Origin of the sequence: Stenotrophomonas sp. MYb57 (genome assembly GCF_002966815.1) — a bacterium.
In the GTDB taxonomy this organism is placed as follows: Bacteria; Pseudomonadota; Gammaproteobacteria; order Xanthomonadales; family Xanthomonadaceae; genus Stenotrophomonas; species Stenotrophomonas indicatrix.
Map to the genome: position 1 here is coordinate 1,275,449 of NZ_CP023271.1, position 55,070 is coordinate 1,330,518.

General features: G+C 65.4%; 55 protein-coding genes and 1 tRNA gene (2 of these 56 running past the window's edge). 26 read left to right on the plus strand and 30 right to left on the minus strand.

Annotation, left to right across the window (positions count from 1 at the left end; translation table 11 throughout):
- The 4 genes in view from minE to CLM74_RS05885 are tightly spaced (at most 36 nt apart) and all read right to left on the minus strand, a layout consistent with a single transcriptional unit that may run on beyond the window.
- Positions 1 to 123: the beginning of a cell division topological specificity factor MinE gene (gene minE, locus CLM74_RS05870; RefSeq protein WP_005408532.1), read on the minus strand. 138 nt of this gene lie to the left of the window's left edge; 123 of the gene's 261 nt are visible here — the first part of the coding sequence; its start codon is at positions 121 to 123; its stop codon lies off the left edge, out of view.
- A 2-nt stretch (positions 124 to 125) separates the two neighbouring features.
- Positions 126 to 935 (minus strand): septum site-determining protein MinD, encoded by an 810-nt coding sequence (gene minD / locus CLM74_RS05875; RefSeq protein ID WP_025873877.1) that lies wholly within the window; start codon positions 933 to 935, stop codon positions 126 to 128.
- A gap of 36 nt (positions 936 to 971) precedes the next feature.
- Positions 972 to 1,832 carry a septum site-determining protein MinC gene (minC, locus tag CLM74_RS05880; RefSeq protein ID WP_059063452.1) on the minus strand — a complete coding sequence of 287 codons (861 nt, stop codon included), beginning with the start codon at positions 1,830 to 1,832 and terminating at the stop codon, positions 972 to 974.
- Complete coding sequence (locus tag CLM74_RS05885) at positions 1,778 to 2,374, minus strand: GNAT family N-acetyltransferase (protein WP_025873875.1); 597 nt, start codon at positions 2,372 to 2,374, stop codon at positions 1,778 to 1,780. The genes minC and CLM74_RS05885 overlap by 55 nt, the downstream gene beginning before the upstream one ends.
- Positions 2,375 to 2,524: 150 nt before the next feature.
- Between CLM74_RS05885 and CLM74_RS05890 the strand changes: the two genes are divergently transcribed.
- The 4 genes from CLM74_RS05890 (at position 2,525) to CLM74_RS05905 (ending at position 6,167) form a co-directional block, all read left to right on the plus strand.
- Complete coding sequence (locus CLM74_RS05890; protein WP_025873874.1) at positions 2,525 to 3,730, plus strand: sensor histidine kinase; 1,206 nt, start codon at positions 2,525 to 2,527, stop codon at positions 3,728 to 3,730.
- On the plus strand, positions 3,730 to 4,371 hold the full coding sequence (locus CLM74_RS05895; protein WP_025873873.1) for a response regulator transcription factor: 642 nt from the start codon (positions 3,730 to 3,732) through the stop codon (positions 4,369 to 4,371). The genes CLM74_RS05890 and CLM74_RS05895 overlap by 1 nt, the downstream gene beginning before the upstream one ends.
- 245 nt (positions 4,372 to 4,616) lie before the next feature.
- Positions 4,617 to 5,690 (plus strand): SRPBCC family protein, encoded by a 1,074-nt coding sequence (locus CLM74_RS05900; RefSeq protein WP_032975952.1) that lies wholly within the window; start codon positions 4,617 to 4,619, stop codon positions 5,688 to 5,690.
- Positions 5,691 to 5,795: 105 nt separating this feature from the next.
- The gene (locus CLM74_RS05905; protein WP_025873872.1) at positions 5,796 to 6,167 is read left to right on the plus strand and encodes a DUF423 domain-containing protein; all 372 of its coding nucleotides are present in this window, start codon (positions 5,796 to 5,798) and stop codon (positions 6,165 to 6,167) included.
- Between the two features lie 261 nt (positions 6,168 to 6,428).
- On the opposite strand, the gene CLM74_RS05910 is transcribed toward CLM74_RS05905, so the two are convergent.
- From CLM74_RS05910 to CLM74_RS05930, 6 genes are read right to left on the minus strand one after another with little or no spacing between them, the layout of a single operon-like run.
- The gene (locus CLM74_RS05910; RefSeq protein WP_199776078.1) at positions 6,429 to 7,238 is read right to left on the minus strand and encodes a M15 family metallopeptidase; all 810 of its coding nucleotides are present in this window, start codon (positions 7,236 to 7,238) and stop codon (positions 6,429 to 6,431) included.
- Between the two features lie 9 nt (positions 7,239 to 7,247).
- Positions 7,248 to 7,841 carry a PH domain-containing protein gene (locus tag CLM74_RS21635; protein WP_025873869.1) on the minus strand — a complete coding sequence of 198 codons (594 nt, stop codon included), beginning with the start codon at positions 7,839 to 7,841 and terminating at the stop codon, positions 7,248 to 7,250.
- Entirely contained in the window at positions 7,838 to 9,127 is a 1,290-nt protein-coding gene (locus tag CLM74_RS05915; protein WP_105163632.1) for an alpha/beta fold hydrolase, read from the minus strand. The genes CLM74_RS21635 and CLM74_RS05915 overlap by 4 nt, the downstream gene beginning before the upstream one ends.
- Before the next feature lie 2 nt (positions 9,128 to 9,129).
- A complete protein-coding gene (locus tag CLM74_RS05920) occupies positions 9,130 to 9,309 on the minus strand; it encodes a DUF4177 domain-containing protein (protein ID WP_025873867.1) in 180 nt (59 codons plus the stop codon).
- Positions 9,306 to 9,485: a hypothetical protein gene (locus tag CLM74_RS05925; RefSeq protein ID WP_005412615.1), complete on the minus strand. Its 180-nt coding sequence runs from the start codon at positions 9,483 to 9,485 to the stop codon at positions 9,306 to 9,308. Before CLM74_RS05925 ends, CLM74_RS05920 begins: the two co-directional genes overlap by 4 nt.
- 45 nt (positions 9,486 to 9,530) lie before the next feature.
- Positions 9,531 to 10,412, minus strand: coding sequence for an SPFH domain-containing protein (locus CLM74_RS05930; protein ID WP_025873866.1), 882 nt, complete (start codon positions 10,410 to 10,412; stop codon positions 9,531 to 9,533).
- Between the two features lie 145 nt (positions 10,413 to 10,557).
- Here CLM74_RS05930 and purT point away from each other — a divergent pair, with 145 nt between their 5' ends.
- Positions 10,558 to 11,745 (plus strand): formate-dependent phosphoribosylglycinamide formyltransferase, encoded by a 1,188-nt coding sequence (gene purT, locus CLM74_RS05935; RefSeq protein WP_105163633.1) that lies wholly within the window; start codon positions 10,558 to 10,560, stop codon positions 11,743 to 11,745.
- A gap of 89 nt (positions 11,746 to 11,834) precedes the next feature.
- Here the strand turns inward: purT and CLM74_RS05940 are convergent, their stop codons facing one another.
- Together CLM74_RS05940 and CLM74_RS05945 are read right to left on the minus strand one after the other, a co-directional pair.
- Positions 11,835 to 13,040 (minus strand): endonuclease/exonuclease/phosphatase family protein, encoded by a 1,206-nt coding sequence (locus tag CLM74_RS05940; protein WP_105163634.1) that lies wholly within the window; start codon positions 13,038 to 13,040, stop codon positions 11,835 to 11,837.
- Positions 13,041 to 13,078: 38 nt separating this feature from the next.
- Positions 13,079 to 13,834: an arginyltransferase gene (locus CLM74_RS05945; protein WP_105163635.1), complete on the minus strand. Its 756-nt coding sequence runs from the start codon at positions 13,832 to 13,834 to the stop codon at positions 13,079 to 13,081.
- Positions 13,835 to 13,990: 156 nt separating this feature from the next.
- Here CLM74_RS05945 and CLM74_RS05950 point away from each other — a divergent pair, with 156 nt between their 5' ends.
- Positions 13,991 to 14,554, plus strand: a complete 564-nt coding sequence (locus CLM74_RS05950; RefSeq protein WP_032975963.1) for an EF-hand domain-containing protein — start codon at positions 13,991 to 13,993, stop codon at positions 14,552 to 14,554.
- 51 nt (positions 14,555 to 14,605) lie between these two features.
- Here CLM74_RS05950 and CLM74_RS05955 read toward each other — a convergent pair whose 3' ends face one another.
- The 4 genes from CLM74_RS05955 to CLM74_RS05970 form a co-directional block, all read right to left on the minus strand.
- Positions 14,606 to 15,817 (minus strand): RNA polymerase sigma factor, encoded by a 1,212-nt coding sequence (locus CLM74_RS05955; RefSeq protein WP_170919603.1) that lies wholly within the window; start codon positions 15,815 to 15,817, stop codon positions 14,606 to 14,608.
- Positions 15,818 to 15,971: 154 nt separating this feature from the next.
- Entirely contained in the window at positions 15,972 to 16,481 is a 510-nt protein-coding gene (locus CLM74_RS05960) for a pathogenicity-like protein (protein WP_032975965.1), read from the minus strand.
- Between the two features lie 3 nt (positions 16,482 to 16,484).
- Entirely contained in the window at positions 16,485 to 17,384 is a 900-nt protein-coding gene (gene tesB, locus CLM74_RS05965) for an acyl-CoA thioesterase II (RefSeq protein ID WP_032951563.1), read from the minus strand.
- Positions 17,385 to 17,537: 153 nt separating this feature from the next.
- Positions 17,538 to 18,314 (minus strand): enoyl-CoA hydratase/isomerase family protein, encoded by a 777-nt coding sequence (locus CLM74_RS05970; RefSeq protein ID WP_059063463.1) that lies wholly within the window; start codon positions 18,312 to 18,314, stop codon positions 17,538 to 17,540.
- 35 nt (positions 18,315 to 18,349) lie between these two features.
- Here CLM74_RS05970 and CLM74_RS05975 point away from each other — a divergent pair, with 35 nt between their 5' ends.
- Entirely contained in the window at positions 18,350 to 18,799 is a 450-nt protein-coding gene (locus tag CLM74_RS05975; RefSeq protein ID WP_025873857.1) for a copper chaperone PCu(A)C, read from the plus strand.
- 107 nt (positions 18,800 to 18,906) lie between these two features.
- Here the strand turns inward: CLM74_RS05975 and CLM74_RS05980 are convergent, their stop codons facing one another.
- From CLM74_RS05980 to uvrA, 3 genes are all read right to left on the minus strand, one after another.
- On the minus strand, positions 18,907 to 19,632 hold the full coding sequence (locus CLM74_RS05980) for an enolase (RefSeq protein ID WP_105163636.1): 726 nt from the start codon (positions 19,630 to 19,632) through the stop codon (positions 18,907 to 18,909).
- A gap of 76 nt (positions 19,633 to 19,708) precedes the next feature.
- Positions 19,709 to 20,116, minus strand: coding sequence for a thioesterase family protein (locus CLM74_RS05985; protein WP_025873855.1), 408 nt, complete (start codon positions 20,114 to 20,116; stop codon positions 19,709 to 19,711).
- Positions 20,116 to 23,112, minus strand: coding sequence for an excinuclease ABC subunit UvrA (gene uvrA, locus CLM74_RS05990; RefSeq protein ID WP_099842122.1), 2,997 nt, complete (start codon positions 23,110 to 23,112; stop codon positions 20,116 to 20,118). The genes CLM74_RS05985 and uvrA overlap by 1 nt, the downstream gene beginning before the upstream one ends.
- Before the next feature lie 317 nt (positions 23,113 to 23,429).
- Between uvrA and rplU the strand changes: the two genes are divergently transcribed.
- Genes rplU through obgE form a run of 4 tightly spaced genes read left to right on the plus strand, consistent with a single transcriptional unit; the run spans position 23,430 to position 25,271 of the window.
- Complete coding sequence (gene rplU, locus CLM74_RS05995) at positions 23,430 to 23,747, plus strand: 50S ribosomal protein L21 (RefSeq protein WP_004148331.1); 318 nt, start codon at positions 23,430 to 23,432, stop codon at positions 23,745 to 23,747.
- Positions 23,748 to 23,758: 11 nt separating this feature from the next.
- The gene (gene rpmA / locus CLM74_RS06000; protein ID WP_025873853.1) at positions 23,759 to 24,022 is read left to right on the plus strand and encodes a 50S ribosomal protein L27; all 264 of its coding nucleotides are present in this window, start codon (positions 23,759 to 23,761) and stop codon (positions 24,020 to 24,022) included.
- Positions 24,023 to 24,081: 59 nt separating this feature from the next.
- Positions 24,082 to 24,219: a hypothetical protein gene (locus CLM74_RS21440; RefSeq protein ID WP_157804331.1), complete on the plus strand. Its 138-nt coding sequence runs from the start codon at positions 24,082 to 24,084 to the stop codon at positions 24,217 to 24,219.
- Positions 24,216 to 25,271 carry a GTPase ObgE gene (gene obgE / locus CLM74_RS06005; RefSeq protein WP_025873852.1) on the plus strand — a complete coding sequence of 352 codons (1,056 nt, stop codon included), beginning with the start codon at positions 24,216 to 24,218 and terminating at the stop codon, positions 25,269 to 25,271. The genes CLM74_RS21440 and obgE overlap by 4 nt, the downstream gene beginning before the upstream one ends.
- Before the next feature lie 203 nt (positions 25,272 to 25,474).
- Here the strand turns inward: obgE and rpsT are convergent, their stop codons facing one another.
- A complete protein-coding gene (gene rpsT / locus CLM74_RS06010) occupies positions 25,475 to 25,744 on the minus strand; it encodes a 30S ribosomal protein S20 (protein ID WP_025873851.1) in 270 nt (89 codons plus the stop codon).
- A 116-nt stretch (positions 25,745 to 25,860) separates the two neighbouring features.
- On the opposite strand from rpsT, the gene murJ reads away from it, so the two are divergent.
- The 5 genes from murJ to ispH all read left to right on the plus strand — a co-directional run bounded on the left by murJ (position 25,861) and on the right by ispH (position 32,818).
- Positions 25,861 to 27,465: a murein biosynthesis integral membrane protein MurJ gene (gene murJ / locus CLM74_RS06015; RefSeq protein WP_032951562.1), complete on the plus strand. Its 1,605-nt coding sequence runs from the start codon at positions 25,861 to 25,863 to the stop codon at positions 27,463 to 27,465.
- 75 nt (positions 27,466 to 27,540) lie between these two features.
- On the plus strand, positions 27,541 to 28,488 hold the full coding sequence (locus tag CLM74_RS06020) for a bifunctional riboflavin kinase/FAD synthetase (protein ID WP_025873849.1): 948 nt from the start codon (positions 27,541 to 27,543) through the stop codon (positions 28,486 to 28,488).
- The gene (gene ileS, locus CLM74_RS06025) at positions 28,485 to 31,316 is read left to right on the plus strand and encodes an isoleucine--tRNA ligase (protein WP_105163637.1); all 2,832 of its coding nucleotides are present in this window, start codon (positions 28,485 to 28,487) and stop codon (positions 31,314 to 31,316) included. Before CLM74_RS06020 ends, ileS begins: the two co-directional genes overlap by 4 nt.
- The gene (gene lspA, locus CLM74_RS06030) at positions 31,316 to 31,840 is read left to right on the plus strand and encodes a signal peptidase II (RefSeq protein WP_032975973.1); all 525 of its coding nucleotides are present in this window, start codon (positions 31,316 to 31,318) and stop codon (positions 31,838 to 31,840) included. Before ileS ends, lspA begins: the two co-directional genes overlap by 1 nt.
- Positions 31,841 to 31,867: 27 nt before the next feature.
- Positions 31,868 to 32,818, plus strand: a complete 951-nt coding sequence (gene ispH, locus CLM74_RS06035; protein WP_059063475.1) for a 4-hydroxy-3-methylbut-2-enyl diphosphate reductase — start codon at positions 31,868 to 31,870, stop codon at positions 32,816 to 32,818.
- A gap of 120 nt (positions 32,819 to 32,938) precedes the next feature.
- Here ispH and CLM74_RS06040 read toward each other — a convergent pair whose 3' ends face one another.
- The gene (locus CLM74_RS06040) at positions 32,939 to 35,188 is read right to left on the minus strand and encodes an RNA-binding domain-containing protein (RefSeq protein ID WP_105163638.1); all 2,250 of its coding nucleotides are present in this window, start codon (positions 35,186 to 35,188) and stop codon (positions 32,939 to 32,941) included.
- Between the two features lie 135 nt (positions 35,189 to 35,323).
- Between CLM74_RS06040 and CLM74_RS06045 the strand changes: the two genes are divergently transcribed.
- Together CLM74_RS06045 and CLM74_RS06050 are read left to right on the plus strand one after the other, a co-directional pair.
- Positions 35,324 to 37,207, plus strand: coding sequence for a M61 family metallopeptidase (locus CLM74_RS06045; protein WP_105163639.1), 1,884 nt, complete (start codon positions 35,324 to 35,326; stop codon positions 37,205 to 37,207).
- Positions 37,204 to 37,869 (plus strand): lysoplasmalogenase, encoded by a 666-nt coding sequence (locus tag CLM74_RS06050; protein ID WP_105163640.1) that lies wholly within the window; start codon positions 37,204 to 37,206, stop codon positions 37,867 to 37,869. The genes CLM74_RS06045 and CLM74_RS06050 overlap by 4 nt, the downstream gene beginning before the upstream one ends.
- Before the next feature lie 8 nt (positions 37,870 to 37,877).
- Here the strand turns inward: CLM74_RS06050 and CLM74_RS06055 are convergent, their stop codons facing one another.
- Genes CLM74_RS06055 through CLM74_RS06075 form a run of 5 tightly spaced genes read right to left on the minus strand, consistent with a single transcriptional unit; the run spans position 37,878 to position 43,883 of the window.
- Positions 37,878 to 38,582, minus strand: coding sequence for a hypothetical protein (locus CLM74_RS06055; protein WP_105163641.1), 705 nt, complete (start codon positions 38,580 to 38,582; stop codon positions 37,878 to 37,880).
- Positions 38,579 to 39,547, minus strand: coding sequence for a hypothetical protein (locus tag CLM74_RS06060; protein WP_105163642.1), 969 nt, complete (start codon positions 39,545 to 39,547; stop codon positions 38,579 to 38,581). The genes CLM74_RS06055 and CLM74_RS06060 overlap by 4 nt, the downstream gene beginning before the upstream one ends.
- Positions 39,548 to 39,592: 45 nt before the next feature.
- Positions 39,593 to 42,376 (minus strand): TonB-dependent receptor, encoded by a 2,784-nt coding sequence (locus tag CLM74_RS06065; RefSeq protein WP_234003426.1) that lies wholly within the window; start codon positions 42,374 to 42,376, stop codon positions 39,593 to 39,595.
- A 41-nt stretch (positions 42,377 to 42,417) separates the two neighbouring features.
- Positions 42,418 to 43,386, minus strand: a complete 969-nt coding sequence (locus tag CLM74_RS06070) for a FecR domain-containing protein (RefSeq protein WP_033830634.1) — start codon at positions 43,384 to 43,386, stop codon at positions 42,418 to 42,420.
- A complete protein-coding gene (locus tag CLM74_RS06075) occupies positions 43,383 to 43,883 on the minus strand; it encodes a sigma-70 family RNA polymerase sigma factor (RefSeq protein WP_080149532.1) in 501 nt (166 codons plus the stop codon). The genes CLM74_RS06070 and CLM74_RS06075 overlap by 4 nt, the downstream gene beginning before the upstream one ends.
- A gap of 267 nt (positions 43,884 to 44,150) precedes the next feature.
- On the opposite strand from CLM74_RS06075, the gene CLM74_RS06080 reads away from it, so the two are divergent.
- The 3 genes from CLM74_RS06080 (at position 44,151) to CLM74_RS06090 (ending at position 48,296) form a co-directional block, all read left to right on the plus strand.
- Positions 44,151 to 47,036, plus strand: a complete 2,886-nt coding sequence (locus CLM74_RS06080) for an autotransporter outer membrane beta-barrel domain-containing protein (RefSeq protein WP_105163644.1) — start codon at positions 44,151 to 44,153, stop codon at positions 47,034 to 47,036.
- Between the two features lie 95 nt (positions 47,037 to 47,131).
- A complete protein-coding gene (locus CLM74_RS06085; protein WP_105164944.1) occupies positions 47,132 to 48,136 on the plus strand; it encodes a 2-hydroxyacid dehydrogenase in 1,005 nt (334 codons plus the stop codon).
- A gap of 84 nt (positions 48,137 to 48,220) precedes the next feature.
- Positions 48,221 to 48,296: transfer RNA gene (locus CLM74_RS06090), tRNA-Thr, on the plus strand.
- Between the two features lie 82 nt (positions 48,297 to 48,378).
- Here the strand turns inward: CLM74_RS06090 and CLM74_RS06095 are convergent.
- A complete protein-coding gene (locus tag CLM74_RS06095) occupies positions 48,379 to 48,669 on the minus strand; it encodes a helix-turn-helix transcriptional regulator (protein WP_105163645.1) in 291 nt (96 codons plus the stop codon).
- 55 nt (positions 48,670 to 48,724) lie between these two features.
- Between CLM74_RS06095 and CLM74_RS06100 the strand changes: the two genes are divergently transcribed.
- Positions 48,725 to 49,219 (plus strand): hypothetical protein, encoded by a 495-nt coding sequence (locus CLM74_RS06100; protein WP_158684103.1) that lies wholly within the window; start codon positions 48,725 to 48,727, stop codon positions 49,217 to 49,219.
- Positions 49,220 to 49,332: 113 nt separating this feature from the next.
- On the opposite strand, the gene CLM74_RS21445 is transcribed toward CLM74_RS06100, so the two are convergent.
- The 3 genes from CLM74_RS21445 to CLM74_RS06115 all read right to left on the minus strand — a co-directional run bounded on the left by CLM74_RS21445 (position 49,333) and on the right by CLM74_RS06115 (position 51,574).
- On the minus strand, positions 49,333 to 50,124 hold the full coding sequence (locus CLM74_RS21445; RefSeq protein ID WP_158684104.1) for a hypothetical protein: 792 nt from the start codon (positions 50,122 to 50,124) through the stop codon (positions 49,333 to 49,335).
- Positions 50,121 to 51,074: a toll/interleukin-1 receptor domain-containing protein gene (locus CLM74_RS06110; protein WP_105163648.1), complete on the minus strand. Its 954-nt coding sequence runs from the start codon at positions 51,072 to 51,074 to the stop codon at positions 50,121 to 50,123. The genes CLM74_RS21445 and CLM74_RS06110 overlap by 4 nt, the downstream gene beginning before the upstream one ends.
- Before the next feature lie 227 nt (positions 51,075 to 51,301).
- A complete protein-coding gene (locus tag CLM74_RS06115; protein ID WP_105163649.1) occupies positions 51,302 to 51,574 on the minus strand; it encodes a hypothetical protein in 273 nt (90 codons plus the stop codon).
- A gap of 150 nt (positions 51,575 to 51,724) precedes the next feature.
- Between CLM74_RS06115 and CLM74_RS06120 the strand changes: the two genes are divergently transcribed.
- The 4 genes from CLM74_RS06120 to CLM74_RS06135 form a co-directional block, all read left to right on the plus strand.
- Complete coding sequence (locus tag CLM74_RS06120) at positions 51,725 to 52,024, plus strand: helix-turn-helix domain-containing protein (protein ID WP_105163650.1); 300 nt, start codon at positions 51,725 to 51,727, stop codon at positions 52,022 to 52,024.
- Positions 52,025 to 52,027: 3 nt separating this feature from the next.
- The gene (locus tag CLM74_RS06125) at positions 52,028 to 54,106 is read left to right on the plus strand and encodes an AAA family ATPase (protein ID WP_234003427.1); all 2,079 of its coding nucleotides are present in this window, start codon (positions 52,028 to 52,030) and stop codon (positions 54,104 to 54,106) included.
- A gap of 448 nt (positions 54,107 to 54,554) precedes the next feature.
- A complete protein-coding gene (locus CLM74_RS06130; RefSeq protein WP_105163652.1) occupies positions 54,555 to 55,067 on the plus strand; it encodes a hypothetical protein in 513 nt (170 codons plus the stop codon).
- Positions 55,060 to 55,070, plus strand: the beginning of a protein-coding gene (locus tag CLM74_RS06135; protein WP_105163653.1) for a hypothetical protein. Its footprint extends 235 nt past the window's final position; the window shows 11 of its 246 coding nt (coding positions 1-11); the start codon lies at positions 55,060 to 55,062; its stop codon lies beyond the right edge, outside the window. The genes CLM74_RS06130 and CLM74_RS06135 overlap by 8 nt, the downstream gene beginning before the upstream one ends.

The following is a 55,070-nucleotide window of genomic DNA, read 5'->3' on the forward strand; positions in this document are numbered from 1 at the left end:
CAGCAGCGGCAGGTAGTCGGGACCGCCACGGTGGCTGCGCTCCTGCGCGATGATGATCTGCAGGCGGTTCTTGGCGGTTTCGGCGGTGGTCTTCTTCGCTTTGAGGAAATCAAACAGGCCCATGCTTACCCTCCGAACAGCTTGCTGAAGAAGCCCTTCTTCTCGACGTTGGTGAAGCGCATCGGGCGTTCTTCGCCGAGGATGCGTGCGACGGCGTCGTCATAGGCCTGGCCGGCAGCGGATTCGCCATCCAGGATGACCGGCTCGCCCTTGTTGGAGGCATTGAGCACGTCGCCCGATTCGGGGATCACGCCGATCGCCTTCAGGCCAAGGACCTCCTCGACGTCGGCGATGCTGAGCATCTCGCCGCTTTCCACGCGCACCGGGGTGTAGCGGGTCAGCAGCAGGAAGGCCGGCACGTCCTGGCCGGATTCGGCCTTGTGGGTCTTCGAATCGAGCAGGCCGATGATGCGGTCCGAGTCGCGTACCGAGGACACTTCCGGGTTCACCACCACCACGGCGCGGTCGGCGAAGTACATCGCCAGGAAGGCGCCCTTCTCGATGCCGGCCGGGGAGTCGCAGATGATGTAGTCGAAGCCGTCGGCAGCCAGGTCCTTCAGGACCTTGCCCACGCCTTCCTGGGTCAGTGCATCCTTGTCGCGGGTCTGCGAGGCAGCCAGCACGAACAGGTTGTCGAAGCGCTTGTCCTTGATCAGGGCCTGCTTGAGGGTGGCTTCGCCGTGCACGACATTCACGAAGTCGTACACCACGCGGCGTTCGCAGCCCATGATCAGGTCGAGGTTGCGCAGGCCGACGTCGAAGTCGATCACCGCCACCTTCTTGCCACGCCTTGCCAGGCCGCAGGCCAGGCTTGCGCTGGAAGTGGTCTTGCCGACGCCGCCCTTGCCGGAGGTGACTACGATGATTTCAGCCAAAGGACTTCTCCTGATGATTCTGTTTGAGGTGCTGCATCAGTCCAGCGCAGCGATCTTGATCTGGTCCTGTTCCAGCCACACCTGCACGGCCTTGCCGCGCAGGGTTTCCGGTACATCGTCCAGTACCTTGTAGTGGCCTGCAATGGCGACCAGTTCCGCATGGAAATCACGGCAGAAAATGCGTGCCGCGGTGTTGCCCTGGGCCCCTGCCAGCGCACGGCCGCGCAGGGTTCCGTAGATATGGATGCTGCCATCGGCGATGACCTCGGCGCCGGCGCCGACGGTGGCCATCACGGTCAGGTCGCAGTTTTCCGCATACAGCTGCTGCCCCGAACGCACGTTGCCCAGCTGCATGCGGCCCGGCTGTGGCGCGGCGGCATCGGCAGCCTTGCCCATCGGCGTGGCCGGAGCCGGAGCCGGCGCGGCTTTCGCTTCGGCGCGTGCGGCACGGCGCGGTTCCGGTGCGGGTGCCGGCGGCGGGGCAGGTTCTGCCTCGGCGCGCTCGTACTGGGCGCGGAACTTGGCCAGCAGCGGCAGGCCGAGCTGCTGCGAGAGCAGGTCGACCGCACTGGTGCCATAGGCCAATGCCACCGGCAGTACGCCGGCACCGCGCAGGCCATCGACCAGCGCCTGCGCCGTTGCCACGTCGGGCACCTGGCTGAGGCCGCCGAAGTCCAGGATCACCGCTGCACGGCCGAACAGCTTCGGCGCACGGCTCACCCGTTCCTGCATTTCCTGCACGAGGCGTTCAACATCAAGGGTGCGGATGCGCAGGTTGGCGATGCCCACCTGGCCGATCTTCAGTTCACCGGCCTGTTCGTAATCGAAATTCACTGCCACGCTCAGGTCCCCGTCGACCGCTGTGCCTGCGCCGGCAGCTGCCGGTCGCGCGCCCATGCAACATCAGGCAGCTTGCCGCCATAGGTTTCATTCACCCACGGGAAGCTGCACAGTTCCTTGGCCAGCATGCTGGCGCGCACGTCCACCTGCGGCATGGTGTTCTGGCCCAGCTCGCGGAAGCCGAAGCTGCCGTGGAACAGCAGGGCGGCATCGGCGCCGTGGTCCAGGAACACTTCACAGGTCATCTGCGGGTAGCGCAGCTCGGCGAAGCTCTGGGCGTCGGCATAGAACGCACGGCCGACGCCACCACCGCGACGGCGGCTGGCGACCACGATGCGGTCGATATAGAAGAAGGGGGTGTCCAGGTGCTGCTTGAACCAGGCGAAATTGCTGCTGTCGTGCTGGCTGTCGCTGCCGAAGCCGATCAGGAAGCCGGCCAGGTTGCCGTCGCGCTCGGCGACGCGGAAATATTCAGCGGTTGCATAGAACAGGCGCAGGCGCTCGGCATCCAGGGGAAGGATGGCCAGGCCAGCATTGTTGTTCAAAGCCAGGACGGAATCGAGCTCGTGCTCGCGCACGTCGCGGATGACAATCGACATTGTGACTCCGTGGGGTAACGCGGTTGGTCCCATGTACGGACCCTGCGCATGATTATTGCATGCCCGGGGTGGGCTGCGGCATGAACAGGGGACCGCACCGAACATGACTTTATGCCCTTGGGCCCTGACGCGCACAGGCTACGATGGGCCATGCTGGCCCGACTCAACCACAATGCGATGCTGCGCTACTCCGGGTTGTTCACCTGGGGCACCGTCGGCCTTTGGCTTGCGATCTACCTGATCGATCCGGTGTCGCTGACACTGGAAAGCCTGGACGGCGAGGCCGGCTTCCGGATCATTCCCTGGGCCTCGGCCTACCTGGCCTTCGGCTTCGTGTACTGGGTGCTGACGCGCTCGCTGGGCGAAAGCCGGCCCGGCTTCTTCGACCATGCCGCGCTGATCCTGCTGACGGCCTGCGCGATCGGCGTGAGCTATTTCTCCGGCACCGCACTGGGCAGCATCCTGCTGATGGTGGTGGCCGGCCTGCTGCCCTGGCTGCTGGGCCCGCGCATCGGGGTGGTGTGGCTGGTGGCCAGCAACCTGGCCGTGCTGCCGGTCTACATCCAGCCGCTGGGCTTCCCGCCGGTCATCGCCGTGCTGCAGGCCGTCGGCTACATGGGTTTTTCCAGCTTCGTGTTCGTGATCGCGCTGGTGGCCCGCCGCCAGGCCGAGGCGCGTGAGGAGCAGCGCCGCCTGAACGCCGAGCTGCGCGCCACGCGTGCGCTGCTGGCCGAAAGCGCGCGGGTGAACGAGCGCACCCGCATTTCGCGCGAACTGCATGATCTGCTGGGCCACCAGCTGACCGCGTTGACCCTGAATCTGGAAGTGGCCGGCCACCTCGCCGAAGGGCAGGCGCTGGAGCACGTGAAGCGCTCACATGCCCTGGCCAAGCTGCTGCTGGGCAACGTGCGCGAGGTGGTCAGCCAGCTGCGCGAGACCGGCGCCATCGACCTGGCCGCTGCGCTGCGTCCGCTGACCGAGCACGTGCCGTCGCTGGACATCCAGCTGGAGATCGAGGAGCCGCTGAACGTGGAAGACCCGCAGCGGGCCCACGTGCTGCTGCGCTGCACCCAGGAGATCATCACCAACACGGTGCGCCATGCCGGCGCCCGCCACCTGTGGCTGCGGGTGTACCGTGAGGTCCCGGACCAGGTCGTGGTGGAAGCCCGCGACGACGGCGTCGGGGCGGAAACGGTCAATGTGGGCAATGGTTTGCGCGGCATGCGCGAACGCCTGCAACAATGTGGAGGCCAGCTGCAGGTGGAGACCCGCCCCGGCGAAGGCTTCCGGCTGCGGGCGACGGTACCGGCAACGGTGCTGGCGGCCCTTACCCAGGTTCCTGAAGGAGTGCGTTGATGATTCGCGTCTGCCTGGTCGACGACCAAACCCTGGTGCGGCAGGGGATCCGCTCGCTGCTGGCGCTCGACGACGGCATCGAAGTGGTGGCCGAGGCCGCCGATGGCCGCCAGGCGGTCGAGCTGATCCCGCAGATCCGTCCGGACGTGGTCCTGATGGACATGCGCATGCCGGTGATGTCCGGGCTGGAGGCGCTGCAGGTGCTGTCACGGCAGGAACAGCTGCCGCCGACCATCATCCTGACCACCTTCGACGATGACCAGCTGGTGCTGGCCGGGCTCAAGGCCGGTGCCAAGGGCTACCTGCTCAAGGACGTGACCCTGGCGCAGCTGGTCGGGGCGATCCGCACGGTGGCCGATGGCGGTTCACTGGTGCAGCCGGCGGTGACCCAGCGGCTGCTGTCCGGGCTGGAGCACATGCGCAACGACTTCGTCAGCCTGGACCGGCCCGACCCGCTGACCGACCGTGAGACCGAGATCCTGCGGCTGATGGCCAGCGGTTTCTCCAACAAGGAGATCGCCAATTCGCTGGGGGTCGCCGAGGGCACGATCAAGAACCATGTGTCCAACATCCTTTCCAAACTGGGCGTACGTGACCGTACGCGTGCAGTCCTGAAAGCGTTTGAACTCCAGTTGGTGTGAGGAAAATCCTTTAGCGACAAAGACTTGGCACGCAGTCTGGGCCCGGATTCAGGGTTGCCCCCCACTTGCCCCCTACATGCCGGGTACGCGGATGCGTTACCCTTCGAATTCTTTGTGCATACAAATGCGCAGCCGGCACGGAAACCGGTGCGCCAATCCCGATAACCAATGCCCGCGAAGCCTGCTAGGATTGGCGCTTCGCTTCAATCAACCCGGCCGTGGGATCGGCCCCGGAGACTCTCTGAATGACCCGTATTATCGAGTTCCTGATCGCCTTGGGGATCGTGGCTGGCCTGTTCGTCATCATTGGCGTCTGTCTGCCGGGCGAGCGTCACATCACCGAAAGCATCGAGACCAACCGCAAGATGACGATCGTGTACGACACGGTCAGCAGTCTGCGCCGCTTCAAGGACTGGAACCCGCTGGTACTGCGCGATCCCGCCGTTGAACTGAAGCTGTCCGGCCCGGCCTCCGGCGTCGGTGCCACTCTCGACTACACCTCCAAGGACCTGGGCACCGGTTCCTGGAAGGTGACCGAAGCCGAAGAGAACAAGCGTGTTGTTATCGCCATCGACGACGCCTCCAAGGGTCACGACAAGGTCAGCACCTTCACCCTGGAGCCGACCGGCAAGGGCGGTCGCAACGTCAAGATCACCCAGGACTACTCGGTGAAGTATGGCTTTGACCTGTTCGGTCGCTACGCAGGCCTGTATGTCAGCCGCCAGATCGGCGATGACATCAAGATGGGTCTGTCGCGCCTGGCGAACATGCTGGCCACCGTGCCGAATGTCGACTACCGCACTTCCGAAGCCCCGCTGACCGATCTGGGCATCGTCGATGTCCCGGCCGAAGACCTGCTGGTCGTCACCGCCGGTAATGTCGACCGTGGCCAGGATTCCATCACCAAGTCCATCAAGGACAACCAGGAGTGGATCAAGCGCGTGATCGAGGCCAATGGCCTGGAAGCCGCCGGTCCGCTGCGTATCATCACCACCGATTTCGGTGCTGAGAAGTACGCCTTCGACATCGCCCAGCCGGTGAAGAAGAAGGGTGCTGAAGGCGTGCCGGCCGAACAGCTGACCGTCAAGATCGACGGTGGCGCTCCGGTCAAGTACGTCCGCGTTGCTCCGCACCGTTCGGCGCATGCGGCCTACACCGGTCACATGGCAGGCCTGGACGTTGCCCGCAGCGCCCTGCGCGCCTGGGCCGTGACCTCGGGCAACGAAGTCATCGACCGTCCGTACGAAACCTGGAAGGACGGCGTGGACAAGTCGTTCACCCCGGAAGCGACGTACGACATCTACTGGGCCGTCAAGTAAGCCTCGGCTGACCCATGTAGTGCTGGACACGAAAACGCGCCGCTTCCTGCGGCGCGTTTTTTTTTCATCCCGAGCCCGGTGTCGGGCATTGCGCAAGGAGCTGTCATGTTCAATTCCGAACGACGCGCGCGTAAACCGTCGTTGCTGGCCTGCCTGGGGGCGCTGCTGGCAGCGGCCTCGATCGGTCTCTCGGCCTATGCCGCGCATGGCGTGTCCGATCCGCTGGCGCAGCAGCACCTGAACATGGCGGCGTTGTACGCCTTTGCCCACGGAGCGGTACTGGCCGCCCTCGGCCCGCGCGCGCAGGGCGCGATCGCGCATCTGGCGTTGTACGTGTTGCTGCTGGGCGTGCTGCTGTTCTCCGGCAGCCTGGTGGGCGGTGCGCTGTGGCAGTGGCCGACCCGGCTGGCGCCGGTAGGTGGCACCACGCTGATGGCCGGGTGGGTACTGCTGGCGATCAACGCGCTGCGGCGCTAGCCGCAACGCCCAAGCACTGGTAGCGCCGGGCCACGCCCGGCGTCGAGCGCAGCGACCCGCGTCTGCCTTTGCTTTTTTGTTTGTTCAATTCCGTGGCGGACGCACGCGGAAACTGTCCGTGGCCGGGAGGATGGGCGGCGCAGGGACGTAAGCGCCATGGATGGCGCGCCCGAGCTTACATGGACGTACTTGCAGCGGCCCCTGCGCCGCCACCCTCCCGGCCAGCCCGAGGACCGCAGTCGAGCAGCTGCCACGAGGGGCTCAGCCGTTGGCCGGTTTCCAGCACCAGTGCCACGGTTCGTAGACGATCCCATGCGGGTTGTCGCGCGGATAGCTCAGATGGAACCCGTGCGCCGCGGCATTGGCCTGCAGCCACGCAAACGCAGCCGTCGCCTCGAAGGTCTCCTCTGCCGGCGCATCCCCCGGTGTGCCGATGTCCAGCGCGTGACCACTGTGGTGTTCGCTGAAACCAGGGGCGGCATTGACCTTCAGGATCTGCGGCACGCTCTGCCCGCGCGCCAGCTTGCGTTCGAAAATGCCGAGCTGATACGCATGGCTGCGGAAGCCGGAGATCGCGTCCAGTGCAATTCCATCCCGGGCGGCATGCAGGCGCATCCGTCGCCAGCCCTGCGCGGCACCGCGGCGCAGCCACAACGGGCGGGCAAAGCGATCACGTCCGGCCCAGTGCAGCACGCACGGCTCGGCTTCCAGTGCCAGCCCGCTGTCGTGCGCATAGCGCTGTGCATCCAGGCCCAGCTGCTGCAGGCGCTGCTGCAGGCCAACCAGCGGCAGCCACTGGTCTTCCATTGCAGCGCCGAACGGTCGTGACCGTGCGCCATCCAGCAGGGCCAGCGCGTCCTCCACGCCGGGCTCGCGTGGCAGGCGCGGCACCAGCGAGTGCACACCGTGCGCCAGTACTGCCGCCAGGTAGCGGCCATCGCGCTTGCGCCGCAGTACCCATTGCGCGCGGGCCAGCAGGCGGGCGTCGAGATTGCTGCGCGCGCGCAGCAGCGGCGCAGGCCACAGTTCGACGGTCTCGGTATTGATCAACAGCGGAGTGGTGCGGTGCATCGATCCAGCTTACTGCCGTGGCGCCGTGGCGGCCACCTTGCGCAGCGCCTCGAGCAGGGCCTGCGGGCGCTCCAGGCTGAGCAGCAGGGTGCTGCCGCCGCGCACCGGAATCACCAGCGTGCGTGCGCGGTCGGTGACCAGGGCAAAGCCCTTGCCGCCGCCCTGCAGGCGGAAGTGCCCGGAGTAGAAGCCGGGCATGCTGTAGCCGTTGGTCTTGAAACGGATGCCATAGCGGCGATCACGGCTCAGGTCGACCACCTCGGCCTGGTCCAGCAGCAGGTCGGCCACCGGCGTGCGGCGACGGTACAAGGTTGAACGCACGTCCAGCACGTTGCCTGCCAGCTCCACCCGGCGACGGAAGAACGCCCAGCCCAGGCCGATGCCCATCAGCACGATCACCGCCAGGCTCCATGCCGCGCTGCCGCCCATCAGGAAGAACGGCGGCGACAGGGTGACCTCCATCCAGGGAGCCTCGCTGCGATTGTCGTGCAGCTGTGCCCACATGCCCACGCCCAGTACCGCCAGCAGTGGCAGCAGCACCCACAGCACCCGCAGCGAAGAACTCTCGGCAACCTCGAAGGGGCGTGCATCACTGCCGCTCATCGCTGCGCCTCCACCCAACGCGCAACGTCATCGATCAGCTGCCCATCGACGTGGCCCGGCTGTGCGTATTCCTTCAATGAACTGGGGCCGCTGCCGGCGATGCCGATGTGGTTGAGGGCAGGGTAGGCCTTCCATTGCACGTCCCGGCGATCGGCCAGGGTTTTTTTCCACAGTGCCCAATCCGTTTCCGGTACCTGGAAGTCGCGGCCCCCGTGCAGCATCAGCAGTGGTTTATTCAGCGCAACCGCGTCGCCGCGTGCGTTCACCGCTTCGATGCTTTTCCAGAACGTCTGCGGCACGCCCAGTGGCAGTTCGCTGGCTGGCACAAGAGTTTCGCTGCGGGCCGCGGCGATCTGCGCGTCGAGCTTGTCCAGGAACGCTTGTTCCGGGGCGCTGATCGAGCCGTCCAGCGACAGCAGGTAGCGGTTCTGCTCCGGCAGCAGTTCAAGCAATGTGCGCGCCGGCGCGGCCCACAGGATCGCGCCGCGCGCCTGTGGCCAGCGGCTGGCGATGCGCGGGGCGAGCATGCCGCCCTGGCTGTGGCCGAGCACGAAGATCCGCTTGCCGTCGATGCGTGGGTCCGCCGCCAACGCGCTCAACGCGGCGATGGCATCGTCGGTGGTCTCGTCATCAACGTTGAAGCTGCCGCTCTGGAAGTCCTGGGGGCGGGCATGGGTGCGCTTGTCGTAGCGCAGCACGGCGATGCCCTGGGCGGCCAAGCCGCGGGCGATGTCCAGGAACGGACGGTTGCCACCGATGGTTTCGTCGCGATCCTGTGGGCCGGAGCCGTGCACCAGCACTACGGCCGGGAACGGTCCTTTGCCCTTGGGCAGGGACAAGGTGCCGGGCAGCGCACCGCGTGCCTGTGGCACGCTGAAATCGGCTTCGCTGTAGTTCGCGTCGGCCGGCGGTGGCGCTGCCTTGGCGGCCGGGGCCGGGCGCAGCAGCAGGCCAGCCACTTGGTCCTGCCCGTTCACCGCCACCTGCGCGATCACCGCGCCACTGGCGAACTGCAACGGTACTTCCACCAGGTGCACGCCCTGCTGCTCACTGCTGTGCGCCGGGCCGCGCTGCTTCAGCTCACCCAGCGACTGCCACAGGCCCTGCAGCTTGTCGGCAGGCACAGCCGCGGCCATCTGCGGTGTCAGCATGGCCTCGGCATCGGCGGTGCGCCCTGCCTGCAGGTGATCGAGCAGGCGTGCTGCGACCTGCTGCGGTTCGCCAGCGGATGCACTGGCGGACAACAGGGCAAGGGAAACAGCAAGCAACGAGCGGCGTGCGCTCATGGTTACAGCTCCTTCTTGAAGACCAGCAGGGCCGGGCGCATTGGCGCCGGGACGATGATGTTGACCAGTTCCCAGCCCAGCTGGCCCTGGCGGCTCAGTTCGGCCTGGATGTCATCGGCCTTCTGCAGGCCCATCATGGATGTCTTGACCTCGACGGTCAGGTAGCTCCAGCGCTTGCTCATTCCTTGTCCTCCGGCGATGGCTTGGGTTTCGGCAGGCGGCCTGCCTTGCGCAGTGCGTCGCGCAGCACGTATTCGATCTGCGCGTTGAGGCTGCGCAGTTCATCGTCCGCCCAGCGCTGTGCGGCCGCCAGGACCTCGGCGTTGATGCGCAGCGGATAGGCTTTTTTCTCGCTCATGCAGACTCCTGGCGGGGCGGTGGGGCGCCCCGTTGCGAGGGTGGCTCAGTACAGCGAGCCGGTGTTGACGACCGGCTGCGTGCCGCGGTCCGAGCACAGCACGGTCAACAGGTTGCTGACCATGTGCGCCTTGCGCTCCTCGTCCAGCTGCACCACGCCGTTTTTCTGCAGCTCGGCCAGCGCCATCTCGACCATGCCGACCGCACCGGCGACGATGCGCGTGCGTGCGGCGATGACCGCATTGGCCTGCTGCCGCTGCAGCATCGCCTGGGCGATTTCAGCGGCGTAGGCGAGGTGGCTGATGCGCGCATCGATCACCTGCACGCCGGCATCGGCCAGGCGCTCGGCCAGTTCGTTCTTCAGGTGCTGGGAGATCTCGCTGGCATGGCTGCGCAGCGCCAGCTGGCCGTCCTCGTGCTGGTCATAGGGGTAGCTGGTGGCCATCGCGCGCAGCGCCGATTCGGACTGGATGTGCACGAAGCTCTCGTAGTCGTCCACGTTGTAGACCGCTTCGGAGGCATCGACCACCTGCCAGACGATCACCGCAGCGATCTCGATCGGGCTGCCGTCCAGCTCGTTGACCTTCAGCTTGCCGCTCTCGAAATTGCGCACGCGCTGGCTCACGCGTCGCTTGCTGAAGAAGGGATTGTTCCAGCGCAGGCCGTTGTCCTTGACGGTGCCGACGTACTTGCCGAACAGGCTGACCACCGCCGCCTGGTTGGGCTGCACGGTATACAGGCCGGCCAGCGCGACCAGCGCCAGCGCAGCGATCAGCAGGCCGGCCAGAATCAGCAGCACGTTGGGCGAACCGGTGCTGGCCTTCGCCGCGACCCCGGCCACGAACAGGGCGCCGCCGGCGAGGGCTACGACCAGGGACCCGGCGAGCGCGCCCAGGCCGTTGAGGGAGGACAGCGACTTCTCTTTCATGGCGGTACGTCCTTGAGGGTTCGAATTGAAGATATCAAAGTGATATCACATTCGGGCTACCGTTCGTCGGCTGGGCGTACCCAGGCACTGCGGCTGGACCGGCTAGAATGCCCACCCGCCTTCACATCGCTGCTGGAACCCCGCCATGGCCAAGCTTGGAACCCCGTTGTCCCCCTCCGCCACCCGTGTGCTGCTGCTGGGCTCGGGCGAACTTGGCAAGGAAGTGGCCATCGAACTGCAGCGACTGGGCGTGGAAGTGATCGCTGCCGACCGTTACGCCGATGCCCCGGCCATGCAGGTGGCACATCGTTCGCACGTGATCGACATGCTGGACGCGATGGCCCTGCGCCAGTTGATCGCCCAGGAGCAGCCGCACCTGGTGGTGCCCGAGATCGAGGCGATCCATACCGAGACCCTGGTGCAGCTGGAACAGGAGCAGGGCCTGCGGGTGATCCCGACCGCGCGCGCTGCGCGCCTGACCATGGACCGTGAGGGCATCCGCCGCCTGGCCGCCGAGACGCTGGGCCTGCCGACCTCGCCGTACCGCTTTGTCGACACCGAGGCCGAGTACCGCGCCGCCGTGGCGGCGATCGGCCTGCCGTGCGTGGTCAAGCCGGTGATGTCGTCCTCGGGCAAGGGCCAGAGCACGCTGCGCAGCGAGGCGGACATCGCCCCCGCATGGGAATACGCGCAGACCGGTGGCCGTGCCGGCGCCGGCCGCTGCATCGTCGAGGGTTTCATCGACTTCGATTACGAGATCACCCTGCTGACCGTACGTCACGCCGCCGGGACTTCGTTCTGCGCGCCGATCGGCCACCTGCAGAAGGAGGGCGACTATCGCGAAAGCTGGCAGCCGCAACCGATGTCGGACAACGCGCTGGCGCGTGCCGAGGAGATCTCGCGCGCGATCACCGATGATCTCGGTGGCTGGGGGCTGTTCGGCGTCGAACTGTTCGTGAAGGGCGACGAGGTGTGGTTCAGCGAAGTATCGCCGCGCCCGCACGACACCGGCCTGGTGACGCTGGTCTCGCAGGAGCTGAGCGAGTTCGCGCTGCATGCGCGGGCCATCCTCGGCCTGCCGATCCCGGTGATCCGCCAGAGTGGCCCATCGGCCTCGTGCGCGCTGCTGGCGCATGGCGAAGGCGTGCCGTACTTCAACAACGTGGCCGCCGCACTGCAGGTGCCGGACACCGCCGTGCGCCTGTTCGGCAAGCCGAGCGTGCATGGCCACCGCCGTGTGGGCGTGACCCTGGCGCGCGCGGAATCCATCGACGAAGCACGCGCCATCGCGCGTGACGCCGCCGAAGCGATCGGCGTCGAGCTGCGCTCGTAAAACGGTAGCGCCGGGCCATGCCCGGCGGCTTCCCATAGGGCGCGCGACGCGGCCGGAAAAGCCGCCGGGCATGGCCCGGCGCTACCGGTTTATTTCACATCCACCCATACCAGGTGGTGGTCGCTGCCATCGGCGATCTTCGCTTCGGCACTCTCATTGGCCGGCCAGAACACGCCGCTGCCGAGGTACTCGAAACCGACCGAGGGCAGCACGTAGTCCAGGCGCATGGTGCCGGACTTCGGGCCGAAATCGCCGGTGGCATGGAACGGTGCACCCTTGCGGGTGATGCCCTTGGCCGCATAGGCCAGGCTGGTCTGCTCGGCGCCGATGCTGCGTGGGGTGGGGTAGCGCAGCACGCGGGCGTTCTCGATCAGTTCGACGATCGCCTCGTGGCGGCCATCGCCATCGACCGGATCATTGTTGAGGTCGCCAAGAATGACAAAACGCGCATCCTGGGCCAGGCCGCCGCACTGGCCCTTGTCGTCGCACAGCCACGGCTTGTCACCCTGGGACAGGTATTCCTGCCACAGGCGCAGTTCGTCATGGTTGCGCGCGGCGTTGCGCTTTTCCGGGCCATCGAACACCGGCGGGGTCGGGTGCGAGACCAGTGCGTGGACCACGCCGGCCGGGGTCTTCACCGGTACATCCCAATGCGACTTCGACGACAGCCGCAGCTGCGACCAGACGGTGTCGTTGTAGAAGCTCTTGCCGGTGCGCGGATCGACCGGGCGGATCGCGCCGGGCATCGCACTCCACTTCAGCAGCTGGAAGCTGCGCACCTTGGCTTCGTCGATCGGGTAGCGCGACAGCACCAGCATGCCGTACTGGCCCGGGTGCAGGCCGTAGCCCCAGGCGTCGTTGCCGCGACCGCGGCCTTCGCCGCCGACCACGCCGTTGTTGTCCAGGTCCAGGCCACTGGGCACGCCGGTGTTCACCGGCGCCAGGTAGCGGTAGGCGAAGTGCAGCGGCTTGCCGCCACCCGGCTGGGCCACTTCCAGGTAGCGCTTCTGGAACAGGTCGGCGGCACGATGGGCGTCATCGAAGTCGAACTCGTTCAGCAGCACCAGGTCAGGGCGCGCCTGCTGCAGTACCGCGGCGATCTTGCGCGCATGTTCGCTGTCGCCTTCCAGTTCGGCGATCAGGCCGCCGGCTTCGTCCGAATACAGCGAGGTGTTGTAGGTGGCCAGGCGCAGCGCTGCAGACGGTTTTTCGGTCATCGCGGGGGACGTGGCGAAGGCGGGAGCGGCGGCGCCACAGAGCAGGGCCAGGCCGAGAATCAGGGGTTTGGCGTTCATGGGCCATATTGTGCACCTGGCCCGGTGTCAGTGGTTTGTCAGCGTCCGTCCAGTTCGTCATCGAAATCATGCCAGCGGCGGCCATCGTAGGCCTCCAGCGGGCGATAGCGCCGCTTGTAGTCCATCTTCTGGTGCTCGCGTATCCAGTAGCCCAGGTACAGATGTGGCAAGCCCTCGCGGCGGGCCCACTCCAGCTGCTGCAGGATCGCGAACGTGCCCAGCCCGCGCGCGGAATGGGCGGGGTCGAAGAAGGTATAGACCGCCGACAGCCCGTGCTCGGTCACATCGGTTACCGCCACGCCCAGCAGCTGGCTGGGCTGCCCGTCGTGGCCGGGCAGGCGCATTTCCATGAAGCGCGTGTGCGACCAGCTGCCGATCAGGAACTGTTCGAACTCGTGCGGGCCGTGGTCGTCCATACCGCCCTTGGCATGACGATGCACCAGGTAGCGGTGGTACAGCTCGAACAGATCCTCGCGTGGCATGGCCGCGGTGATGCGCACTTCCAGATCGGCATTGCGGGCGGCGCAGCGGCGCTGGCTGCGATCCGGGGCGAAGCGGGCCACCGGAATGCGCACAGCGACGCAGGCGTGGCAGTTCGCACAATGCGGGCGATAGACCAGATCACCGCTGCGTCGGAAGCCCCAGCTCAGGGCCAGCGGGTACAGCCCGCCGAGGCGACGGTCCTGCGGGTCCAGCACCAGGTCGCGTGCAACCCGGTCCGGCCAGTACCCGCAGGGGTGCTCGCCGGTCTGGAACAGTCGCAGTTCGTCGTCTCTGTCGCCGTGTCTCGCCATGGGCACAGCATAGCTCCAGCCTGTCGCAATGGCGGCGACTGTCCGCCGGATGAATGGAATGGGCGGCTGCGTCAACCGAGGTCGTGGTCAGGCGTTGTTGTCCTCCGAGGGTGAGGTGTTCACCCCGATGCCAATCCCATTCCCAGGAGTGACCCCATGATCCGTACCCCCCTGCTGCTGGCCCTGCTGCTCGGCACCTCCGCGACCGGTATTGCCTTGGCTGCCGACACCCCGGCTGCACCGGCGCAGCGTTCGGCCAAGCTGGATACCAATGGCGACGGCGTCATCGACCGCAGCGAAGCGGCGGCCAACCCGCGCCTGGCCGCAAAGTTCGACGAGCTGGACAAGAACAAGGACGGCAAGCTCTCGCGTGATGAGCTGCCGCGCTGGAAGCATGGCCGCCACGGTGGTCGCGGCGGCGAGCGCTGGGCCAAGCTGGACACGAACAAGGATGGCCGCATCAGCCGTGACGAAGCCAAGGCCGATCCGCGCCTGGCCGAGCGTTTCGACCAGCTCGACCTCAACAAGGATGGCTACCTGGACAAGGCCGACCGCGAGCTGCGCATGAAGCAGCATCGTGACGCCTGGTTCGCCGCAGCCGATACCAACAAGGATGGCCAGCTGAGCAAGGCGGAGTTCGACGCCGCCAAGGGCCCGATGCACGGTGGCCCGCGCCACGGCGGCCCGCGTGACGGCGCCGCGCCGAAGCCGCAGCGCTGATTTTCAGTGCAGTGATCGACGACAACGCCGGCGCACTGCCGGCGTTGTCCGTTACAGGCGGCCGCTGAGCGTCATCGTGTAGGCCAGGGCACCGATGACGATCAGGTTCACCGCCATCATGCCGGTCAGGCCGTACATGGATTCGTACTTCCAGTTGATCCCGTTACGCCCACGCCGGGCTGCATCACGCGCGAGCAGCGGCGCCATGATTCGCCGCAGCGTCACCAGGCACTGGTAGTTGACCACCACCAGGCCCAGTGCCAGCACCAGCAGCTGCGCCCACATCGGCGCCTGCAGCAGCACGGTGAACAGGATGGCCAGGCACCAGCCCAGGCTGGTGCCGGTGCTGAGGTTGACGAAGCGGCGGACCTGGACCTGCTCGGCACCGGTCTCTGCGTAGGACAGCAGGAAACGCCCTCCGAGATAGCTGCCGAGCGCGCCACCGACGACGCCACCGATGATCGCGGCCCAGCTTGACGCAGGCAGCATCTGCAGCTGGCCCAGCGTGGCGGTCAACGAGCCGAGCGCGGTGCCGCCGGCAGCGCTGGCGCCACCGAGGCCGAGCTTGCTGCCCCCCACGCCGACGCCGGTTCCCAGCAGGATCGCCGCGCTGGCGGTGCCGGGCGCGGCGATCATCACCATCGACACCACCGCCGTTGCGAACGCTGCACTCGGTGCGCTGCTGCGTGCGAATTCGCCGAAGCGCTGCAGCAGGCCCTCGCGCACCTGCGCACGGGCACGTGACAGGCGCTTGCGTACCGCCGCGTCGCTCAGCCCGAGCAGGTCGGCCACCTGCTGCGAATGCTGGCCCTCGCGGTAATACAACAGCAGGACTTCGCGGCTGTCGGCGGGCAGGGCAGAGATGATGTCTTCGGCAGCGATTTCCTCTTCCAGCCGCTGCAGGCGATCGGCCACGCCCGGGGTCGGATCCGCAGCCATGGTCAGCGCCACTTCGGCAGCCTCGCCGCTCAGCGGTCGGCCACGTTGTGCGCGCAGCCAGTCGCGGGCGAGGTTGCGGGTGATCTGCCGCAGCCAGGGTAGGAAGCTGCTCGCGCTGCGCAGCTGATGCAGCTGCTGCCAGCCCTTCACGAACGCTTCCTGGGCGATGTCCTCGCTGGCCTGGCGGTCGCCGGTGATGGCCAGGGCGATGGCGGTGACCGTGTTCTGGCAGGCCAGCACGATGCGGCCATAGGCATGCTGGCAACCGCTGCTGGCGGCGGGCAGTTCGCGTTCCAGGGTTTCGTCGATGCTTGCGGCGAAGATCGTCATGGCGGCGGGCTCCTGCAGGGATTGTGTCCCATGACGGAGGCGCGCGCCGAATGTGACCGGTTCGCGTCCCGGTAGCGCCGGGCCATGCCCGGCGGCGTTTCTGTCAGGCCGCTGCGCTCGCCGGGCATGGCCCGGCGCTACCTGCGCGTTACGTGGACGGCTGGATGCGGACCCGCACTTCCTCTTCTTCCGGCGGTGCCGGCGCGGTCGGCTGTGCTTGCTGCGGCTGTGCCTGCGGGGCGGGCACCGGCGCGGTTGGGGCAGGGGCACCGCGATGGCGCAGGCCGATCACCAGCGCCACCCCGGCGATCACCACCAGCAGGGCAATGCGGATGCGCCAGGCCCAGCCACGACCACCGGCACTTTCCTGCACATCATCGCGGAAGGCGAATTCGGCGGTCGGGTGGTCACGACGGGTGGTGTCGAGCAGGCGGGCGTCGCGCAGGATTTCGCGCGCACGCGGCTGGTCGTCGGCGCGCACGACCCACACCGCAGGGTAGGCGCCTGCATTGCCCAGGTCGGTATAGCTGAACTGACCCCGGCGACGGGTCTTGTACGAGCGTCCGTTGGTGACCTTCACCTGGATGTCGTGGCTGCGCAGGAGCTCGGCCACGCCTTCCACGGTTTCCACGCGCTGGCTGCTGAAAATCTGACGCATCGGTCAATCCTTGGCCGGCACGGCGGCCGCTGCTGCCTGGTCCGGAACCACGCGGATCAAGCCTTCCTGGGCGGTGCTGGCAACCAGCACGCCATCACGGGTGAAGAACTGGCCACGGGCCAGGCCGCGCGAATCCTGCGCACTGGGGCTGTCCAGCGAGTACAGCAGCCAATCGTCGGCGCGGAACGGGCGGTGGAACCAGATCGCGTGGTCCAGCGAGGCCATCTGCACGTGCGGATGGTAGTAGCTGATGCCGTGCGGGAAGGTCGCCGTGCCCAGCAGGTGGAAGTCCGACGCGTAGGCCAGCAGTGCCTGGTGCAGCTCGGGAGCATCGCCCACGCGCTCGCTCAGGCGCAGCCAGACCTGGTGGTAGGGCGGGCGCTTGGGCGGGTTCAGTTCATCGCGCGGATACACATGGCGGAACTCGAACGGACCGCCACGCGAGAGCCAGCGCTGCACCTTGATCGGCAAGCGCTCAAGCACCTCCGCCGGCAACGGCCGGTTCGGTTCGATGTCTTCCGGTTGCGGCACTTCGGGCATCTTGTGCTGGTGCTCGGCACCGGATTCGGCCTGCTGGAACGAGGCCGCGCAGAAGAAGATCACCTTGCCATGCTGGATCGCGGTCACCCGGCGCACCGAGAAGCTGCCGCCGTCGCGGGTACGGTCGACGTCGTAGACGATCGGATGGTCGATGTTGCCGGCGCGGAGGAAATAGGCGTGCAGCGAGTGCACATGGCGACCATTGTCGACCGTGGCCTGCGCGGCCGCCAGGGCCTGGCCCAGCACCTGCCCGCCGAACACGTACTTGGTACCGATGTCGCGGCTCTGGCCGCGGAACAGGTTGTCCTCCAGCCGCTCCAGGGTGAGCAGATCGATCAGCTCGGAGACGACGGGTTCGGGCATGTCGTTCAAGGGGGCGGCCACAGCGATGAAAGAGGGGGCGATTATACCGGTGTAGGCCGGATGCCCCATCTTCGGTAGTGCCGGCCGCTGGCCGGCATCCGCAGGCGTCCCGGAAGGATCGCCAGGCTGCCGGCCAGCGGCCGGCACTACCGTTTACTTGCCGAGACGCGCCGCCAGTGCCTGCAGTGCGTTCTGCGCATCCGGGGCGAACCAGGCCTCGACGAAGCGCTCGAGCTGGATCAGGTCCGGATGCAGGGCGTCGTGCAGCTCGGCGCGGGCGATGGCACGGGTCAGCAGCATCGGCTGCCGCGGCTGCTTCAGCAGGTCCTGCAGCCAGGCCACCGCACGGGCCGCCACCAGTTCGCCATCCACCAGTTCGTCGACCAGGCCGATCTGCAGCGCCTGTTCGGCCGGTACCAGCGCGCCGGTGGCCAGCAGCACGCTGGAGCGGTGCGCGCCCACCGCACGGCGCAACAGGCGCTGGATGCCTTCCGGTGCGATCAGGCCGACCTGCACTTCGTTCAGGCCGATGGCATACGGGCGCGCCGGATCGGCACTGCGTGCCATCACCCGGTAGTCGCAGCACAGGGCCAGCACGCAGCCGCCTGCCGGTGCATGGCCGGTGATCGCCGCAACCACCGGGATGCGGCTCTCGGCCAGCGTGCGTACCGCGCCGAAGAACGCGTTCCAGGTGTCCAGCAGCTTGTGCTTGTCATCGCCATGCGAGAGCAGGTGCGGCACGTCCATGCCGCCGGTGAAGATGCGCTCGCTGCCGGACAGCACGATGCCGTGCGCGTCCTCGGCCATCGCCAGTTCGATGGCATGGATCAACTGCCGGCACAGCTCGGTGTCCAGTGCATTGACCGGCGGCCGCGCCAGCCGCAGTTCGCGGATGGGGCCATGGTTGATCACCTCGATGAGCGTCGTCATGCTGCGGGTCTCGTTGCGAAGAAGGAACCTGGGCGATGATAACCAAACCATTCGTTGGCGTACTGTTGATGATGTGTGCGGGCGCAGCATCGGCGGCGGCCGCGGTGCCGGAGTGCGTCACCGTCTCGCAGGGCTGGGTACGTCTGCCGCCCAGCCCGACGGCGACGCCCATGACTGCCGGCTATGGCGTGATCCGCAACGGCTGCTCCACCGCGGTGACCATCATCGGTGCGCGCAGTGCGAGCTTCGGTGATGTGTCGTTGCACGAGACCCGGATCGTCGACGGGGTCAGTCGCATGCGTGCCGTCGAGCGCCTGCCATTGGCGCCGGGCGAACGCGCCGTGCTCAAGCCCGGCGGCCTGCACCTGATGTTGATGGACGGCAGGCGCGTATTGGAGGAGGGGCAGCCCGTGTGGCTGCAGGTGCAACTGGAGGGGGGCACCGAAGTCAGCACGGCCCTGATAGTGCGCAAGGCCGCGCCGTAACGCGGCGCTCGTTCCGCCGGGCATGGCCCGGCGCTACCCAGGCATCACCACCGAATCGACATCGGTAGCGCCGGGCCATGCCCGGCGAGCGCACAGCGCGGTGGGGCTTACGACCAGTCGTACGAGAACAGCACCGTGCGGCTTTCCGGCTCGTACAGCATCACGATCGCATCGGCACCGGTTGCACACCAGTTGTAGCCGGCCACTTCGGCCACGGCGAAGAACTTGTGGCCATCGCGGGTGATGATCGCGCGCTCGGCATCGTCCGGCGCATGCCGGTCGTCGGCAGCCTCGGTGAACGCCAGTGCGAAGGCGGCCGGAATCTCCGCGGTTTCGATCCAGTTGCCGGTCGATATCTGCCCGCCCAGCACATCGAGGTACGCCTGCTCGCCGGGCTCGCCGTCGCCATAGCGCGAATAGCTGGCCAGGCGTCCATGCTGCTGGAAGTACGCATGTGCCTTGCTGTAGCTCTCACGCATCTCCGTGATGTGCTCCAGCGCGTCTTTGTCCTGCATCTGGTCGCCGATGAAGTAGCCCTCCTCACCGAGAAAGCGCATGCGGTTGTCGGCGGTCAATTCAAAAGCGATCCAGTTGGTGCCGGTGAACGCGTTGTGGTGTTCTTCGGTGGTTTCACCGATGCAGCCGTCGTAGGGCTCGATCGGGCACAGCATCGTGGCCACGCTGCCGACCAGTTCCGGGCGCAGCACGCCGAGGTCGATCTTCAGCAGCGGCAGCAGATGCTGGCCAAGCCAAGCCTGGTCATCGGGGAATACGTCGGCGGGGAAGGGGACCATGCCGGGCAGCAGGTCTCGCAGTTCGGTCTGGTGGATCATGTCAGTCCTTTGATTGGAACGGTCGCGCCGGGCCATGCCCGGCGGGGAGAGTGCCGGCCAGCGGCCGGCACTACCTTCAGGTGGATGCGCTGCGGATCGCGTCCGGCAGCGGCGCGCTCTTGCCGGTCTGCGTGTCCATCCAGACCACCACCACGTTGCCGTCCGAATACAGCTTCGACTCGTCCTGCTGGTCGACGATGCGATGACCGATGGTCACGCTGCTGTTGCCCAGGCGCTCGACGAACAGCTCGACCAGGATGTCGTTGGGCCACACGATCGGCAACCGGTAGTTGACGTTGGTGGCGGCCACCACCGGTGCGATGCGGTCGGTCATCGACACGCCTTCCACGCCCAGCATCCAGCGCACGCGCGCCTCTTCCAGGTAGGAGATGTACTTGGCGTTGTTGACGTGGCCCATGCTGTCCATGTCACGCCAGCGCACGCTGATCGGAATGCGGGCCAGGATCTTGTGTTCGCTGCTCATCAGGCGTCCTTCTTCTTCTTGGTGCCGGCCGTGGCGGTCTTGCTGGCCTTGCCGGTGCTCTTGGCGGCGGCTGCCTTCTTCGCCGGCTTCTCGGGCTTCACCTTGCGCGGCGGGCGCGCATCGGGCTTGTTGGCCACGGCGGCGGGCTGGTCCGGTCGCGCGCTGGTGGACGGCAGCATCCGTGCGAGGAACTGGCCGGTATACGAATCCGGGCATGCGGCCACGTCTTCCGGCGTACCGGTCACCAAGATGGTGCCGCCGCGATGACCGCCTTCCGGACCCAGGTCGACGATCCAGTCTGCGGTCTTGATGACGTCCAGGTTGTGCTCGATCACCACCACCGTGTTGCCCTCGTCGCGCAGCTTGTGCAGCACGCCCAGCAGCGCCTCGATGTCGTGGAAGTGCAGGCCGGTGGTCGGCTCGTCGAGGATGTACAGGGTGCGGCCGGTATCGCGGCGCGACAGTTCCTTGGACAGCTTCACGCGCTGCGCTTCACCACCGGACAGCGTGGTCGCGCTCTGCCCCAGCTTGATGTAGCTCAGGCCGACATCAACCAGGGTCTCCAGCTTGCGGGCGATGGACGGGACCGGTTCGAACAGCTTCAGTGCATCTTCGACGGTCATTTCCAGCACGTCGTTGATGTTGAAGCCCTTGTACAGGATCTCCAGCGTTTCGCGGTTGTAGCGCTTGCCATGGCAGACGTCGCAGGGCACGTACACGTCAGGCAGGAAGTGCATCTCGACCTTGATCAGGCCATCGCCCTGGCAGGCCTCGCAGCGGCCGCCACGCACGTTGAAACTGAAGCGTCCCGGCGAATAGCCGCGCGCACGCGATTCGGGCACCTGTGCGAACAGCTCGCGCAGCGGAGTGAACAAGCCGGTGTAGGTGGCCGGGTTCGAGCGCGGGGTGCGGCCGATCGGCGACTGGTCGATGTCCACCACCTTGTCGAACAGGTCCAGGCCATCGATCTCCTTGTACGGCGCGATCGGGTGCGAGGCGCCGTTGATCTCGTTGGCAGCCAGCGAGAACAGGGTGTCGTTGATCAGGGTCGACTTGCCCGAGCCGGACACGCCGGTCACGCAGGTCAGCAGCCCCGCCGGGATGGCCAGGTCCACGCCCTTCAGGTTGTTGCCGGTGGCGCCACGCAGATGCAGCGTCATCTTCGGGTTCGGCTTGTGCCGGCGCGCCGGGATCTTGATCGCGCGCTTGCCCGACAGGTACTGGCCGGTCAGCGAACGCGGTGCATCGAGGAGGTCCTGCAGGCTGCCCTGGCCGACGATCTCGCCGCCATGCACGCCCGCGCCGGGACCGATGTCCAGCACGTAGTCGGCCAGTCGGATCGCGTCTTCGTCATGCTCGACCACGATCACCGTGTTGCCAAGGTCGCGCAGGCGGGTGAGGGTGCCCAGCAGGCGCTCGTTGTCGCGCTGGTGCAGGCCGATGGACGGCTCATCGAGCACGTACATCACGCCCACCAGACCAGCACCGATCTGGCTGGCCAGACGGATGCGCTGCGCCTCGCCACCGGACAGGGTGTCGGCCTTGCGCTCCAGGGTCAGGTAATCCAGGCCGACGTCGACCAGGAAGCCGAGGCGTTCGCCGATCTCCTTGACGATCTTCGCAGCGATCTCGCCACGCCAGCCCGGCAGGCTCAGTTCACTGAAGAACTTCAGCGCTTCGTCGATCGGCAGCACCACCAGTTCCGGCAGCGGTCGATCCGCCACGAACACGTTGCGTGCGGCCTTGTTCAGGCGCGCGCCGTTGCACTCGGGGCAGGCATGTTCGCTGATGTACTTGCCCAGCTCTTCCTGCACCGCCGCCGATTCGGTTTCCTTGTAGCGGCGTTCGAGGTTGGGAATGATGCCTTCGAAGCGGTGCTTGCGCTGGGTGCGGCCACCGGCCTCGGTGAAGTAGGTGAAGGTGATCGCGTCCTCGCCACTGCCGTACAGCACGGCCTGCTGCACCTTTGCCGGCAGCGAGTTCCACGCCGCGTCGGTGTCGAACTTGTAGTGCTTGGCCAGCGAGGCGATCAGCTGGAAGTAATAGGCGTTGCGGCGATCCCAGCCACGCACGGCACCGGCCGCCAGCGACAGCTCCGGATGCACCACCACGCGCGAGGGATCGAAGAACTCGGCCATGCCCAGCCCGTCGCAGCCGGGGCAGGCGCCCATCGGTGCGTTGAACGAGAACAGGCGCGGCTCCAGTTCCGGCAGCGAGTAGTCGCAGACCGGGCAGGAATACTTGGACGAGAACAGGGTAGGGGTCGCAGCGGCATCGTCCAGCGACTGCACCGACGCCATGCCATCACCCAGCTTCAGGGCAGTTTCGAAGCTCTCGGCCAGGCGCTGCTTGATGTCTTCGCGCGGGCGGAAGCGATCGATCACCGCTTCGATGGTGTGCTTCTGGCGCAGCGCCAGCGGCGGCACCGCGTCGATTTCGTACAGTTCGCCATCCACGCGTACACGCACGAAGCCCTGTGCGCGCAGCTGGTCGAACACCTGCGCGTGCTCGCCCTTGCGGTCGCGGATCACCGGCGCCAGCAGCATGTAGCGCTGTTCCGGGTCCAGCGTCAGCATATGGTCGACCATCTGGCTGACCGTCTGGGCTTCCAGCGGATAGCCGTGGTCGGGGCAACGCGGCGTGCCGACGCGTGCATACAGCAGGCGCAGGTAGTCGTAGATCTCGGTGATGGTGCCGACCGTCGAGCGCGGGTTGTGCGAGGTCGACTTCTGCTCGATCGAGATCGCCGGCGACAGGCCTTCGATGTGGTCCAGGTCCGGCTTTTCCATCACGCTCAGGAACTGCCGCGCGTACGCCGACAGGGACTCGACGTAACGCCGCTGACCCTCGGCATAGATGGTGTCGAACGCCAGCGACGACTTGCCCGAGCCGGACAGGCCGGTGATCACGATCAGTTTGTCGCGGGGCAGGTCGAGGTCGATGTTCTTGAGGTTGTGCGTCCGCGCGCCGCGGATGCGGATGAAATCCATCGCCATGGGGAATCCGGTTGTGGGGGCGTGGCTGGGCCGCCGGGCCAGCGATAGGGCGGCAATCGGTCAGCCTACCGAGGTGACCAGATGGGGGCAATGGGCGACAATGCCAGCCCGGTGTCTCACCCGGTGAGACCGCCTGTCAGGCAGGGGTCAGATCCCTTTTCACCGTGTGAAAAGGGATCTGACCCCTGCTTGGGGGCCCCCGGGCCGTTCAGGGGGTTGACTTGACCCGTCCGGGGCCCTCTGCGTACAATCCCGCTCCTGTCCGCCCTCGACGGCGGCAGTCCATAGACCACAATAACTACAGAGGAAGTCTGGTCATGTACGCAGTACTGGTCACCGGCGGTAAGCAATACCGCGTGGCGCAGGGCGAAAAGCTCCGCATTGAAAAGCTCGAAGTCGAAGTCGGCAGCGAGATCAAGTTCGACAACATCCTGCTGCTCGGCGACAGCGATGGCATCAAGATCGGCGACGCCCTGAGCGGCGCTGCGGTCACCGCCACCGTCCTGTCCCAGGGTCGTGCTGACAAGGTCCGGATCATCAAGTTCCGTCGCCGTAAGCACCACATGAAGCGCCAGGGTCACCGTCAGTACTACACCGAAATCGAGATCACCGGCATTGCCGGTGGCAGCAAGTAAGGAGATAGGTCATGGCACATAAAAAAGGCGTAGGCTCTTCGCGCAACGGTCGCGACTCCAACCCGAAGTACCTCGGCGTCAAGATCTTCGGCGGCCAGGCCATCGAAGCAGGCAACATCATCGTGCGTCAGCGCGGCACCCAGTTCCACCCGGGTACCGGCGTCGGCCTCGGCCGTGACCACACCCTGTTCGCCCTGACGGACGGCAAGGTGGAGTTCACCGTGAAGGGCCCGAAGAAGCGTCGCACCGTCAGCGTCGTCTCGGTCGAAGCCTGATAAGGCTGCGTCCGGCGCCCATGCCTCGGCATGGCCGTGCTGGATGAAGAGCTCGCTGCATGAAGAGCCCCGCTTCGGCGGGGCTTTTCGTTGGAATCAATGGTAAAACGGGCATCGCCCGGTTGTCGGCCAGCGGCCGGCACTACATCAAGGTGGCGGCGTGCATGCCGCGCCCATCGCAGGCATCGAAACAATGAAACTGGTAGACGAAGCAGAAATCGAAGTGTTCGCCGGCAACGGCGGCAACGGCTGCATTGGCTTCCGTCGCGAGAAGTTCATTCCGCTCGGCGGCCCGGACGGCGGCGACGGCGGTGCGGGCGGCAGCGTGTGGATCCGCGCCGACGAAAACCTCAACACCCTGGTCGACTTCCGCCATGACCGCATCTTCAAGGCGCAGCGCGGCGAGAACGGCATGGGCCGCCAGGCTTATGGCAAGGGTGGCGAAGACATGGTCATCACCGTGCCGGTCGGCACCGTGATCATCAACGTGGCCACCGATGAAATCATCGGCGACCTGACCCAGCATGGCGACCGCCTGCTGGTGGCCAAGGGCGGCCGCGGCGGCCTGGGCAACATGCATTTCAAGAGCTCCACCAACCGCTCGCCGCGCCAGGCGCTGCCGGGTGAGCCGGGTGAGGAGCGCACGCTGAAGCTGGAGCTGAAGCTGCTGGCCGATGTCGGCCTGCTGGGCTTCCCCAACGCCGGCAAGAGCACCCTGATCCGCGCCGTCTCTGCGGCAACGCCGAAGGTGGCCGATTACCCGTTCACCACGCTGTACCCGAACCTGGGTGTGGTGAAGGTGGAAAACTACCGCAGCTTCGTGATCGCCGATATTCCGGGCCTGATCGAAGGTGCTGCCGACGGTGCCGGCCTGGGCGCGCAGTTCCTGCGCCACCTGCAGCGCACCCGCCTGCTGCTGCATCTCGTCGACATTTCGCCGATGGAAGGTGGTGTGGAAGGTGTGTCGCCGGTCGAGCAGGTGCGTGCCATCGAGCGCGAACTGGAAAAGCACGATCCGGAGCTGCTGGCCAAGCCGCGCTGGCTGGTGCTGAACAAGGCCGACCTGATGTTCGAGGACGAGGCCAAGGCCGCTGCCGAGAAGATCGTCGCCGAGCTGGGCTGGAAGGAGCCGTGGTTCCTGGTGTCCGCACTGGGTCGTGAAGGCACCTTCCCGATCATGAGCCGGATCATGGCGTTCTTCGATCGCCAGAAGGAAGACGAGCTCGAGGCGGCACGCAACGCGCAGTAATGCCGTTGTGGTTCCCGCGAAAAACCCGGCTTCGGCCGGGTTTTTTGTTGGCGGCCGAATGGGGTCGGATCCCTTTTCCACAGGAAAAGGGATCCGACCCCGGACATCGGTAGCGCCGGGCGCCGGATTGCAGGCAACAAAAAACCCGGCCGAGGCCGGGCTTTTGCGTGCTGCCGGAGCCGGGGCTCCAGCAACCAACCGGATCAGGCGGCCTGGAGGGCCTTGATGCGGTCGTTCAGGCGGCTCTTGTGGCGAGCAGCCTTGTTCTTGTGGATCAGGCCACGCGCGCTGAAACGATCCAGGATCGGCTGGGCAACGGCGAAGGCGGCTTGAGCGCCGGCGGCATCGTTGGCGTCCAGCGCCTTGATCACTTTCTTGACAGCGGTGCGCAGCATCGAGCGCTGAGCCACGTTGCGCGCGTTGCGCACGACGGTCTGCTTGGCGCGCTTCTTGGCGGACTTGATATTGGCCACGGTGGTGGTTTCCTGAAAAATCGGTGTTATGGGAACAGCAAGCTAGCTAGTATGATGGCGTAAGAAATGTACGTCAAGTCGATTGTCAAGAGGGACGTTGAGTGAGTTCACCCAAGATGTTGCGGGGCCTGCTGTCGTTCAGCAGCATGACCATGGTCTCGCGGGTTCTCGGCCTGGTCCGGGACCAGGTGGTGACCTCGACCTTCGGCACCAACGCCATCACCGATGCTTTCTGGGTCGCCTTCAGGATACCCAATTTCCTGCGCCGGCTGTTCGCCGAGGGTTCCTTTGCCACCGCATTCGTGCCGGTGTTCACCGAGGTGAAGGAAACCCGCAGCCACGCCGAGCTGCGTGAACTGATGGCCCGCACCGCCGGCACCCTGGGCGGCGTGCTGATGCTGGTGACCGCGCTGGCGCTGATCTTCGCGCCGCAGCTGGCGTCGGTCTTCTCCAGTGGGGTGGACACCGACCCGGCCAAGCAGGGCCTGCTGATCGACCTGTTCCGCCTGACCTTCCCGTTCCTGCTGTTCGTCTCGCTGACGGCCCTGGCCGGCGGTGCGCTGAACAGTTTCCAGCGCTTCGCGATGCCGGCGCTGACGCCGGTCATCCTCAACCTGTGCATGATCGCCGGCGCGCTGTGGCTGGCGCCGCGGCTGGGTGGCACACCGGAAAAGCAGATCCTCGCCCTCGGCTGGGCGGTGCTGGCCGCCGGCCTGCTGCAGCTGCTGTTCCAGCTGCCTTCGTTGAAGGGCATCGACCTGCTGACCCTGCCGCGCTGGGGCTGGAACCATCCGGGCGTGCGCAAGGTGATGACGCTGATGGTGCCGACCCTGTTCGGCTCGTCGGTGGCGCAGATCAACCTGCTGCTGGACACCGTCATCGCCGCCAAGCTGACCGACGGTTCGCAGTCCTGGCTGTCGCTGGCCGATCGCTTCCTGGAGCTGCCGCTGGGTGTGTTCGGCGTGGCCCTGGGCACGGTGATCCTGCCGGCGCTGGCACGGCACCACGTCAGCACCGACCGCGAAGGCTTCTCGCGCTCGCTGGACTGGGGTCTGCGCATGACCCTGCTGATCTCGGTGCCAGCCATGCTGGGCCTGCTGCTGCTGGCCGAGCCGCTGATCTCCACGATCTTCCAGCACGGCCAGTTCACCGCCTTCGACACCCGCATGACGGCGCTGTCGGTGTACGGCCTGAGCTTCGGCCTGCCGGCGTTCGCGCTGCTGAAGGTGGTGCTGCCGGCGTTCTACGCGCGCCAGGACACCAGGACGCCGGTGCGCGCCGGCGTCGCCGCGCTGGTGGCCAACATGGTGTTCAACTTCGCCCTGCTGGCGGTGCTGTACCAGGTGATGGTGCCCGATGAGCTGAAGGCGCAGGGGGTGATGGCGGCGCTGGGCAAGCAGCCCGGCCTGCACCTGGCGCTGGGCATCGCCAGCGCGCTGTCCAGTTACCTGAACCTGGGGCTGCTCTGGTACTGGCTGGGCAAGACCGATGTCTACCAGCGGCGTCCGGGCTGGGGCGGCTACCTGCTGCGCCTGTTGCTGGCGTGCACGGCGATGGTCGGCGTGCTGCTGGCCCTGCTGTACTGGCTGCCGGGCTTCTCGTCGATGGGCGTGTGGGAACGGATCGGCGCGCTCGGCCTGCTGGTCGGCGGTGGCGGGCTGACCTATCTGCTTGCGATGGTGGCGATGGGCTTCCGTCCGCGCGACCTGCGTGGGCATTGATCGTGGCTCCCGGCGGCTATACTTCAGGGTTACACCATTGAAGGGGCGGGCTTCGGCCGGCCGGAACGAGAGTTGATGAGCAGGCTGTTCAGAAGCGTCGAGGGCGGGGAGCTGTTCCCCAACGGAAGCGTGGTCTGCATCGGTGCATTCGACGGCCTCCACCTGGGCCATCGTGCGCTGGTGCGGCACGCGGTCGCGCGTGCGCGCGCCTTGGGTGTGGCTGCGGTGGCGGTGGCCTTCGAGCCCTTGCCGCGTGAGTTCTTCGCCCAGGGTACGCCGCCGCCGCGGTTGACCCTGGCACGCAGCAAGGTCGAGATCCTGCACGAACTGGGCGTTGATGCGATCGGCCTGCTGCGCTTCGACGCGGCGATGGCGGCGATGCCCGCCGAAACCTTCGTGCGCCAGCTGCTGGCGCAGCGCCTGAACGCCCGCGAGGTCTGGATCGGGCCGGAGTTCTGTTTCGGCAACCGTCGCCGTGGCGATCTGGCCCTGCTGCAGGCGCTGGGCGCCGAGCTCGGTTTCAGCGCCGGCGAGATCGAAGCGGTCGACCTGCATGGTGACCGCATCTCCAGCACCCGTATCCGCCAGCTGCTGCAGGAAGGCGACTTCGCCCGCGTCGGCGACCTGCTCGGTCGCCCCTACTCGATCAGCGGGCGGGTCGTTCGCGGGCGCCAGCTCGGCCGTACGCTGGGCTTCCCCACCGCCAACCTGCGTTTCCCGAAGACCCCGGCACTGTCGGGCATCTACGCGACCTGGGTGCACGGGGTGTTCGACCAGCCGTGGCCGTCGGTGTCCAGTTTCGGCACCCGACCGACCGTGGACGGCGTGGAGCCGCTGCTGGAAGCGCACCTGTTCGATTTCCAGGGCGACCTGTACGGGCGCCACATCGAAGTCGAATTCGTTGCCAAACTGCGTGACGAAGAGAAATTCAACGATCTGGCGGCGCTGACCGACCAGATGCACCGCGACGCCGAACAGGCGCGTGCCATCCTTTCCGAACATAGATTGCGAGCCACTGCGTGAGCCAGGACTACAAGACCACCCTCAACCTGCCGGCCACCGAATTCCCGATGCGCGGCGACCTGCCCAAGCGCGAGCCGGGCATTCTGGCGCGCTGGGAAGAGCAGGGGCTCTACCAGCAGCTGCGCGACAACGCCGCCGGCCGCCCGCTGTTCGTGCTGCATGACGGCCCGCCGTACGCCAATGCGCGCATCCACCTGGGCCATGCGGTCAACAAGATCCTCAAGGACATCATCGTCAAGTCGCGCTACCTAGCCGGCTTCGATGCGCCCTATGTACCGGGCTGGGACTGCCATGGCCTGCCGATCGAAATCGCGGTGGAAAAGAAGTGGGGCAAGGTCGGGGTGAAGCTCGATGCGGTCGCGTTCCGGCAGAAGTGCCGCGAATTCGCCGAGGAGCAGATCGACATCCAGCGCGCCGACTTCAAGCGCCTGGGCGTCACCGGCGACTGGGACAACCCGTACAAGACCCTGAGCTTCGATTTCGAGGCCAACGAGATCCGCGCGCTGTCCAAGGTCATCGCCAACGGCCACCTGCTGCGCGGCGCCAAGCCGGTGTACTGGTGCTTCGATTGCGGTTCGGCGCTGGCCGAGGCCGAGATCGAATACCAGGAAAAGACCTCGCCGGCGATCGACGTGGCCTACACCGCGCGCGATGCGCAGGCCGTGGCGCAGGCGTTCGGCGTAAGCGTGCCGGCCGACGTGGAAGTGGCCGTGCCGATCTGGACCACCACCCCGTGGACGCTGCCGGCCTCGCTGGCGGTATCGCTGGGCGCGGACATCCGCTACGTGCTGGCCGAAGGCCCGGCGCACAACGGCAAGCGCCGTTGGCTGGTGCTGACCGCTGCACTGGCCGAGCGCTCGCTGCAGCGCTACGGCGTGGACGCGGTGGTGCTGCACGGTGAGGCCGAAGGTTCGGCGCTGGAAAACCAGCTGCTGGTCCATCCGTTCTACCCGGAGCGCGAGATCCTCGTGCTCAACGGCGAACACGTGTCCGACGAGGACGGTACCGGTGCGGTGCATACCGCTCCCGGCCACGGCCAGGAAGACTACGTGGTCAGCCAGAAGTACGGCCTGCTGGACAAGTACAACGCCGGCCAGGTGACCCCGGTTGACGGCCGTGGCGTATACCTGGAATCGACCCCGCCGGCAGGCGAGGTGGTGCTGGCGGGCCAGCACCTGTGGAAGGCGCAGGAGGCGATCGTGCAGGTGCTGCGCGACAGCGGCGCGCTGCTGGCCTTCGTCGAGATCCGCCACAGCTACCCGCACTGCTGGCGGCACAAGACGCCGGTGGTTTTCCGCGCCACCCCGCAGTGGTTCATCTCGATGGACAAGGCCAACCTGCGCAGCGATGCGCTGGCCGCCATCGACACCGTCGGCTGGTTCCCGACGTGGGGCAAGGCGCGCATCCAGAGCATGGTCGACGGCCGTCCGGACTGGACCATCTCGCGCCAGCGCACGTGGGGCGTGCCGATCGCACTGTTCACCCATCGCCAGACCGGCGAGATCCACCCGCGTTCGGTGGAGCTGATGCAGCAGGTGGCCGACCGCGTGCAGGCTGAAGGCATCGACGTGTGGTATTCGCTGGACGCGGCCGAACTGCTGGGCGATGAAGCGGCCGACTACGAGAAGGTCACCGACATCCTTGATGTCTGGTTCGACTCGGGCGTGACCCACGAAGCGGTGCTCGCTGCCCGTGGCTTCGGCAAGCCGGCCGACCTGTACCTGGAGGGTTCGGACCAGCATCGCGGCTGGTTCCAGTCCTCGCTGCTGACCGGCGTGGCCATCGACAAGCGCGCGCCGTACAAGCAGTGCCTCACCCACGGTTTCACCGTGGACGAGCACGGCCGCAAGATGTCCAAGTCGCTGGGCAACGGCATCGAGCCGCAGGAAATCATGAACAAGCTGGGCGCGGACATCCTGCGCCTGTGGATCGCCTCGGCCGACTACAGCAACGAGATGTCGCTGTCGCAGGAAATCCTCAAGCGCACCGCCGACGCCTACCGTCGCCTGCGCAACACCGCACGCTTCCTGCTGGGCAACCTGGACGGTTTCGATCCGGCCCAGCACCTGCGCCCGCTCGACGAGATGGTCGCGCTGGACCGCTGGATCGTGCATCGCGCCTGGGAACTGCAGGAGAAGATCAAGGCCGCGTATGACAACTACGACATGGCCGAGATCGTGCAGCTGCTGCTGAACTTCTGCAGCGTGGACCTGGGCTCGCTGTACCTGGACGTGACCAAGGACCGCCTGTACACGATGCCGACCGATTCGGATGGTCGTCGTTCGGCGCAGAGCGCGATGTACCACATCGCCGAAGCGTTCACCCGCTGGGTGGCGCCGATCCTGACCTTCACCGCCGATGAGCTGTGGGGGTATCTGCCGGGCGACCGTGCCGGCCACGTGCTGTTCACCACCTGGTGCGAGGGCCTGGCTCCGCTGCCGGCCGACGCACAGCTCAACGCGGTCGACTTCGACCAGCTGCTGGCCCTGCGCGAGCAGGTGGCCAAGGTGCTGGAGCCGATGCGCGCCAATGGTGCGATCGGCGCCGCGCTGGAAGCGGAGATCACCATCGCCGCCAGCGAAGAGCAGGCGACCCGCTGGCAGCCGCTGGCCGATGAACTGCGCTTCCTGTTCATCAGCGGTGACGTGCAGGTGCGTCCGGCGACCACCGACGAGGTGTTCGTCAGCGCGCAGCCGACGCAGAAAGCCAAGTGCGTGCGCTGCTGGCACCACCGTGCCGACGTCGGCAGCAATGCCGACCACCCGGAACTGTGCGGCCGCTGCGTGACCAACGTCGCCGGTGCCGGCGAAGTGCGGAGCTGGTTCTGATGGCCGCCGCGCGCCCGCATCCCAATGCGCTGATCTGGCTGCTGCTGTCGGCAGTCATCATCGGCCTGGACCAGTGGTCGAAGGCCTGGGTGCTGTCGAGCCTGCCGGAGTTCCAGCCGGTGGTGGTCATCGACGGCTTCTGGAACTGGTACCGCACCTACAACACCGGGGCAGCGTTCAGCTTCCTGAGCGATGCCGGTGGCTGGCAGAAGCACTTCTTCACCGTGCTGGCGATCGCCATCAGCGGCCTGATGGCCTGGTGGCTGCGCGCGACCGCCCGTGGCAACTGGAAGGCCGCCGTGCCGTACGCGCTGATCATCGGCGGTGCGATCGGCAACGTCATCGACCGCCAGGTGCATGGCCACGTGGTCGATTTCATCCAGTGGTACGTCGGCGAGCATGTCTGGCCGTCGTTCAACATCGCCGATTCGGCCATCGTGGTGGGTGCCGTCGGCATCGCCCTGTTCGGCCTGTTCGACGGCAAGTCCGCCAAAAAGGCGGATAATGCCAATCCGAAACCGTAAGCCGGCCGCTGCCGGGAGACTGAACTGATGGATGTGCTGCTCGCCAACCCGCGTGGATTCTGTGCCGGTGTCGATCGTGCGATCGAGATCGTCAAGCGCGCGATCGAAACGCTGGGCGCGCCCATCTATGTCCGCCATGAAGTGGTGCACAACCGCTTCGTGGTCGATGACCTGAAGCAGCGCGGCGCGATCTTCGTCGAAGAACTCGACGAAGTGCCGGACAACAACACGGTCATCTTCAGTGCCCATGGCGTGTCCCAGGCCGTGCGCCAGGAAGCGGAGCGGCGTGGCCTGAAAGTGTTCGACGCGACCTGTCCGCTGGTGACCAAGGTCCACTTCGAAGTCGCCCGCCACTGCCGTGCCGGCCGTGACGTCGTGCTGATCGGCCACGCCGGTCACCCGGAAGTGGAAGGCACCATGGGCCAGTGGAACCGCGAAGCGGGCACCGGCCAGATCTACCTGGTCGAGGACGTGGAGCAGGTGGCCACGTTGCACATCAACCAGCCGGAAAACTTCGCCTACACCACCCAGACCACGCTGTCGGTGGATGACACGCGCGGCATCATCGATGCGCTGCGCGAGCGCTACCCGGCGATGCAGGGGCCGAAGAACGACGACATCTGCTACGCCACGCAGAACCGCCAGGACGCCGTGCGCGACCTGGCCAAGCGCTGTGACCTGGTGCTGGTGGTCGGTTCGCCGAACAGCTCCAATTCCAACCGCCTGAGCGAGCTGGCCCGCCGTGAAGGCGTGGAGAGCTACCTGATCGACGGTGCACACGAGATCGACCCGGCCTGGGTGGTGGGCAAGCAGCATATCGGCGTGACCGCTGGTGCCTCGGCACCGCAGGTGCTGGTCGATGGCGTGCTGGCGCGTCTGGCCGAGCTGGGCGCGTCCGGTATCGGTGAGCTGGACGGCGAGCCGGAATCGATGGTGTTCGCGCTGCCGAAGGAACTGCGTCTGCGCCTGGTCGACTGAGTGTAGTGAGGGGCGACGGGGAAGGACGTTAATCGCTTCGGGTCAGGTAACGGTTTTGCATTCCCGGGCACATAAGAGTGCCCGGGGTGCGGTTCGTAAACGATTGAGAGATCGATTCGGCTAGCTTCTGTCCCTGAGCTGCGATCGTAGATTCCTTGCCTGCGCAAGTAGACGATTCACGCGCCTCTGGCGAATGTCACCTTTGGCGGCCTTCGATGCTTGCTCTAAACTTTCAATTGCTGCTTCGGCGTGCCTCACCGATGCGTCTGTAGACTTGTTTGCCGATGCCTTCTGAGCAAGGGAAACGTAGGCGCGCGCGAGAGCTTCGTGCCAATCGCAACTGTCCCCAATTTGCAGGTCAAGAGCCCCTCTTGCAATCTCGATTGCCTGTTCAAGACTGTTTCGCGCCATTTCGGTTTCGAACCAAAGATCGAATAGGATTTTCTTCCTTTGCCCAAGTTTGTACGCGGCGCTGAAAGCTTTGCTGGCATTGTCGTGATAGGGTGGTTCAAGATTTAGATTGAACCTTCCCTCTGCAAGCAATAGATCTGGATGGGGGGTTGATAGTTTCTTTTGCGCGTCAGAAATGGCCTTCACGGCGCCAGATGGGTCGCCCGAATTGAGTAGCGCTGTCGCATGAGAAATAGCTTGTCCGACGATTCCGGAGCGCTTGTTCATGCTAATTCCAACCGCATCTCTGCCAGCTCGACTAATGCCTGATCTAAGTGCGGCGTGATCTATCTCGAGTGACTGCTCTAGCTCCGAGACCAGTTTTGCAGTGTTTGGGTCTACTGTGTATCGAGCTTCGCGCCCTACTGACGGGGCTGAAATTAGAAACAGGCCAGTAAGTTCTTGCAATGCATCTCCAAGCGTTTGATCTGTGTAGCTAAGTGCTTGGGATAGTTCTGCATAACTTGGATTTCGAAGTACGCAAATCACGAAGAGAGTTCGTTTTGCATCTCGGCTAAGTTGCTGAACTTCGCGTAGTAGGGCAGCCTTCCTCGCTTCGATTCCTTTTTGTCCGCGCCACTGCTTAATCGCGTTTTCAAGCGGGAGGCCTCGCCTTTCTAGGCGAAGAAGTGAGTCCGTGAAAAGAGGGGAACCTCCGGTCACCTCTCGAATGTGATCTATTTTTGAGTCTTTCAGCTCTGGAAGTGAGTACTTGATTCGCATAACTTTTACGTACTCAAGGAACTCCGCTTCTGGTAATCCGTCTAATTTTAGTACGTTGTCCGGGGAGTATGAAAAATTGACGCGAGTAGTTATCAGTATTTTTGTATTTCCATTAACTCTCATTCCAAGCTCAAGTGCTCTCTGCTGATCCTCTGGTGTGAGTGAGTCAACATCATCCACCACGATGAAAGAGGAGTTGCTATTGCAGCTCGCAAGCGCCAGTTGTTGAATTTCCCTAGTGTCTAACTCTTCGAAATCACTATCGATGTTCCCGTGGGCGAGTGAGATAGACTTAAATAACGACTCGGCGCAAGAAAAGTCCGTTATTCTATCTTCCTGATACTTGTCTTGTTGAGCTATGAATTGGCGTTTCTTCGCCGTTAGCCAAATTACCTGGCTGAATGGTGTAACTCTCTGCTTGGCAATTTCCTGAGCGAAATGATAAGCAAGGCTTGTCTTTCCCAGTCCGCCTTCACCAGCAATCAATCTGACTCGCGAAAAGTCATCTTGCAGCCACATCCATAGATCGAGTAGATCTTCACTTCGGCCGATAAATTCTGAGCAAACGAGCGCGCGATCTGGAAGGCTGTTTTCTAGAGGAGGACGCGCAATGACCTCACTCGCAGGGAGATCAATGGACGGCGCGATGCGGGGGGAGTGCAGAAACTCGTAATCTTCAGGATGTGAGGCTGTTGCATTGTTGTCGATCCTTCGAAAAACAAGTTCACCCTTCTTAAAGCACAGTTTACCTGGGGATATTTCAGGGCCGTTTTTCTTGAAGTACACGGGGAGGGATTTTTCGGGTCGCTTTGCTACCCATGCCACTTCGGTGTGTTTTCCCTGAATGACAAGTGGTGATACCGTTATTCTAATGTCAGAATCTGTGTAGGTGCGACTTAGGTCCCGCAATCTTGCAGGGTTGATCGACCCAGGCTCAACGCCGCATGTCGCGAATTCTCGATCTTTTACTACCTCCTCAACTCCAAATACTATAAATCCACCGTAGGAATTATGAAGGGCTATCAAGTCCCGAACTACTTTTGCGTACTCGCCCGCGTCCGATGGTGCTTGCCGTTTGAAATCCAGTACTTCGCATTCCACGAAAGAACCTAGTTCTGCTTCACCATTGTTCGGTTCTGCAGCATGCAGCACGCCAGTGGAGGCGCACTTGTGTAGATGAAGAATAAGGTCTTGCATTGATCAGTCCTTTGGATCAGTGGCGTGATACTAGCTAAAATTGTGTGCTATCCGTCAATCCCATGACCTTTGGCCATGGGGCCACGTCCCCCACAGGCCTAGCATCGGGGAATCCTTCGCTGCTGGAAGTTGCCGATGAAAACCCGTGCCCTGGTGATGTCCGTGCTGTTCGCGCTGGCGGCTACGCCCGCGCTGGCGCAGACTCCGCCACCGGGTGATACCGCCGCCCCCGGCCTGCTGCGCATCGACGTCGATGCACGCGACCTGGCCCGGCGCATCTTCAAGGTGACTGCCACCGTACCGGCCAAGCCTGGCCCGATGACCCTGCTGTACCCGCAGTGGATTCCCGGCAACCATTCGCCCACCGGCCCGATCGACAAGCTGGCCGGCCTGCGCGTCACTGCCAACGGCAAGCCGCTGGCCTGGCAGCGCGACCAGTACAACGTGTACGCGTTCAAGGTGGATGTGCCGGCGGGCGTGAGCGAGATCGTCGCCCACTTCGATTTCCTGTCTTCGCAGGGCGGCAGCCAGGGCCGGGTGGTGATGACCCCGGAAATGCTCAACCTGCAGTGGAACGCCAACTCGCTGTATCCGGCCGGCGTGGACGCGCGCAACCTGCAGGCGCAGGCCAGCGTGACCCTGCCCAAGGGCTGGGCCTACGCGACCGCACTGGAAACCGCACGCCGCGATGGCGACACCGTGGTGTTCAAGCCGATTTCCTATGACCACCTGGTCGATTCGCCGCTGTTTGCCGGTGAACATCACCAGCGCATCGACCTCGACCCGGGCGCGAAGGCGCCGGTACATCTGAACGTGTTCGCCGACGATGCCAAATCGCTGAAGCCGACCGACGCGCAGCTGAAGGCGCACCGTGCGCTGGTGCAGCAGGCGGACAAGCTGTACGGCGCGCGCCACTACGACCACTACGAATTCCTGCTTGCGCTGACCGATCGCCTCGGCGGCATCGGCCTGGAGCACCATCGTTCCAGCGAGAACAGCGCCGACCCGGGCTACTTCACCGAGTGGGACAGCAACGCGTGGATGCGCGACCTGCTGCCGCATGAGTACACCCACTCGTGGAACGGCAAGTACCGTCGTGGTGCCGACCTGGCCACGGCCAACTTCAATACGCCGATGGGCGACAGCCTGTTGTGGGTGTACGAAGGGCAGACCCAGTTCTGGGGCCAGGTACTGGCCGCACGTTCGGGGCTGTGGTCCAGCGAGCAGGCGCGCGACATGCTGGCCAATGTGGCGGCCACCTATGATCGTGGTCGCCCGGGCCTGGCCTGGCGACCGCTGCAGGACACCACCAACGACCCGACCATCGCCCAGCGTCGCACCCTGCCGTACCGCAACTACCAGATGAGCGAGGACTACTACTCCGGCGGGCAGATGCTGTGGCTGGAGGTGGAGGGCAAGCTGCGTGGGCTGACCGGCAACCGGCGCAGCCTGGATGACTTCGCGCGTGCCTTCTTCGGCGTCGGCAACGGCGACTGGGACGTCAATCCGTACACCTTCGATGACGTAGTGGCGACCCTCAATGACATCGCGCCGTACGACTGGGCGAGCTTCCTGCGCCAGCGGCTGGACGGGCACGGATCGCTGACCGGTGGCCTGGAACTGGCGGGCTGGAAGCTGGTCTACCGCGATGCGCCCAACGAGGCCTACAAGGCGCAGGAAAAGCGCGCGAAGGCGGCGCTGTTGGCCTACTCGCTGGGAGCGACGGTGCTCGACAGTGGCGTGGTCGGTGACGTGGTCTGGGACAGCCCCGCGTTCAATGCCGGCCTGGCACCGGGCATGAAGGTGATCGCTGTTGGTGGCCGCGAATACAGCAGCCAGCGCTTGAAGGATGCGGTGGCTGCGGCCGCCACTGACAAGGCGCCGGTCACGCTGCTGGTCAAGCAGTTCGACCGCATCGACACGATGAAGATCGACTACCACGGCGGCCTGCAGTATCCGGTGCTGGAGCGCATCGCCGGCCGCCCGGATCGCCTTGCAGAGCTGTGGAAGGCACGATGAAGCTGCGCACGCGCGATGGGTTGATCCTGGTGGTGGCCGTGCTGGCCATCATCGGCGCCTACCTGGACGGCGACGGGCGCTGGCTGCACTGGTTGGCCAAACCGGCGACCACGCTGCTGACCGCCGCCATCGCCTGGCAGGCGCGGCCGCTGACGGATGCGTTCTACCGGCGTGCGGTGCTGGGCGGCATGCTGTTGTCCTGTGCAGGTGATATCGCGCTGATGCTGCCGATCGACGCGTTCGTGCCAGGCCTGGTGGCCTTTCTGCTGGCGCACCTGTGCTACATCGCCGCGTTCCGTGCCGGCCTGCGCGCGGGCCGCGGATTGCTCGCTGCCTTCTTGCTGCTTGCCGCATTTGCTTCCATCAACGTCACCGGCCTGTGGCCGCATCTACCGCTGCCGATGCGCGTTCCGGTGCTGGCCTATGTCGTGGTGCTGGCGCTGATGGCAGTGCTGGCACTGGCCCGCTACTGGAAGCGGCCACACGTCGACGCACTGGAAGCGGGCAGCGCGCGTTGGGCTGCCGCTGGCGCACTGCTGTTCGTGGCCAGTGATTCATTGCTGGCGTGGGATCGCTTCGGCGGTGGCCTGCCGATGGCCAGCCTGCTGGTGCTGTCCACCTACTACGCTGCGCAGTACGCCATCGCCCGCTCGGTGAGATAGCCCTTTTTCTACTGCAGGTTGCCCTTGGCGTCGTAGCGCAGGCGCACGGTCTGGCGGTCGCCGGCTACTTCATCCGGCAACCACACCAGCTTGCCGCCCTTGCGGATGACCACATACACATGGCCGACGTCGGCCGGCGAACGCACCAGGGCATTGCGCTGTTGCTGCAGGGCCTGCGTCACCCGTGGCACGGCATCGAAATCGATGTTGGCCAATGCAGTGCTGCTGCGGCGCAGGGTGATGGTCGGCGCGAACTGCTGCGGATTCACCGCATCGCCCTTGCGCCATTGTCCACGTTGGTAGTGATAACTATCCACGTGGCCCGGCTGCTGTGGATCGACCAGGTCGATGTCGATGCGGCCGTCGTCATGGAAGTGGATGCTGTGGAAAACGACCAGGCGTTCGCCGACCAGTCCGGGCATCGCCTCCAGCGCCTGCCGTGCCACCTGCAGGCGCTCGCTGTCGAGCAGCAGGTTCGGCCGCGTGCGCCTTGGCAGCGGCATCGGTTCGGGCGCCGCCCGTGGCGTTGCGATGGCCGCCGTTCGCAACGGTTGTTCCCATGGGTCTTGTTGCAACGCATCCGCAGGCACGGTCGATGCGGCGCCACGCAGGGTCGCGTTGACGGTCTGCAATGCGCCGCCTGCCGTGGCGGCACCGGCCAGGGCCAGCACCACCCCGGCGAACACAAGCGGCGTGGACACGGGCCGCTTCACGGCTGCTCCATGCGCACGCTTCGGCGATCATCCGGGTCGTAGAGGATGTCGACCTGCCCGCGCGGGATGTTGGCCAGTTCGAGCAGCGCAACGAAGCGGCGCACGCTGGCCTGCTGCACGTTGCCCTCGCGGTCGAGATATTCCAGCTTGAACTCGACCTGCGGTTGTTCGTTGACGTAGGTGCCGGTCTGGCGCACGTCGAGCACCTGCGCTTCGGCACCGATACCACGGTACTTGAGCGCTTCGCCGCGCGCGTCGATCTGCAGTGTGCCAGCCAGCAGGCGCGCCAGCAGACGCAGGCCGATCAGGTAGCCGCACAGCACCAGCGGGCAGACCAGCAGCGGATGGCCGAAGCCCAGGAACGTCCAGCCCAGTCCATCGCTCTGCAGGCGATAGGCCATGACGTACGCGGCAGCGACCACGACAATGCCGATCAGGCCGCCGATGCCGCGGCGCCACAGGCTGGCGCGGTCCAGTTCCGGTTGCGATCCTGCCAGCATCAGGTTGGGCGCGGGGCCGGGTGTGGGGCTGAGCAGCACCTCCAGCGGGTTGCCCACGGTGAAGCGCTGCAGCTGTGGCTTGCTGTCGACCACGACCAGCGTTTCGGTGATCGGGGTGCCGGACAGATTGTCGAAGGCCAGCTGCAGCCGCCACTGCGCGAAGCCGCGCACCTGCACGCCGGTCTGTTCGGCCTGCTCGATGCGTGCGCTGCGTGGCGTGCCGTCGGCCAGGATGCCGCGCACACGTTGCAACGCACGGGGTGGCGCCAGCAGCAGGTAATGCAGGAAGGCGTACAGCAGCACCAGCCATAGCGTCAGCGACGTCGCCAGCAGGGCCAGTGCCAGCCAGGGCGCGCTGCGGTCGCCCGCTTCCAGCGGCCAGCTGGTGCCGAAGTAGAGCAGGCAGGGGAAGGGCAGCGCGAAGAACAGCATGAGCGCGCCCAGGAACCAGAGGTAGGCTTTCATGACTCGCCTTCGACGCCGTGGAACAGGCGGCGTAGGGTACTACGCTCAACGGAATTGCAGGGTCAGCAGGAAGTAGCGCCCGAGTGGATCGTCCAGCCCGGGCATCTGCCCGCCGCTGCCGACCAGGTGGTTCACCGGCCGCGTATCAAGCAGGTTGTGCACGTCCAGTGCGGCAATCACGCGCGGGCTCAGCCGCCGCGCCAGATGCAGGTTCCAGCGCAGCTGTGCCGGGTTCATGCAACGGCCCTGGTCATGCTGCTCCTGCGCGCACGCTTCACCGGCCAGCCATGCGCGGGTGCGGCCGACGCGGTTGCCTCGCAGGGCGATGTCCCAGGACGGGTTCTGCCACTGTACGTTGAGGATGCCCGCGTTCGCCGGCGTGGCATGCCCGCGCAGGTCCACCGATTCGCCATGGCCGCGATCACGACGCAGCTCCTGCTGTTTCAACGCATCCAGCGAGAACAGCCACTGCCCGTTGCGGCCGGTATCCACCCTGTACTCGCCGCGCAATACCCAGTTGCGCGAGGTGGTGCGGCCGATGTTGTCGAATGACAGGCGAAGATCACGCAGGCGACCCTGCTCATCCAGCTCCCAGGTGCCGGGATTCCACAGGGCATCACTGGGTTGCAGGGCGAGGATCTCGTTGCGCAGTTCGACGATGTTGTGGGTCAGTGACAGCGAGAACGCATCATTAGGTGTCCAGCTGGCGGCCAGCGAGTGGCTGCGCGAGGTCTCGGCTTTCAGCCCGTCTTTCTCCGCCACCTCCACTTCCACCGCGCAGCCGCCATCGCGCAGCGGGCGCGCGCACGTCGGCAGGGACTCCGAGGCGGGCAGGCCATACAGGCCGAAGTAGCCCGGTGGCCGCCGGCGCTCGAAGATGCTGGGAGCGCGGTAGCCGCGGCCACTGGCCAGCAGGAACGACCAGTGCGGGCTGGGGCTCCAGCGCAGGCCGGCACGCGGCGAAAACGCAGTGTCACCGCCATCGCGGTCCAGTCGCGCGGCCACGTCCAGGCGCAGTGTCGGCGCCAACGGCAGGCCCACTTCGGCGTAAGCGGCGTTGCTCTGCCGCGACAGCCGGCGTTGCTCCATCGGCAGCCCCAGCGCCAGCTCGCCCTTGCCCAGCAGCGGATCGGGCAGCGAGGTCCAGCGCTCGCGGCGCAGATCGATACCGGTGGCCAGTTGTGCTGCACCGCCGGGCAGTGTCATCAGGGTGCGTTGCATGCCCCACCAGCCCTGCCACTGCTCGGTACGTCCGCGGTTGTGGATGGCCGGGAACAGCTCCTCTGCCAGCCCCGCCGGCAGGGTGGAAAATCCGGGCAGGAAGTCCAGCGTGCGTGCTGCTTCCAGCAGGCGTTCGCTGCGCACGGTGCCTTCGGTGCGCAGGTCCACCTGGCTGCGCTGCGCGCTGAGGCCAGCATCCCAACTGCGGCCGGCGCGCTCACGGCCCATGCCGAAACTGATGTCGCCTTCGGTGGCATGCACGCGCGGGCGCACTTCGCCGCCTTCCTGCAGGACCACGTTGAGGATCGCGCCACGGCTGAAATTGAGGGCGACGGCGGTCGGGCCCAGTTCAAAACGCTGGCGGTTGTGGCTGGCGCGTGCTTCCACGTAGGCGTAGCGTCCGTCACCGCGCTCGTGGCGATAACGCAGGTAGCCGGACAGTGTTTCCGACGCCGGTTGCAGTGAGCGCGGGCGTGCGTTGTCGAACCAGCAGCCGTCGTCTTCGCTCTGCAATGGCGGATGGCACTGCGTGGCCGGGTAGTAATCACCGTTGGGCATGATCAGCCCGATCGGGTACAGCGAGGTTTCCGCATGCCAGTCGCGCTGGTCACCGGCCACATGCTGCAGGCGATGCAGATCGATGCCGGCGAACCAGCGGTCGCCGCCTTCGCGCACGCCGCCCGTGGCCGCCTGCAGCCGGTACTGATCGCCATCACCGCGGCTGCTGGCACCCGATTGCAGCGTGGCTTCCGGTCCCTCGGCCTGGTCGCGCAGAATGATGTTGACCACGCCGGACATCGCATCGGCGCCGTAGATGGCCGAAGCACCGCCACGCACCAGCTCGATGCGCTCGACGAAGCTGAGCGGAATGCCTCCCAGATCGGTCAGCCCGCCTTCTTCCAGCGACACCATCGGATAACGCGGCAGGCGCCGGCCGTTGACCAGGAACAGGGTTGCGCGCGGGCCCATGCCGTCCAGGCTGGTGGTGGCGGCCGCGCCGACCGGCAGGTACAGCGAGTCGCCGCTGCGCGAGGTGCTCAATGGCGGATGGCCGTTCATGCCGGGCAGGTGGCGCAACAGGTCGAACAACGTGCCGTAGCCGCTGCGCAGGATGTCCTCGCGATCGATCACCGTTACCGGCAGCGTGGTCTGCACGGAGGTGCGCGGCAAGCGGCTGCCGGTGACATGGATCGGCGCCAGTTCCACCTGCACCGGCTTGGCTGGCGCGGGCGGCGGTGGCCGCCGTACCGGCTGCGCGATCACTGCGGGTGGGGCAGCGTGCCGGCGGACCACGAATCCGCCGCTGGGGGTCTGCAGGATGTTCACCGGCATGCCGGCGACGAGCTGCTTTAGTGCGGCGGCCGGCGCCAGCGGGCCGGCGACGCCGCCGGTGCGCAGGCCGGTCAATTCACGTGCGTCGAACACCAGGGCAATGCCACTCTGGCGTGCCCATTGCTGCAAGGCCGGCGGCAGGGCGCCGGGAGCGATACGGTAGTCGACCTGTCTGACGGCTTCTGCTGACGCCGCCGTTGCCGCCGCACCGGGCACCAGCACAACGCACAACAGGGCCTGCAGCAGACCCCAGCGCAGCACGTCCCACCGAAGCACGTCCCAACGAAGCACACCAGGCGCCGGCATCGGCCGCCGCCTCAGTAGGTGCGGCGCAGTTCCAGCGCGCCATCCGAGCGCGGCTGGCCAGCAATGGACCACCCCAGTTCCAGGGCGGAAAGCAGTTCATGCGCGTCGCCTGCACGGAAGGTGCCGCTGACCGCGAGGTCGGCGATATCCGGGTCGGCGACCACCAGTGGCGTGCTGCCATAGCGGTTCATGCGCTCGACCACAGTGGCCAGGGGCGTGCCGTCGAACACCAGCTTGCCCTGCGGCCAGGCCTCGGCGGCGGCAGTCGAGGACAGCTGCGGGCCGGGTTGGATCTTGCCGGAGGCCAGGACCTGCAGCTGCTGGCCCGGCGAGAGCGTGTGCTGCGCGCTGCCACTGGTGACTTCCACCACGCCTTCCAGCAGCGCGACCTCGACCCGGCCGTCAGCCAGGCGTTCAACCTGGAAGGTGGTGCCGATATCGCGGATCGAGCTGCCGCCGGCCTGCACCCGCAGCGAGCGCGATGACGGTTCGACCTGCAGCTGGATGCGACCGTGTTCCAGCGCCAGTTCGCGCTTGCGCCAGCCGAAGCGTGCGGTCAGCGTGGTGCCGGCGTCGAGCGTGGCGATGCTGCCATCGGCCAGGGTGCGCTGCTGCGGCAGCAGGCTGGCGTTGGCGTAGGTCAGCGGTGTGGGATTGCCATCGGTGTACAGCATCCAGCCCAGGCCAACGGCCAGGCACACGCCTGCAGCGGCGGCGACACCGGGCAGCCAGCGGCGCTGCGGCCGGCGTGCCGCACGCGCGGCGGCGGTGCGCAGCCACGGGTCGCTGGCCAGGCCGGCGCTGCGCTGGTGCAGCTTCTCGGCCTGCACCCACGCGCTGACATGTGCCGGATCCTCGGCCAACCAGTCCTCGAAGGACTGTCGTTCTTCGGCGCTGCAGTCGGGGGCGTCCAGCCGGGCCACCCAGGCGCTTGCGTGTTCAAAAAGCAACGTGTCATCCCTGTTGTCGTTGCGGATCATTCGGCATCTCCATCATTGTGGAGAGGATCGGGGCCCAGCTCCTTGCGCAGGCCCTGCAATGCACGGGCAATGTGTTTTTCCACGGTCTTGGCGGTGATGCCGCAATGCCGGGCGATCTGTGTATAGCTCATCCCGGTGATGCGGTTGAGCAGATACACCTCGCGGGCACGTTCGGGCAGCTTGAACAGTGCCTGGCGCAGCAGGGCGAGCATCTGCCCGGATTCTGCCTGACGCAGCGGATCAGGAGAAGCACTGGCGGCTTCTTCGTTTCCGTCGCGTTCGGTGAGCGACAGGTGGTTGCGCGATTGTGGCGAGCGCCCGCGGTCTGCCAGGCGGTTGCGGGCGATGCGGTACAGCAGCAGCCGCAGCTCCTCGGTGCCGTGCGCGCGGTAGCGGATCAGGCGCTCCATGCAGTCCTGGGCGATGTCCTCGGCATCCTCGGGGCCGACACCGCGGGCGCGCAGGAAAGCGCACAGCGGCGCGCGTTCCTCGCGCACGAATGCGATGAAGGCATCCGGAACCCCGGGCAGATCCGGCGCAGGACGGAGCAAAGGGGAGGGCGCGGACAGGGGAGGGCCTCGGACGACGATGACGGACGCGTCACCGAGTTTTACGCGACGGTGACCGGATGGGGAAGCCCACGTTTCTCCCGCATTTCCATTGTGAATGCATTCATGTTTTTTCTCGCCGTCGACTGGGGGCGTCGAGCCCGCTGCTGCGTTCTGCTTTCGACCCGCGTGGTGCGGGCGGAGAGAGAGAACGCAATGAAGCATTCGAAGTTGAGCATCGCCCTGGCAGGCCTGGTGGGTATCGCGACCCTGGGCCAGATGGATGACGTCATGGCAATGAATTATCACGTGCAGGGCGATCGCGTCGTGCTGAGTGGCGGTGTCACCGTCGCCGACGTCGTCGCGCTGCCGGCGCTGCTGGCCAAAGCGCAGGCCGAAGGCCGCCCGATCCGCGAAGTCGTGCTGCGCACCTCCAATGGTGGCGCGCTGATCGCGGGTGAGTGGCTGCAGGGCGTGATCCGCACCAACGGCCTGAACACCATCGTGTCCGGCCACTGCATCTCGTCCTGCTCGATCATGCAGTCCGGTGGCGTCGAACGTTACCTGGCCGGCGACCTGCCGCTGGTCGACTCGGTGCAGATCCACGCTGCCAGCAACAGTGGCAAGGTGATCTACACGCCGTCGCCGCGGATGACCGAGATCTACACCGGCAACTACGGCGGCGGCATGGACGCCGGCCTGCTGCACAAGGCCATGTACGAGGTGGTGCAGCCCAACGGCCTGCTGGTGTTCCGCGACCCGGCCCGGACCACCGGCGCTTCGGTCAGCTTCGATCCCGATGGCAGCGGCCGCAGGCTGGAGACCTTCCCCGGCCAGGACATCTACAGCAACAACATCATCACCGCCGCCGGTTACCGCGATCCGGGCGATACCCTGACGGTCACCGGCAATGTCAGCGGCGACATCAATCCAGGCTACCTGCGCACTGCGCGCCAGCTGCAGGCGTTCGTCGATGACGACTTCGCGCGCTGGAACGATACCGACTTCGCCACCACGTACATCAACTATGCGGTGAACATCTACAACCGCTCCAGCGCCGGCCCGAGCGGCATCGGCCCGGCTTCGGTGCAGGATTACCTCAACGATCCGGGTACAAAGCAGCTCCTTCTGGGCCAGCTGCGCCTGGATGAACTGGACGCTTCCACGCTGGGCAATTCGGCTGGCGTGATCCGCGTCGCCAAGGGCGGCACCTGGCGCACCGCCGAAACCACCGGCGCCGATTTCATGCTTGTGGAGAACGGCACCATCGCCCTGGAAGGCGGCGGGTTGCGCACTCCGGAGCTGCGCGTGCTGGCGGCCGGCATGGTGGTCGGCCACGGCGACATCGCCTCGGTTGCCACCGACTCGAGCGCACTGCTCAATGGCACCGGCCCGTCGTACCGCGAGGATGGCTTCAACCGCCTGCGCGTGTACGGCACCCTGATGCCGCGTGGTGGTGACCTGGTTACCCATGGCTACGTCAACATCATGCCGGGCGGCAAAGTGCTGTTCGACGTGACTGAAGCCGGCGGCTCCCAGGCCGGGCGCCTGCGTGTGGGCGACTTCTACGACAGCGGCGCCAACGAGGGGGCGCTGGTCATCTCGCCGGGCGCCCACCTTGAACTGAACGTGGCGCAGGGCTTCTACGCCGGCAACTACCAGCGTGAGCTGGTGAGCGGCCCGATCTACCAGGGCGGTTTCACCGATGCGGTGCGCCTGGGTGACACCGGCTATACGGCCAGCATCACCGACGGCGAGGTGTTCCGGCCGCGCCACAATTCGCTGCTGAGCTTCAACATCAACCAGACCGCCGAGGGCCTGTCGCTGACCGCCAACCCCGGCTTCGACCAGCTCGCGCAGCTTACCGGCAACAATGGCAACGATGGACTCGGTCGCGCGCTGGCTACTGCCGGCCAGCGCCAGGATGCCGGGCTGAAGCCGCTGCTGGGGGCGCTGCAGTTCGCTGACCGCGATGTGATCGCCCAGCAGGCCGGTGCACTGCGCGGTGATGGCCATGCCAGCCTGCGCCTGGCCGACAACGCGCTGGTTGGCAGCATCGGCAGCGTGGTGCAGCAGCACCAGGCCGCACGGCGCAGCGGCAGCGGTGATGCCGGTGGTTTGGCCGCACAGGCCGCGCAGGCGGCGTCAGCTCAGCCGGGCATGGCCAATGGCAGTCTGTTCAACCAGTTGGCGATGCATCTGGTGGAGCCGGCGGGGAGCGCTGGCGGCACGAGTTACGGCGGCGAAGCGCCGCGCAGCCATGGCCTCTGGGGCCGGGGCTTTGGCAGCCATGGCCGCATCAATGGCGAGGGCGGCGTGGCCGGCCTGAGCCATACCGTCGGCGGCATCGTGCTCGGTGCCGATACGCAGCTGGCCGATGACCGGGTGACGCTGGGCGTCAGCGTTGCCGCCGCGGACATGTCGACCAAGGGCCGCGATGGTTCCGGGTTCACCGGTGATGTGCGCGCGCTGGATGTGGGCGGCTACCTGGATGCCACCTACTCGCGTGGCTACCTCTCGGCCTCGGTGCGCTATACCGACCTGCGCCACGACACCCGCCGCAGCATCGACGGCATCGACGGCCTGCAGGGCCCGCTGCGTGCCAAGTACAACAACGATGCGATCTCGGCCCGGCTGGAGCACGGCTTCTCGTTCACCACCGCCAAGGGCGTGGTGATCCAGCCGCTGCTGCCGGTGGTCGATTACGCGCGCACCTCGGCCACCCGTTTCAATGAAGGGCAGGGTGCCGGCGCACTGGTGGGGCGTGGTGACAGCCTGGAAAGCATCCGCGTCGGCGCGGGCCTGCAGGTGTTCAAGACCTTCGAAGGCAACAACGGCGAGCGCATCACCCCGCGCGCGCGCGTGGTCTGGCAGAAGGAACTGGGCGACACCCAGGCCCGTTACAGCACCGGCTTCGCCGCTGCGCCGGACCTGGTGTTCGGTGCCAGCAGCCAGGCCGTGGGCGAGCAGGTGCTGGCCTGGAACCTGGGTGTGACCAGCCGCGCCACCGATCGCCTGTCGGTGATGGTCGACTACGTGGGCGAGCGCCGCGACGGCCAGCTGCAGAATGGCGTGATGCTGGGCTTGGGCTATACGTTCTAAGGCAGTGCCGGCACCGGCGGCCGTCGCCGCCGGTGCCATCCCCATCAGGGGGCGGGTGCGCTATGGTCGTGGCGGATTTCCGCGCAGGCCTTGCCATGCAGATCGCCGTTTTCAGTGCCCGTCCCTACGACCGCCGCTTTCTCGAGGAAGCCAACCAGCGCGAGGGGGCAGGGCAGGATTTCCAGTTCGTGTATTTCGACGCGGCGCTGGACGTGCACACCGCCGCGCTGGCACAGGACTGCGCCGCCGTTTGCGTGTTCGTCAACGACAGGCTCGATGCACCGGTGCTGCAGGCCCTGCATGCACTGGGCGTACGCGCGGTGCTGCTGCGCTGTGCCGGCTTCAACAATGTGGACCTGGCCAGCGCGAATGCGCTCGGCCTGTTCGTCGCCCGCGTGCCGGCCTACTCGCCGGAAGCGGTGGCCGAGCACGCACTGGCGCTGGTGATGACCCTCAACCGGCACACCCATCGCGCCTACAACCGCGTGCGTGAGGGCAACTTCATGCTGGATGGCCTGCTCGGCCACACCCTGCATGGCAAGACCGTGGGCATCGTCGGTACTGGCAAGATCGGGTTGGCCACCGCGCGCATCTTCCGTGGCATGGGCTGCACCGTGCTGGGACACGATCCGTATCCCTCGCCGGCGTTCGCCGGGATCGGCGCGATGGTTGAACTGGACGAGCTGCTCTCGCGCTCGGACATCGTCTCGCTGCATTGCCCGTTGACCCCGGATACCCAGCACCTGATCGACGACGGCTCGCTGGCGCGGATGAAGCCCGGCGCGATGCTGGTCAACACTTCGCGTGGCGGCCTGGTCGATACCCATGCGGTCATCCGTGCGCTGAAGTCGCGCCGGCTGGGCCATCTGGCCATCGACGTCTACGAGCAGGAAAGCGCGCTGTTCTTCCAGGACCTGTCGGGCGAGATCATCGACGATGAGGCGTTCCAGCGCCTGATGTCCTTCCCCAACGTACTGGTGACCGGCCACCAGGGCTTCTTCACCGTGGAGGCGCTGCAGGAGATCTCGGCGATCACGCTGGGCAACCTGGCCGATTTCGCGGCGGGGCGGGAGTGCGGCAACCGGGTGGCGGCGGGTTGAGAGCCCGGGCGGGCGGGCGTTTGACGGCAATCGTCACGACCGCATTGACCGCAGGGGCAGGGCGACCGTAAAATTGCCTGCTTCGCCGGAATAGCTCAGTTGGTAGAGCGGCGCATTCGTAATGCGTAGGTCGTAGGTTCGATTCCTATTTCCGGCACCATGTACATCAAGCACTTAGGCCGCCTTCGGGCGGCCTGAGTGCTTTTCAGGGATGCGCACGGACACGGTTTGAGCACGAATGCTCACTTCCCGTGTGACTTCTTGCCTTTGCGCGCCTTCGCTGAAGAATTTCCGCCGCGCAGATCCAGGTACTCGGCAAGTAGGTTCTGCGGTGCAATTCCAAGCGCCTCGGCAAATTCGACCAGCTCTACGGCGTCAATGCGCCTCTCACCGCGCTCGCACTTCGAGACGAAAGTCTGTGTGTTGCCCAAGCGGCTCGCCAAATCGACCTGCGACACTCCCGCACGCTTACGAGCCGCTTTGAGAACGGCTAGCAGAAGTTGGTAGTCAGCGTTGTGGGTCGATTGAGGCATCGTGCGATGACTTGATGGTCAACACACGTTAAAGTTCGGATTCGAATAGTCCAAAATGGACTATTTCATCAAAAGCCGAAGGAAGCATATGAAGCGGATAGGGGTTCTTCTGATCGTCTTGGTTGGCGTGGCTTGGATCGGGTCGAAAGCTGTGCCGGGCAGAGATCCCTCTGTCGCGGCTGCGCCCTCAGCAGTGGCCAATGCACCAGCCATACAGACGCGCGAATCCGAAGCGCGCCCAGCCGGATCCACAGCCCCTTTGACGGTGGCGGAGAAGAAGGCACAGCAGGAGAAATGGTTCGGCGCAGAGACGATCATCTCAGCCAAACGCGCCGTCAGGCGCGAGCTGGAGGATCCGGCCTCCGCGCATTTTGTGGACGTGCGGGCAAACTACACTGAAGCGTTCGGCGTGGTCGCCTGCGGCCGGATCAACGCCAAGAACAAGTTCGGTGGCTATAGCGGCTACAGGCGATTCATCAGCGGTGGAAGAAGTGTCATCCTGGAGGGGCGAGACAACATCGGTGACGCTTGGGCTGGCGCCTGCCTTTAATGCGATTGCCCTTAAACGAGAAGGCCACCATGAAGGCGGCCTTTTCTAGTCCAAGGCAGGGCAGCCCCCTGTTGGAATTTTCGAAATTCTAACTCAAAGAGAGTTTGGCGGTTTTAAAGAGCTCCATACTTCTTCAGAAGCGCTAGCTGCTTTTCAAGCTTTTCGGTGTCGAGACTCGCATCTAGCTGGACGTTTACGGTAAACACCGCACGCGGTGCGGAGCCTTCAGGTGCCCTTTTAGCTGGCGCGCCGTCCTCCTGCTCTACGAGAGTGTATTCGTCATCGATCAATCCTTGCTCAATGGGCGCTCCCGCGCCTTCCAAGTTGGATTCGCCCGATTCCTCGCTTTCCACGAGTCCTGCCGCAGCAGCGGAGCTCAATTCCTCGGCAGTAAGGTGTCGGAACAATTCGCCCTCTGTACGAACCAGTTCCGCGGTAATCATTGTGGATAAATATATTCCAACGCATGCCTCAGTTTCATCCGGATGAACCTTCAGCTCGGCTGCACGTTGCCTCAGTTTGGCACGGCTCACGGCATCCCCGTGAAACGTTTCCGAAAGCCTCTTGAAGATATTTGGTCTTAACGCACTGTCACGATAAAGGGCGATGGCTTCTTCGGTTGGAGCGGCGGCGATCTTCTTTGCCAATGAACTTGCGGAAAAATCCTTCTTATTGTCGCCATCTAAAAGTCCGTACTGTTTCAGTGCAGAGGCGCGCACTGCTCCTGTCCCGCCTTTTGCTCCGACGACTCCCGAATAAACGACGTCCTGAGAAATTCTCGCGACATGGGTTTTGGTAACTAGCTTCTTGGCGTACTTCAACGCATCTTCAAGGCTGACCCGGGGGAAAACTGATCCTCCTTTGCGCCCGCCTTTGGGCATAACCTTCTTTTTTGGTTCGTTCATACGTCTTTCCTGAGGTCCGCGAGCAGCTTGTCAATTCCTGCTTTATAGGAGTGCGAGAAATCGGCGTAGAGCTTGTCCGAAATGATCGGCGGCATGTCCGTGTCATCGAGCTTCAGTGGCAGGATGTGAACATTGCGGCGCTGAACTTCTGTGACAAGTGCGTTGTTTAGTTCCTTCTTAACCCAGGGCGAGTTGATGGAGTTGTGGCTGATCGCGATTAGGAAATAGTCCGACTCGGCTAGGCCCTGTGCGATAGCCTCTGGGATGGAATCACCAATTCGTATGCGTTGCTCGTCGAGCCAAACGTCTATGCCGGCTGCAGTCAGGTCAGCGGCGAGCTGCCGAACAAATGGTTTGTCCGCAGAGCTATGTGAAAGGAATGCGATGCGCTTACCCTTCTCTGATTGATGGCGCTCTTCCTTCTTTGCTTCCGCGTCGTCGAGCAGGTCTTCCGCAATAAGATTAGGCTTCAATGCTCCGATAGACTGCGCCCACTCTAGTAATGGATTGAGATCGGAAGCATTGAATGGCACGATTCCAGCAAGAGTCGCTGCCTTTCTGAGCGCTACCTCAACCTTGTCGCCAAGCAGCATGAATTGCCGGACACTTGTGAGAAGTGGCAGGCGCACCAGAGCCTCTTTTACAACGGCCTGTTTTTGGTCTTGAGACCCTTTATATGGATACGGCAGTTGAAGTACGTAGCCCTTGCCAACGGAATCGACTAGGCCAAGCTGGGCAGCGTTCTTCAGCAGCTTCCCTGCAGTTCGCGGGTCGATGCTGGCGAATTGCGCAATCTCCGCTGCAGTGGGAGAGTCCATCCAAGCGATTGCATCGAGTACCACGAATAAAGGGTCGAGCTTTGCCGCTTCGAAACGCTGAGAAGACGCAGCGCGGTTTACGGACTTCTTAACTTTTGGAGTGGCCTTCTTGGCCGGAATTTTGGTCGCCATTTAACCTATTTATCACACCTGTGAACGGAGTCCAACTTTTTGACGAGTTGCCTACTGACTCCACTCCGCATGGTCCGGTTGGCGGAGTAGATCACTGTTGCGTTGGCACGACTGTCCCGTGCGGTGGCGGAACGGGCTGAGATCCCGAATCATCTGGGTTGGATGCTCGTAGGCCGTCTCTGCGAGGCTTTTGACGCGACTGCGTCCCGACTCCTATTTCCCCAACTTCACTTGATGACCGCAGACGGGCCGTCCCTAGACGCCTTGCCGTCGATCTGCTCGTTGACGATGCCGGCGGCTTGCTCCATTCGGGCGACGATCGCGGATTTAGGGACGAACGTCTTGAAGCTTGCACGCTTACTGGCGAACTTCGCCTCACCTCGGGTGTCTCTGGCAAATCGGGCGGCGCAGACGAAATTGTTGGTATCAGCGCAAGAGTTGTCCGGGTACAGTGTGGTTAATCGGGCTGCTGACCAGATCAGCCCGAGGATCGTCGGCAAAGGCTATGGCGATCAGAAGTGCTTTCGGTGGCAAGAACAGCCGAGGCCAGCCCAGCATGACGAACTGAGCAGCCCATCTCTGCGACGCACAGCAGACCCAGTCCCCCGGTGGCACCGCCTCCGTGGGAGCCCTGGAGATGGAGCACGCCTGTGACTACCCCCGAACCCAAGATGCTCACCCCCGAGGAGCTGACCGAACTACACGCCCTCCCTGACGAGGCGATGGTCAAGCCCGAGGAGGCCGCAGCGTTGCTGCGGCTCAAGCGCGCCACGTTGGCGTGGTACCGCAGCCACGGCGGCGGCCCGAAGTGCGTCCGCGTCGGACCGAAGTTGATCCGGTACCGCATGGGCGACCTGCGCGAATACGCCAATGGCCAGCCGATGAGCGAGGGCGTCCGGCGCGCCGCGACGGCGATGCTCGCCGCCCGCACCGCAAATGCGGAGGGCTGACCGATGGCCGTGAATGAAAACGCCCACGGCGTGCGAGACCGTGGGCGCAGGGGTGCAACCGACCGGGAGAGTGAGCTGTCCAGGACTCACGGGATCAATGATGCCGCGGGGCACGCCGAGGCGACGCCATCATTTGAGGCTGCGGCCGGATACCGCAGCGTCCGACTCGACCTGATTCCCCTGCGCCGCCGCGAAAAGATGCCCGCCGACAAGCGCTGGCAGCAACGCGGCTACGACCAAGCGGAGGTACTGGAGCGCGCGAGGCGCGACGGTCTGAACTTGGGCGTGCGCCTGCCCGCCGACTTGGTCGTGGTGGACGTGGACCCACGCAACTTCCCCGCTGGGCGCGACAGCCTGGCCGAGCTGGCTGCGGCGTTCGGTCTGCCGCTCTCGTCGGCACCGCACGTATTCACCGGCAACCTGAAGCACCCCGGCCACCACTTCTACTTCCGCAAGCCCGCGGGCGCCGTGATGCTGGACAGCCTGGACGGCTTCGAGGGCGTGGAGTTCAAGTCGCTGGGCCGCCAGGTCGTCGCGGCCGGCTCGGTGCACCCGACAGGCGGCCTGTACCGCTGGGCGCCCGACTCGCCGCCGCTGCACAAGATGCCGGACCTGCCCGCGCGGTTGGTCGAGGCGGCGCGCAGGCCGGAGAGGAAGCGGGGCACTGGCGCAGGCGAGATCACCGCCGAGCAGCTCGCTACGTCGCTGGAGCATCTGGACCCGACGGACTTCCGGGAGCACGACGCGTGGCGCGAGCTGATGATGGCCTGCCACCACGCCACCGACGGCACGGGCCGTCAGGAGTTCATCGACTGGTCCACCTCCGACCCGAAGTTCGCGGACCACGAGTGGATCGTCGGTCGTCGTTGGGACTCGCTACACGCCGACCGCGACGACGCGGTGACCATCGCCACGCTGCGCAGGCGCCTCAGCGAGGCCGGGGCCGACATCGCACCACCCGACGCTACCGACGACTTCGACGTGTGGGACGAGGTCGAGCTGATCGAGCCACGTACCCGCAGGCGCTTCCTCAACGTGAACGACCTGAAGGCGCTGCCGCCGCCGCGTTGGCTCGTGCCCGGCCTGCTGGTGGAGGACAGCGTCGCGGCCATCTACGGCGCGCCCGAATCGGGCAAGTCGTTCCTTGCGCTAGACATCGCGATGGCCGTCGCGGGCGGTGTGGACTGGCACGGCCGCAGGGTCACCGACGGCGGCGTCCTGTACGTCGCGGCTGAGGGCGCGTCCGGCCTCGGCAAGCGCGTCCGCGCGTGGGAAATCGATCGCGGCATCGACGTGGGCAAGTTCCCGCTCTGGCTGGACCACGGTGAGATCAACCTGGCCGCCGAGCGCGACGGCGGCGTGCGCGCCTTCGTCAGCGACGTGGTCGAGGAACTCGGGACGCTGCGCCTGGTCGTCATCGACACCCTGAACCAGACGGCAGCAGGCGCCGACGAGAACTCGGCGAAGGACATGGGGCGCTACATCGCCAGCATGAAGCGCATCCGCGATGAGACGGGCGCGACCATCGTGGTCGTGCACCACTCCGGCAAGGACCCCGGCAAGGGCATGCGCGGCAGCTCGTCTCTGCTCGGGGCCATGGACACCACGGTCGAGGTGATCCGCGACAGGCAAATGCGCGCCATCACCGTGACCGTGCACAAGCAGAAGGACGCGGAGCGCGAGCCACCGATGCGATTCAACTTGGAGCGCGTGGACCTGCCGGGGGATCCAGATTGGAACGGCAGGCCGCCCTCGTCTCTCGTGCTCCGTCCGACCGTGATGGTCGATGCGACCTCCGACTTCGGGGGCGAGGCGACGCCAGACGACGGACTCACTGCCCTGGCGTGCGAGCTGGGCGCATCGGGCGGGACGGTGAAGGCGTCCGAGCTGCTCGACGCCGCTTCCAAGCGCCTGGGAATAAGCAAGAGCTCGGCGCAGCGAGCGGTGACGGACAAGATTCCCGAGGGGCGCATCGACGCCGTGCGCGCAAGCTGGGATGGCCGCCACTTCTGGCTGTGGTGCGAGCGCGTCGGCAAGCACGCCACGGCGCCGAAGGTGGTGCACGTCGAGGTCGCGTCATGAACGCCCGCGAAGTCTCCTGAAGTCTGATTCTGAAGTCTCGAGACTTCGGAGACTTCGCGGCGTCCTGAAGTCTGAAGTCTGTTCCGAGTCAGCAGCTTATGCGGCCAGTCGATTCGAAGACTTCGGACGAGATTTCGGCCACGGCAGACGAGGCTTCGCAGCTTTCACTTTCTTAAGAAAGTGAAAGCGAAGTCTGCCCGGACTCTGATTCTTGAATAACCACACAAACAGTGAGCGCGTGGACGGATGCGTCAAACCTTGTGTGCCGTGTCCCTCGCGCGCGAGGCGAACAGACCGAGCCGTCCCGCCGATGTGCGTCACCTAATCAGACATGAGAGGATCAACGCCCTCTAAGCCCTTGATTCAATTGCTTGAATGATGGCATGCCTGCGCGCGTAAGCACGACACGATCACAACGTAAGCCTCTTTCACGCCAGAGACCACCGCCGTGCTTTCCATCCCGAACACCTTCACGCCCGAGCGTCGGGAGCTGTTCTTCCAGGTGCTGGAAGACACGTGCTCGCCCAAGCAGGCCGCTGCAGCGGCGGGCATCAGTAGGCAGACGGCCTTCTACCACAAGGCCAACGACATCGAGTTCCGCACCCGGTGGGAGAAGGCAGTCGAGGTCGCCCTGGACTCCCTCTTGGACGAGGCGTACAGGCGCGCCGCGCTCGGCTACGAGGAACCCGTGATTCACCAGGGGCGCCTCGCCACCACCGCTGACCCGGCGACCGGCGAAGAAAGGCCGCTCACCGTTAGGAAGCACAGCGACAGGCTCTTGGAGGTGCTGCTTAAGTTCCGCTACGGAGAGCAGATGGCGGACAGGCTGCGCGTCAAGGTTGAGGACACCGGCCTGTCGGCCGACGCGCTGCTCCAGATGCCCGCCGACGAGCGCGCGCAGCTGGTGGCGTTGCTTTTCAAGTACAACGCGGCACGGCCGCAAGAGGGATGCGATGAGTGAGAA

Excerpts from the sequence above, each read along its gene's own strand:
- uvrA (WP_099842122.1), bottom strand. The coding sequence starts at position 23,112 with ATGGCGATGGATTTCATCCGCATCCGCGGCGCGCGGACGCACAACCTC.
- CLM74_RS06045 (WP_105163639.1), top strand. The coding sequence starts at position 35,324 with ATGAAAACCCGTGCCCTGGTGATGTCCGTGCTGTTCGCGCTGGCGGCT.
- CLM74_RS21635 (WP_025873869.1), bottom strand. The coding sequence starts at position 7,841 with ATGAGCGGCAGTGATGCACGCCCCTTCGAGGTTGCCGAGAGTTCTTCG.
- rpmA (WP_025873853.1), top strand. The coding sequence starts at position 23,759 with ATGGCACATAAAAAAGGCGTAGGCTCTTCGCGCAACGGTCGCGACTCC.
- CLM74_RS05920 (WP_025873867.1), bottom strand. The coding sequence starts at position 9,309 with ATGAGCAAGCGCTGGAGCTACCTGACCGTCGAGGTCAAGACATCCATG.
- CLM74_RS05905 (WP_025873872.1), top strand. The coding sequence starts at position 5,796 with ATGTTCAATTCCGAACGACGCGCGCGTAAACCGTCGTTGCTGGCCTGC.
- CLM74_RS05915 (WP_105163632.1), bottom strand. The coding sequence starts at position 9,127 with ATGAGCGCACGCCGCTCGTTGCTTGCTGTTTCCCTTGCCCTGTTGTCC.
- CLM74_RS05885 (WP_025873875.1), bottom strand. The coding sequence starts at position 2,374 with ATGTCGATTGTCATCCGCGACGTGCGCGAGCACGAGCTCGATTCCGTC.
- ispH (WP_059063475.1), top strand. The coding sequence starts at position 31,868 with ATGGATGTGCTGCTCGCCAACCCGCGTGGATTCTGTGCCGGTGTCGAT.
- CLM74_RS05890 (WP_025873874.1), top strand. The coding sequence starts at position 2,525 with ATGCTGGCCCGACTCAACCACAATGCGATGCTGCGCTACTCCGGGTTG.
- CLM74_RS05960 (WP_032975965.1), bottom strand. The coding sequence starts at position 16,481 with ATGCGTCAGATTTTCAGCAGCCAGCGCGTGGAAACCGTGGAAGGCGTG.
- CLM74_RS21440 (WP_157804331.1), top strand. The coding sequence starts at position 24,082 with ATGAAGAGCCCCGCTTCGGCGGGGCTTTTCGTTGGAATCAATGGTAAA.
- CLM74_RS06085 (WP_105164944.1), top strand. The coding sequence starts at position 47,132 with ATGCAGATCGCCGTTTTCAGTGCCCGTCCCTACGACCGCCGCTTTCTC.
- CLM74_RS06125 (WP_234003427.1), top strand. The coding sequence starts at position 52,028 with ATGGCCGTGAATGAAAACGCCCACGGCGTGCGAGACCGTGGGCGCAGG.
- CLM74_RS06080 (WP_105163644.1), top strand. The coding sequence starts at position 44,151 with ATGAAGCATTCGAAGTTGAGCATCGCCCTGGCAGGCCTGGTGGGTATC.
- CLM74_RS05900 (WP_032975952.1), top strand. The coding sequence starts at position 4,617 with ATGACCCGTATTATCGAGTTCCTGATCGCCTTGGGGATCGTGGCTGGC.
- CLM74_RS05895 (WP_025873873.1), top strand. The coding sequence starts at position 3,730 with ATGATTCGCGTCTGCCTGGTCGACGACCAAACCCTGGTGCGGCAGGGG.
- CLM74_RS21445 (WP_158684104.1), bottom strand. The coding sequence starts at position 50,124 with ATGAACGAACCAAAAAAGAAGGTTATGCCCAAAGGCGGGCGCAAAGGA.
- CLM74_RS06050 (WP_105163640.1), top strand. The coding sequence starts at position 37,204 with ATGAAGCTGCGCACGCGCGATGGGTTGATCCTGGTGGTGGCCGTGCTG.
- CLM74_RS05980 (WP_105163636.1), bottom strand. The coding sequence starts at position 19,632 with ATGATCCACCAGACCGAACTGCGAGACCTGCTGCCCGGCATGGTCCCC.
- CLM74_RS06110 (WP_105163648.1), bottom strand. The coding sequence starts at position 51,074 with ATGGCGACCAAAATTCCGGCCAAGAAGGCCACTCCAAAAGTTAAGAAG.
- CLM74_RS06070 (WP_033830634.1), bottom strand. The coding sequence starts at position 43,386 with ATGATCCGCAACGACAACAGGGATGACACGTTGCTTTTTGAACACGCA.
- CLM74_RS05930 (WP_025873866.1), bottom strand. The coding sequence starts at position 10,412 with ATGAAAGAGAAGTCGCTGTCCTCCCTCAACGGCCTGGGCGCGCTCGCC.
- CLM74_RS05975 (WP_025873857.1), top strand. The coding sequence starts at position 18,350 with ATGATAACCAAACCATTCGTTGGCGTACTGTTGATGATGTGTGCGGGC.
- purT (WP_105163633.1), top strand. The coding sequence starts at position 10,558 with ATGGCCAAGCTTGGAACCCCGTTGTCCCCCTCCGCCACCCGTGTGCTG.
- CLM74_RS05910 (WP_199776078.1), bottom strand. The coding sequence starts at position 7,238 with ATGCACCGCACCACTCCGCTGTTGATCAATACCGAGACCGTCGAACTG.
- CLM74_RS05950 (WP_032975963.1), top strand. The coding sequence starts at position 13,991 with ATGATCCGTACCCCCCTGCTGCTGGCCCTGCTGCTCGGCACCTCCGCG.
- CLM74_RS05940 (WP_105163634.1), bottom strand. The coding sequence starts at position 13,040 with ATGAACGCCAAACCCCTGATTCTCGGCCTGGCCCTGCTCTGTGGCGCC.
- CLM74_RS05970 (WP_059063463.1), bottom strand. The coding sequence starts at position 18,314 with ATGACGACGCTCATCGAGGTGATCAACCATGGCCCCATCCGCGAACTG.
- obgE (WP_025873852.1), top strand. The coding sequence starts at position 24,216 with ATGAAACTGGTAGACGAAGCAGAAATCGAAGTGTTCGCCGGCAACGGC.
- CLM74_RS05945 (WP_105163635.1), bottom strand. The coding sequence starts at position 13,834 with ATGGCGAGACACGGCGACAGAGACGACGAACTGCGACTGTTCCAGACC.
- rplU (WP_004148331.1), top strand. The coding sequence starts at position 23,430 with ATGTACGCAGTACTGGTCACCGGCGGTAAGCAATACCGCGTGGCGCAG.
- CLM74_RS06060 (WP_105163642.1), bottom strand. The coding sequence starts at position 39,547 with ATGAAAGCCTACCTCTGGTTCCTGGGCGCGCTCATGCTGTTCTTCGCG.
- lspA (WP_032975973.1), top strand. The coding sequence starts at position 31,316 with ATGGCCGCCGCGCGCCCGCATCCCAATGCGCTGATCTGGCTGCTGCTG.
- CLM74_RS05985 (WP_025873855.1), bottom strand. The coding sequence starts at position 20,116 with ATGAGCAGCGAACACAAGATCCTGGCCCGCATTCCGATCAGCGTGCGC.
- minC (WP_059063452.1), bottom strand. The coding sequence starts at position 1,832 with ATGGGCGCGCGACCGGCAGCTGCCGGCGCAGGCACAGCGGTCGACGGG.
- CLM74_RS06100 (WP_158684103.1), top strand. The coding sequence starts at position 48,725 with ATGGACTATTTCATCAAAAGCCGAAGGAAGCATATGAAGCGGATAGGG.
- CLM74_RS06095 (WP_105163645.1), bottom strand. The coding sequence starts at position 48,669 with ATGCCTCAATCGACCCACAACGCTGACTACCAACTTCTGCTAGCCGTT.
- murJ (WP_032951562.1), top strand. The coding sequence starts at position 25,861 with ATGTTGCGGGGCCTGCTGTCGTTCAGCAGCATGACCATGGTCTCGCGG.
- CLM74_RS06040 (WP_105163638.1), bottom strand. The coding sequence starts at position 35,188 with ATGCAAGACCTTATTCTTCATCTACACAAGTGCGCCTCCACTGGCGTG.
- tesB (WP_032951563.1), bottom strand. The coding sequence starts at position 17,384 with ATGCCCGAACCCGTCGTCTCCGAGCTGATCGATCTGCTCACCCTGGAG.
- CLM74_RS05925 (WP_005412615.1), bottom strand. The coding sequence starts at position 9,485 with ATGAGCGAGAAAAAAGCCTATCCGCTGCGCATCAACGCCGAGGTCCTG.
- CLM74_RS06020 (WP_025873849.1), top strand. The coding sequence starts at position 27,541 with ATGAGCAGGCTGTTCAGAAGCGTCGAGGGCGGGGAGCTGTTCCCCAAC.